This window comes from Pseudomonas mohnii (assembly GCF_900105115.1).
Taxonomy (GTDB): Bacteria; Pseudomonadota; Gammaproteobacteria; order Pseudomonadales; family Pseudomonadaceae; genus Aquipseudomonas; species Aquipseudomonas mohnii.
This window is the reverse complement of the sequence record NZ_FNRV01000001.1, coordinates 115344-172861: the sequence shown is the minus strand read 5'-3', so window position 1 is coordinate 172861 and position 57518 is coordinate 115344. Positions and strand designations below refer to the sequence as shown.

Genomic DNA, 57518 nt, shown 5'->3' with positions numbered 1-57518 from the left:
CAGGCACGTTTCATGAACATCTGCAGGTCGACTTCCCAGGTGTAGCCCATCGCGCCATGCACCTGAATACCCTTGCGCGCCGCGATCCAGCTGGCTTCGCAGCAGGCCAGGCGGGCCTGGGAAACCCATACGCCGGCATGGGCATCGCCCCTGGCCAGGCCATGCGCGGCGCGGTACAGCACCGGTTTGGCCTGTTCGATATGCCGGGCAACATCGGCCAGGTGATGCTTGACGGCCTGGAAGCTGCCGATCGGCTTGCCGAACTGTTTGCGCTGCGCGACGTAGTCCACGGACAAATCGAGCATGCGTTGCGCCAGCCCGAGCAGTTGCCCGGCCACCGACAAGGCGCCACGCTCGAGCAGTCGTGCCTGCAGGGTACGACCCAAAGCGCCGCTGGCCACGCAGGTGGCCGGGGTCGGGTTCCAGATAACCCGCCCCAGACGCCGGGACGCGTCGATGCTCGGCCGTTGCTGAACATCCACCTGGGCGCGCGGCACGATATGAATGTCGTCGCCATCGGTCAGGATCAAGACTTCAGCCAGCTGAGCATCACTGACCAGCGGGTTGACGGGATGACTGATGGCAATGCGCACGGTGCCTTCGGCAATACGCGGTAAAAGACTGCTGCGGGCCGGGTGCCCGCTTGGCAGGCTGGTGAGCAGCCCGGTGGCGACATACGCAGTGTCGGCCAGGGAGTCGGGAATCGCGTAATACCCCAGCTCCTGGGTCATCAACGCCCAGGCCAAATCGTCCATGCCCAGGCCGCCCTCGGCCTCCGGCACCGACAAGGCGGTCAGGCCCTGTTCGGCAATCTTGCCGCGCAGGTCCGGTGAACGACCGACATCGGTCTCCCAGATTTCCCGGAGCATTTCCGGGGCGGCTTCGGTCATCAGGAAACGACTGATGGCTTCGCGAAACGTCAGCTGGTCATCGGTAAAAGTGAAGTCCATGGCCCGTTCCTTATTTCGGCAAGCCGAGCATCCGCTCGGCAATGATGTTGCGCTGGATTTCGTTGGTTCCGGCGTAGATCGGCCCGGACTGGGCGAACAGGAACCCCTCCAGCCAGCCCGCCGCATCGCCCTCCACGGGCGGCAGCAGCTCGGCGCGGCCACCGAGAATGCGCATCGCGGTTTCGTGCATTTTCAGGTCGAGCTCCGACCAGATGATCTTGTTGATGCTCGACTCGGCACCAATCTGCTCGCCCCGACTCAGCCGGCCGACCGTGTAGTAGGCCGACAGGGCATACGCCTCGGCACCCATCCAGGTTTCCAGTACCGCGTCGCGCAGGCTCGGGTCGCGGTCGGCGCTCTCGCGGTTGGCCTTGTACAGTTCCACCAGCTTGCGCGCGGTGTATTGGAAACGCGCCGGCGAACGCAGCAAGAGCCCGCGTTCAAAACCGGCGGTGGCCATAGCCACATGCCAGCCCTGACCTTCGGCACCGATACGGTTGGCCACCGGCACCCGGACGTCGTCGAAAAACACTTCGGCAAAGGCATCCTTGCCATTGAGGGCCTTGATCGGGCGAATGCTCACCCCCGGTGCATTGAGCGGCACCATCACGAACGACAGGCCATGGTGGCGGCTCGATCCCGGTTCGCTGCGAAACAGGCCAAACAGCCAGTCGGCGAATATCGCCCGGGTCGACCAGGTTTTCTGGCCGTTGATCACGTAATGCTCGCCGTCGAGTGTCGCCTTGCTGGTGATCGCCGCCATGTCCGAACCGGCGTTCGGTTCCGACCAGCCCTGAGCCCACATGTCGAGGCTGGCGGCCATGCGCGGCAGAAACCGCTGCTTCTGTTCAGGCGTGCCGAATTCCATCAGCGTCGGCCCCAACAGCAACTGGCCATTCTGGTTGACCCGCATCGGCGCCCCGGCGCCGTAGTACTCTTCTTCGAAAATCAGCCACTCGATCAGGTCACAACCGCGACCGCCCAGTTCGGCGGGCCACATCACCATCGACCAGCGACTCTCGAACAGCTTCGCCTCCCAGGCACGGTGTTGTTCGAAGCCTTCGCGGGTGTCGTAGCTGGCCAGCGGCTCGCGCGGCAGGTTGGCCGCCAGCCAGGCGCGCACTTCGGCGCGGAAGGCGGTTTGTTGGGGTGTGTAAGTCAGTTCCATGGCGTTCCCTCAGAACTTGGCGTCGCGTTTTTCGACGAAGGCCCGGCGGGTCTCCGCGGAGTCCGGGCTGCTGTAGGCCTGCATCGTGAAGCCCTGCTCCCAGCGATATTTGTCTTCCAGGTTGCCGTCTTCGATACCGTTCAAGGCTTCCTTGGCGATACGGATCATGCTTGGGCTTTTTTCGGCGATTTTCGCCGCGATGCCCAGGGCGGTTTCGCGCAGTTGGTCCTTGCTGACAATCCGCTCGATAAACCCGTATTGCAGGGCTTCGGGCGCACCGATGCTGTCGCCGGTAAAAAACAGGTAGCGCACCTTTTGCACCGGGAACAGACGTTGCAAATGCGCACCGCCCCCCATCGCGCCACGGTCGACTTCCGGCAAGGCGAAAGTCGCGCAGTCAGACGCAATAACGATATCCGCCGCCCCGGTGATGCCGATGCCGCCGCCCAGGACGAAGCCGTGCACCGCGACAATGACCGGCACCGGATTGCGATGCACGGCCTTGAACGTGGCGTAGTTGCCGGCGTTAACGTCGACAATTCGCTCGGGGTACTTATCCAGTTCCTTGATGTCGACACCGGCACAAAAGCCCCGGCCTTCGGCGCGGATGACAATCACGCGGACTTCGGGGTCGGCCCCAAGCGCCTCGATCTGTCGCGCCAGGGCGTGCCATTGCTGACTGTCAAGGGCGTTGACCGGTGGTTTGGCGATCACCAGTTCCGCGATCCCCTGATTGAGTTGTGTGGTAAATGCCTGGTTCACAGGGGTTCTCCAATACTGGCGGGATGGTTCGATGAATGGGTCTGGCGGCGGGCCAGGAGCGCGTCTAGGCATTGCTCGGCTTCACTGGCGATGCCTTCGATGACCTCACGGCAACTGAGCAACTCGCCGATCGCCGCAGCGACCTGGCCGCTGGGCAGGATGCCTTCGTCCGGCGCGCCATCGACCATTGAGCGTTGCAGCAGCACCGGCTGGTTGGCAGCCATAACCACTTGCGACAGCGCGGACGGGTCTTCACGCAACGCACGGACAAATACCGTGGCCATGTGCCCCAGGCTCATGCCTGTGTGCTGCTTCCATTGCCAGGCGCTACCCAGGGCCATGCGCAAGCGCCCGAACGGGCCGGCCTTTTCCAGATGATTGATGAAGCGGTTTTCGATCATGCGATGGCGCATGCCGTCCACCGCGGTGGTGACCCGCACCTGTTGCGGGTCGCTGACCTTCAGGTAGCGCTGCAACGTCGCCGGCGGCGTCGGCGATTCGCGAGTCATGAGGAACCGCGTGCCCATCGCGATCCCGGCACCGCCGGCGGCCAGCACCGAGGCCAGACCACGGCCCGTGGAAAACCCTCCGGCGGCGATCACCGGCACCTTGACCGCTGCCAGTACCTGGGGCAACAGGATGGAACTGGGCACACCGCCGGTATGACCGCCGCCCTCGCCGCCCTGAATGGTGATCAGATCGGCGCCGAGTTCCACGGCCTTCAGCGCATGTTTGAGTGCCCCCACTGTCGGGATACAGAGCACCTTGGCCGCCTTGAACCGCGCGATGGTCTGTTTGTCCGGGCCGCGCCCGTAGCTCACGGCACGCAGGCGGTACTGGATCGCCAGATCGACGCACTGCGCGGCGTTGTCCTGGAACATATGGAAATTGAGCCCGAAGTTGCTGCCCCCGGTGGCGTCGATCACCTTGCGGATTTCGCTTTCCAGTTCGTGAGCGGGAATGGTTGCACCGGCCAGGAAACCAAAGCCGCCAGCCTGGGTCGTGGCGATCACCAGGTTGGCGTCGGCGACCCAACCCATCGCGGTTTGCACAATCGGGTAGCGACAACCGAGCGCCTCGGTCAAGGGCGTATCAAGCCATCGGTTCATGGGCGTTTGTCCTCGGCCTGCTTGTTGGCCCGGGCCATGCCTTTGGCATCGAAGCCGCCCAATTTGTCGCCGGACAACAGCTCGTTATGGGCGTGGGCGAAATGGTGCCAGGCGAACACTGCATCCATGGCCGTGCGCTTGCCCTGCAGGTCTTCGACGTGGTTGATCGCCTGCTTGGTCAGTGCCAGGCCCATGCGTGGCTGGCGGGCGATGCCGGCGGCCAGTGCATAGCACGCTTGTTCAAGCGCTTCACGGGGCACCACGCGGTTGACCATGCCCACTTGCCAGGCCCGGTCGGCGCTCATGCGGTCGCCGGTAAACAGGAATTCCTTGGCGATGCGTGGGTTCATTTCATAGGGATGGGCAAAATACTCCACCCCCGGAATGCCCATGCGCACCACCGGGTCCTGGAAGAATGCGTCATCGCTGGCAATGATCAAATCACACACCCAGGCCAGCATCAGCCCACCCGCGACACAGGCACCCTGGACCATGGCAATGGTCGGCTTGGGCAATTCGCGCCAGCGCCGGCACATGCCCAGATAGACCTCCTGTTCCCGGGCGTAAAGTTGCTCGCCACCGGGTTTGTTGGTGTGGTCCCACCACAGGTGCGCGCGCTCGAACGGTTTGTCGATATCGCGCCCCGGCGTGCCGATGTCGTGACCTGCCGAGAAATGCTTGCCGTTGCCCCGCAAGACGATGACCTTGACCTCGTCATCGTTGACCGCCTCGCGAAAGGCGGCATCCAGGGCATAGGTCATCTGCGAGTTTTGCGCATTGTTGAAGGTCGGCCGGTTCAGCGTCAGCGTGGCAATACCCTCGGCCACGCTGTACAGCACCGGTGTGTCTGTTTCGTAGACGGCTTTGTCCTCACGGACGACGAATTCACTCTCGCTGCTGTGCATGTTCACTGTCCTCGCCTCAGGCCTGACGGATGCCGGGCGGATTGCCCTTGATCGCCGTAGCGCGGTAATCGTGGGGATCGAGTCGGCGGATCAGGGCCAACTGCTCTTCGGTCGGGTGCACCGTTTCATGCAGTTGCGCCGATTTGAGCAACGGGAAACCGGTGTTTTGCTGGACCTGCTCGAAGGTCACGCCGGGGTGCAACGAGCGCACCTGCACCGCACGGTCGGGGCCGTCGAAATCGAGCACGCACAGATCGCTGACTACCCAGCGGATGTCCATCAGGTCGCGGCGCGCACCTTCGGGCCAGCGGTCGGCCTTGAAGCCGACGCCGGACACCATGTCCACCTCGCCGCTGACGAACACCCGGGTGTTGTGGCTGGGCACGAAAAACGAGTTCAGGTGGTTGATGCTGTTGCCCGGCAAACCGCGCACGCCGAGGATCGCGGTCTTGGGCTTTTGATAATCGCCCACGCAGGACAGGTTGGTCTGGCCCCAGCGGTCAATCTGGGTCGGGCCGATCATCGCGTGACGGCGACCACCCCAGACACATTCGAAGACCCGCTCGAACGACAGGTAGCCCGAGTAACGCGGCACGTAGTCGCCACGCGGGCCGAGGGGAATCGGCTCTTCGACCAGGAAGGCTTCGCTGTCGGTCATCAGCAGCTCGGGGCTGTGGGTCAGTTTGGCCAGGCTCGCGCCAAGGCGCGGAATCACGCCAAGACCCGAGGCAATCACTTCGCCATTGCCGCGCCAGGCCTCGGAGGCGGCGACGATCATCAGTTCAGCCAGGGTGAAGTCACAGGTTGCAGACATAGTCGCTAATCCTCAGAACACGGGAAGGGGCAAGGCGCCCATGGAGTCGGCACCGCCGTTCTGTGCCTGATAGGCCTGCTCGCCGCCGGCGACGTAGGTCTGCACGTAGTCCTGCCAGCCGTTTTCCGCCTGGCTGCTGGCGACATAGCCCTTAAGATGTTTCATGTCCCAGCCGTAATCAGGGGCGCAAGCGGTCGGGTGTGCACCGAGCGGTGCATGCACCACCCCACTCACCAGATAGCGCTCGAAGGTATTGAATCGAGCCTGCTCGGCGCTCAATGCCAGACGTTCTTCCAGGCGTTCGCAGGAGACGAAACACTGTTGCGCGGCACGGGCGAACAGGTGATCGAAATAAGGGTCCGGACCGGTCACCAGGGTATTGCCCAGGCGATCGGCGACATTGACATGGACAAAGGACACATCGAGATTCAACGCCGGCATCGCCAGCAGTACCTCGCCATCGGCATAAGGCGACGCGACGGTCTTGAGTTGCGGATTCAGGCGCATGACGTCAGTCGCCAGACCGCAACGGGTCGGCAGAAATGGCAGGCGCATGCCGGCGGCGCGCAACCCCCACTGGAACATGCCTTCGTCGAGCTCCAGCAACTCCAGTTCACCGGCCTCGCGGGCCTTGCGGTAATAGGGTTCCAGGGGAATGGCGTCGAGGGTGGCGAAACCGAACACCAGTTTCCTGACCTTGCCGGCGGCGCACAGCATGCCCACTTCCGGGCCGCCGTAGGCCACCACGGTCAGGTCCTTGACGTTTGATCGCAGGATCTCGCGCACGATCGCCATCGGCTTGCGCCGTGGCCCCCAACCGCCGAAACCGATGGTCATGCCATCGCGTAATTGAGCGACCGCATCGGCCGCTGTCATCTGTTTATTTATCATGACAATTCCTTACTGTCGGCCGACCGAAAAGTCGTGCCCCCAAATGCTCACGCGGGTGAACTCGAATGCCGAATGCTCGGCCCAATCGACTTGCAATCCACCAAAGCCGTATTCCAGATCGAATCCCGACGGTGTCTTCATGTAGAAACTGGTCATGCGATCGTTCAGGTGCTGGCCAAGCGTTGCCGACAGGTTCACGTCATGGGCCAGCAACCGGTCATGGGCACGACCGACTTCAGTCATCGAATCCACCTCGACCATCACGTGCACGCAACCTGACGGCACCGGGTATTCGGCCAGCGCCAGGCTGTGATGGCGGGCGTTATGGCAATGCAGAAAGTGAATGCGCACGGGTGGCTTGGACGGATCCGGGCGGAAGTTGAAAATGTCCGACAGCTCGAAACCCAGCACGTCCTTGGCGAACGCCAGCGTGGCGTCGAAGTTCGGCGCCGGCAGCACGGTATGGCCCAGGCCCATGTCGCCGGTGATGAAACGCGGCACACCCTGGGGCGACACAAACGGCAGGCAGTCGGAGCGATGACCCCAACTCAGTTCATGGGTGTTGCCCGACGGATCGGTGACTTTGACCAGTGCCTGGACACCACGCTGATCGATTTCGGCGGGGGTGCCCGGCTGCCATTCAATACCCGCGGCAGTCAGGTGCTCGAGGGCCGCCTGGAACGCCGGCTCGCCAGGCAGTTCCCAGCCGGATGCCAGATAACGTGCCTCGCTGCCTTCGACGATCAGCATGCGAAACGGGCGCTCGTCCATTTTTACGTACAGGCCCCCGCCCGGCGCCGCATGCACCTGCATGCCCAGCACGTCTTCGGCATAACGCTGCCACTGACTGAGGTTCTCGATCTGGGAGACGAAATAGCTCAAACCACGAATATCGATCATGCCTAAGTTCTCATTGGCTGAAGGGGGTGCGTGGCGAGCATTGTGCAAAGCGCCGCCCGCCGCTTCATCGTCCGTTGAGACTAAGCACCACCACGGCCTGCGCGCTCCTGCGGGCGAAGAACGATGACGCGGCGCAACCAACTGCCTGCGCACTAGTCCGTTTTAGTGATTCGACAGTCGCCCCGAACAACCCAGACTGCTGCATCCATCCGCCTTGCAGAGACAACCCCATGGAGTTCGCTTTTACCGAAGAACACCTGATGATTCGCGACAGCGCCGAGCGTTTTCTCGCCGCCGCCAGCGATTCCCATGCCGTGCGTGCCGCCATGAGTCGCGCGGACGGTTACGACCCCGATGTCTGGCGGCGCATCGGCCTTGAGCTGTGTTGGCCGGCGCTGATGATCCCTGAGCATTTCGGTGGCATGGGCCTGGGGTTTGTCGAGCTGGCGATTCTGCTGGAACAGAGCGGTCGCTTCCTGTTGGGCTCGCCGCTGTTCGCCACGACCTGCCTGGCCACCCCTGCGCTCCTGGCGGGACACAACACGGCCCTCCAGGAACACTGGCTCAGTGCGATTGCCGCCGGTGAAACCACGGCGACGCTGGCGTTCGCCAGTGGCAAAGGCTGGGATGCACGCAGTGTGCAAGCGATCGCCCGGCCCGCTGCCGGCGGCTGCTACCTGAACGGCGTCTACACCCAGGTCATCGACGGGGCACAAGCGGACTTGCTGATCGTCGCTGCGCGCAACCCCGGCAGCGTGGGGGAATCGGGTATCAGCCTGTTCGCCCTCGCTGCCGATACGCCGGGGATCCTGTGCACGCCCCTGCCCACCCTGGATCAGACTCGGCGCCTGGCACGTATCGAACTGCACGATGTGTTCGTTAACGAGGCGCAAATGCTCTGCGCCCCCGACCAGGGCTGGCCGGTGCTGCGCGAGACCCTTTCGATTGCCGCCGCCGGCCTGGCCGCCGAACAGGTCGGTGGCGCGCAGCAAGTGCTCGACCTGACGCTGGCGTACATTGCCGAACGCCGGCAATTCAACCGCACCATTGCCAGTTTCCAGGCCATAAAGCACCGCTGCGCCGACATGATGCTGCAGGTCGAGTGCGCCCGTTCCGCGATCTACTACGCCGCCTGCGTCGTGCAGGAACACCTCGACCCCGAAGGTGATATCGCGGTGGCCAGCGAACTGGCCATGGCTGCCGCGACGGCGAAGATCCATGCCAGCGAAGCATTTTTCCACTGCGCCGCCGAATCGATCCAGTTGCATGGCGGCGTAGGTTTCACTTGGGAATACGACCCGCACTTGTACTTCAAGCGCGCCCGCGCCAGCGAGCAATTGCTGGGCAGCCCGGCGCTGCATCGTGAACGCATGGCGACACACCTGTTTGGAGAAGACGCATGAAAATCGGTTTCAGCAAGGCCGACGAGGCTTTCCGTCAAGAGGTCGCCCAATGGATGGCCGAGCACCTGAGTGGTGAGTTTGCGTCGCTGCGCTATCGCGGCGGCCCCGGCGACGAGCATAGTTTTCCCGAGGAACGTAAAGCCTGGGAGCGAGAACTCGCCGCAGGTGGCTGGATTGGTCTCGGATGGGCCACAGAGCAGGGTGGGCGAGGACTGAGCATCTGCCAGCAGGTGATTTTCCATGAGGAATACGCCCGGGCCGGCGGCCCCGGACGCATGGGCCATATCGGCGAAGGACTGGTCGGCCCGACCCTGGCCGCCTTCGGCACCCCTGCCCAGCAACAACGCTTGTTGCCAGGCATCCTCACTGGCAGCGAGTTCTGGTGCCAGGGCTATTCCGAGCCCGGCGCCGGTTCCGATCTGGCGAACGTGCAAACCCGGGCCAGGCTCGATGACACGGGCGAACACTGGCTTATCAGCGGCCAGAAAGTCTGGACCTCGCTGGCGCACGAAGCCGATTGGTGTTTCGTGCTGGCGCGGACAGAGCCCGGGAGCCAAGGGCATCATGGCCTGTCATTCCTGCTGGTGCCGATGGCCCAGGCGCAGATCCGCGTGCAGCCGATCCAGCAATTGACAGGCACCAGCGAGTTCAACGAAGTGTTTTTCGATCAGGCAGTCACCCGCGCCGATAACCTGATCGGCCAACCGGGCGACGGCTGGAAAATCGCCATGGGCCTGCTCGGCTTCGAACGCGGTGTCTCGACGCTGGGCCAACAGATGCAATTTCAAAACGAGCTCGATGAAATCATCCGCATCGCCCGCGCCAATGGCGCCTCGCGCGACCCGTTGCTGCGCCAGCGCATCGCACAGGCGTGGTCGGGACTGAAGGTGTTGCGCTACAACTCGCTGCGCATGCTCTCCGGTCCGCAGGATGGCAGTCTCAAGCGAGAAGCCATGATCTACAAACTGGCCTGGTCCACCTGGCACTCGGATCTTGGGAAACTGGCGATGGATGTGTTGGGCGACGAGGCAGAAATCCTCGAGGGCGCGCCTTACCAGCTGAGCCGTTTGCAGTCGCTGTTCCTGTTCACCCGCTCCGACACGATTTATGGCGGCAGTAACGAGATACAGCGCAATATCATTGCCGAACGGGCGCTGGGAATGCCGCGGGAGGCGCGGGCTGTCTGAATGCCTGCGTTGTCCTGGCGTTTTTCGCGAGCAGGCTCGCTCCTACAGGGTCCACACAGATCCTTGTGGGAGCGAGCCTGCTCGCGATGGACGTCAACGATAACGCGGGCTGTCTGAATGCCCGCGTTGTCCGCACGTTTTTCGCGAGCGGGCTCGCTCCTACAGGTTCCACGCAGATCCTTGTGGGAGCGAGCCTGCTCGCGATGGACGTCAACGATGACGCGGGCTGTCTGAATGCCCCCATTGCCCGCGCGTTTTTCGCGAGCGGGCTCGCTCCTACAGGGTCCACGCAGATCCTTGTGGGAGCGAGCCTGCTCGCGATGGACGTCAACGATAACGCGGGCTGTCTGAATACCCGCATTGCCCGCGCGTTTTTCGCGAGCGGGCTCGCTCCTACAGGGTCCACGCAAATCCTTGTGGGAGCGGGCTTGCCCGCGATGGACGTCAACGATAACGCGGGCTGTCTGAATACCCCCATTGCTCGCGATGGACGTCAACGATAACGCGGGCTGTCTGAATGCCCCCATTGCCCGCGCGTTTTTCGCGAGCGGGCTCGCTCCTACAGGTTCCACGCAGATCCTTGTGGGAGCGAGCCTGCTCGCGATGGACGTCAACGATAACGCGGGCTGTCTGAATGCCCCCATTGCCCGCACGTTTTTCGCGAGCGGGCTCGCTCCTACAGGGTCCACGCAGATCCTTGTGGGAGCGAGCTTGCTCGCGATAGTCGGCAACGATGACGCGGGCTGTTTGAATGCCCGCGTTGTCCTGGCGTTTTTCGCGAGCGGGCTCGCTCCTACAGGGTCCACGCAGATCCTTGTGGGAGCGAGCCTGCTCGCGATGGACGTCAACGATAACGCGGGCTGTCTGAATGCCCCCATTGCCCGCGCGTTTTTCGCGAGCGGGCTCGCTCCTACAGGGTCCACACAGATCCTTGTGGGAGCGAGCCTGCCCGCGATCGACGTCAACGATAACGCGGGCTGTCTGAATGCCCGCGTTGTCCTGGCGTTTTTCGCGAGCGGGCTCGCTCCTACAGGTTCCACGCAAATCCTTGTGGGAGCGAGCCTGCTCGCGATGGACGTCAACGATAACGCGGGCTGTCTGAATACCCCCATTGTCCGCGCGTTTTTCGCGAGCGGGCTCGCTCCTACAGGTGCCACACAGATCCTTGTGGGAGCGAGCCTGCTCGCGATCGACGTCAACGATAACGCGGGCTGTCTGAATGCCCGCGTTGTCCGCACGTTTTTCGCGAGCGGGCTCGCTCCTACAGGGTCCACGCAGATCCTTGTGGGAGCGAGCCTGCTCGCGATGGACGTCAACGATAACGCGGACTGTCTGAATGCCCCCATTGCCCGCGCGTTTTTCGCGAGCAGGGGCGAAGTCAGCGAACCCGAATCTTCGGGTCACCCGCCCCGCGTCGCAGCGTCGCAAGAAACCCCTCCAACGGCGCCGGCTCGGCAATTTCCGGCAACGCTTCCTTGTCCGGCCGTTTCGCCCAGAACGCATCCCAGGACGGGAACAGTTCGTGGAAGGTACCGGCATAGGGCTCGCGCCCCGGCCAACGCATTTTCAAGCCGCCGATCGGTGGCTTGTTCAGGTCGGTCGCATACCAGTAGCACGGCAGGCGACGACGGAAACACCAGCGCCCATCAATCCGCTCGTAGTCGTCCCAGTACAGCATCTGCATGATCACCCACTCGGGGCCCGTCTCATGCTCGTTCTTGGAATAGACCACGCCTGTGGCGTGATCCGGGTCACTGAACTCGATGATGTGCTGGCCCAGGTGATGGGACGTGCCGTGAAACTGCTTGCGCATGGTTTCGTCCAGCCAGGCCTTGAGGTGCGCCCGACCGCTCTTGTCGCGACCCACACGCACATCCGGGGCGAAACAGTTGGCCATGGCGTCCATGTCACGCATATCCAGGGCCAGCGCGTATTTGCCGGCCAGTTGACGGATCGCGTCCAGCGACTCCAGGCGGTCGATGCGCTCAAGCAGCGCGGCGGATTCCAGGCCCATCAGTCGAACACCGTGTACAGGTCGGAACCACGTCCGCCGTCGACCGCCAGACTGGCGCCGGTGACATAGGAGGCCTCGTCGCTGGCCAGGAACAAAATGGCGTTCGCCAGCTCCACCGGCAGGCCGACCCGTTTCATCGGGATGACTTTTTCGGTGTTGGCACGGGCCTTCTTGTCGCCGAGCATGCCGGCGGTCGCCGGGGTATCGACCACGCCCGGGATGATCACGTTGCAACGGATGTTGTGCGGCGCGCCTTCGCTGGCCGCTGCACGGCTGAAGTTGATCACTGCCGCCTTGGCCGCCGAGTAACCGGCCATCTGCGCGGTACCGAACAGCCCGCAGATCGAGGCGATGTTGACAATCGAACCGCCGCCCTGCTCTTTCATCAGGCGCATCGCCGTGCGCGTGCCGAAGAAGGTGCCATCGACGGTGGTGGCGAAGTTGGCGTGCCAGTCGGCGGTGGTCATGTTGTCGATGTCGCCCCAGGTGTAGGCCATCGCATTATTGACCAGGATGTCCAGACGTCCGTGACGTTGTGCCGTGGCTTGCAGTGCACTGACGTAGGCTTGCTCGTCGCTGACATCGGCGACGGCGATTTCAGCCTGGCCGCCGAAGCCGAGAATTTTTTCCTGCACACCCTGCAGTGGCTCAACGCGGCGCCCGCACAGCACCACAGTAGCGCCCTCCTCGGCAAACCGCAGCGCGGTGGCTTCGCCGATGCCGGAACCCGCGCCGGTAACGAAGGCGATTTTTCCCTGTAAACGCTTGTTCATCAGTCTCTCTCCGATCAGATAAAGGCCATGCCGCCGTTGACGGCAACGTTCTGGCCGGTCATGAAACTGGCGTCTTCGCTCGCGAGGAACACCGCAACACGGGCGATTTCGTCCGTCTCGCACATGCGGCCCAACGGCACGTTTTTCAGCAGCGCTTGCATGTAGTCGTCAGGGATGCCGGCCATCATTGGGGTATTGGTCGGTCCCGGCACCAGGGTGTTGACGCGAATACCGCTGGCGGCCAGTTCCCGGGCGATCGAGCGGGTCAGGCCCATCACCCCGGCTTTCGAGGCGCAGTAGTGGCTGGGACCGTCGCCGGTCAGCGCGGCGGTGCTGGAAAGGTTGATGATCGCTCCCTTGCGTCCACCCTTGATCATCAGCCTGGCGCCTTCGCGACAGCACAGGAAGGTGCCGCCCAGGTTCACGCCGATCACCCGCGCCCAGCTCTCGTCAGGGGTTTCAAGGAAGCTGTCCAGGGCGCCGACGCCCGCGTTGTTGACCAGGATGTCGAGGCCGCCGAAGTGTTGCTCGGCCTGGCCCATGGCATCGGCCACGGAAGCACTGTCACCAACATTGCAGGCCAGGGCCAGGACTTTATCGCCCAGGTCCGCAAGACTCTCGGCCAGCGCAATCTGGTTGAGGTCGACCGCCACCACCTTGGCGCCTTCGGCGACAAATCCACGCACGATGGCCTGGCCCATGCCCTGCGCGGCACCGGTCACGAACGCCACTTTATCGAGTAACTTCATAGCAATCTCCGAATGGACGAATACGCTGCGGCCCGCTGCCCTTGCAGTGGAGCCGTCCCCTGCATGATTAGCGGCAAGTGCCTGGCCACACATCGTCCGATGAGACTATCGCCGCGTGGTCTGAACGGACGATGTGATCCCTCCCGTCAACGCCCAGCATTGGCGGGGTGCGCACCTCGCCAGGCGCTGCATCCCCTTCAATCTGCTCCGGCGCCTGGCGCGGCTGTGCTTCATGAATCCGCAGACAATGGAGAACCCCATGAATCAACCCGTAGACCTGCCCCTGCCCGTCGGCCATTACGCAACGCTGCCCAACGGGTTGCGCCTGCACTACCTGGATGAGGGCACGGGCCCCGTGGTGCTGTGGCTGCATGGCAGCGGCCCGGGCGCCAGTGGCTACAGTAATTTCAAGGGTAACTATCCGCAGTTCGTCGCTGCCGGTTACCGCAACCTCGTGCTCGACCTTCCGGGTTTCGGCCGCTCGGACAAACCCGAAGACGTACAGTACAACCTGGATTTTTTCGTTGACTGCGTGGCGGCCGTCCTGGAATCCGTCGGCGTGAAGCGCTGCACGCTACTGGGTAACTCATTGGGTGGTGCGATTGCCCTGGGCCTGGCCCTGCGCCTGCCGCAATTGCCCCAGAGTCTGATCCTGCTGGCACCTGGCGGTGTCGAGGAGCGGGAAACCTACTTCAAGATGGAAGGCATCGTGCGCATGGTCAGCCTGTTCAGCGCCGGGCCCATTGGCATGGAAGAAATGCGCAACATGATGCGTCTGCAGTTGTTCGACGATTCGATCCTGCCGGAAAGCCTGCTGCAAGAACGCGTGGCGGTGGCCGTGACTCAACCGAAGAACCTGTTCAGCACGATGATGGTGCAGAACATGGAATCGCGCCTGGGCGAGATTCAGTGCCCGATCTTCGGTTTCTGGGGCAACAACGATCATTTCAACCCGGTCAGCGGCGCCCAGCGCATCATCGATGGCGCAGCGAATGCCCGGTTCATCGTGCTCAACCGCTGCGGGCATTGGGTCCAGGTGGAACACCGCGAATTGTTCAACCGCAGCTGCATCGACTTCCTGCAGAACGGTTGAAACCCGTGGCGACGCGGTTTGATAAAGACGCCGCGGTATCTGGTTCGTTGTAGGAGCGAGGCTTGCCCGCGAACTGGACGATGCGGTGTCCCTGTGTCACCGCGTTATCGTTCCAGCCGGGCAAGTCTCGCTCCTGCCACCAGGGCTCGATTTCAGGCCCCCGCCGCCGGCAGGCGGTTCAATTCGGCATCACCGGGCTTACCCAGTACGCAGGAGGTGCCACCGGGCGTGTACATCATCGCCACGCAGCGGTTGCAGGCGGTGCAGATCGAATCGCGGCTGGTGCCACTGGCGAGCTTGTTGACATAGTCATTCTCGGCCAGCAATACCCGGCCCATGGCGACCAGATCGAAACCCTCGGCCATGATCGTCTCGATACTCGCCAGGCTCTTGGCGCCGCCCAGATACGCCAGCGGCATCTTCACCGCCGCCCGCACCTTGCGCGCATGTTCCAGCAGATACAGCTCGCGGAACTCCACGGTCGGTTCCTTGCGGCGCTGGATGGCCATCGCCAGGGCAATGATCTTGTTCTTCTGCTGTACGCGGTTTTCCTTGGGGAACGAGGAGCCGAACATGGTGGTGATCGACTCGGCGTTCATCCCCGCGCTGAGCACCAGCAAGTGGGCGCCCTCCTGCTCCAGCATGCGGGCGATCTTCGCCCCGTCTTCGGCACTGTTACCAGCGCGAACCCCTTCGGTGACGCTGTACTTGCAGATCACCGCCATCTCATGACCGACCGCATCCAGCACCGCGCGCAACACCCGGCGCGGAAAACGCAGGCGGTTTTCCAGACTGCCGCCGTACTGGTCTCGACGCTTGTTGTACATCGGCGAAATGAACTGGCTGAGCAAATAGCCGTGGCCCATGTGGATTTCCACCGCATCGAAACCGGCCTGGCGTGCCAGGCGCGCGCCCTGCGCGAAGTCGCGCACCACCTGTTGCATGTCAGCCTCGTTCATCGCCTGCTTGAGGAACATGCCGCTCATCAAGCCGATCTTGTTGAAGCCGCCGCTGGCCGACAGCGGACGCTTGGTCGAACGTTCACGGATAAAGGTAAAGCAGCCGCCGTGGGTGATTTGTGCGCTGGCCAGGCCACCGGCTTCATGCACGCCGTCGGTCAGGGCCTTGAAATGCGGCAGGCTGGCCTGGGTCAGGGTCAATTGGTTGGGCAAAGTACGGCCATCGTTGCTCACCGCGCAGTAGGCCACGGTCGTCAGGGCGATACCGCCCGCGGCCAGGTCCGAGTGCAACTTGACCAACTGCCTGGAAGGCACGCCCTGGGCACTCATGCCCTCATTGGTGGCGGACTTGATAAAGCGGTTTTTCAGGGTCAGTGGGCCAATCGCAATCGGGCTGAACGGTGACGGGGTCGGACGAGGGTTCATGAGATGCCTCTCTTTATTGTTATCAGGCTACGAACGCAGGCTGCGTCGCCTCATCGCGACGCAGCCCTGTTCATCAGAAGGTGTACTTGGCGTTGAGCGACAGGTAATCGCGGTCAGCCAGCAGCCGGCCTTGGGCGACGTCAGGCGAACTCAGGTAGGCGACATAGGTCATGCCGATCTGGAAGTTGCCCAGATACTTGAAGTCACCGCCCACGGTCAGACGCTTCTCGTCGCGCCCCAGCCCCTGATAGGCGCTGCCGTCGACGTTCTGCGTCCATACCACTTTGGTGCTGAGGTCCAGGCCGTTGGCAATGGACGGGTAGTCCATGTAGGCGCCCACGCCGAGCAGGGTCGAACCGCGGGTCTGAGTCTTCGATTCGAATTCATCGAAGGTACCGTCCACGCCGGGGCCTCCGCCGGTGATTGTCAGGCTGTCCACCCCGGCGATGCGCTGATGCACCACTTCGCCCATGAAGGTCGTCTGCTGGGCCAGCAAGCTTGGCCCGAGGATGTACGACGCGTTGAGGTTGCCTTGCCAGATTTGCCCGGTGGTCGGCGAGCCGTTGTTCAGGTAGACAGAGGCGCCGTCGCGGTAGCTCAGGTCACCGGCATACTGCACCGAATCGCCGACCTTGGAGCTGAAGCTGATGCCGGTGAGCTTGACGTCTTCGAAGTAGCCCAGGCGATAGATCGGCGCGGTGCCGTCATGGCCAATGCTCTTGAGCGATGAATATTGGGTGGTGCCGGTGAAGTCGAAGAACAATGAGCCGATGCGCTCGTTGTAGCGGTAATGGAAAAGCCCCACCTCGGTGTTCTCGGTGACCCGGTAACGCACGCCAACGCCCCATTGGCCGCTGTCGCTGGGGTCTTTCTCACCGCCATAACCGACCGCCACACCGCTCGGCAAGCCGTCTACCTGCCCACGACCCAGACGAAAGAATTCGGCACCGGGACCAAAGGTATCGCTGCCGAAATAGTCCCCCACCGGGTTCAGTTCAGTCTTTTCCCACTCGTACTGGTAGTAGCCCACCAGTGCCAGGTCTTCATTCAGCGACCAGGAGCCCGACACCTGCCCCACCGGCAGGTAGGAGTCCTTGGCCTCGGTGCCGGGCACGTTGAACTTGGTGGCATCCACCGGGGCCTGCCCCTGGCTGATGTTGGGCCAGAACAGGCTCTCGCCCCAGGCCACCAGATGCCGCCCGGCTTTGAGCGACAAGTACTGTGTCTCGCCCATTTCAAAGTTGCCATACACATAGGCATCCAGCAGGCGCGCGGTGCTGCCGCTCTGCCTTCTGGTTTCATCACTGAAACCATCGTTGTGTCCCAACTTGTTCACTGTGTCCGGTGAGTCGTTGGCATTGCGCTGGTGATAGACGTCGTCATAGAAATCACTCCCGCGCAGCACCGCGCCGAGGTTGTCATGCTTGAGCAACAACTCGCCGAACAGGCTCAGACGATTGTTGATCAAGGAGCCGCGCTTGAAGTTGCGCGTGCCGTCGTCGTTGTTCGGGTCGTTGAGATATTGATTGGCCTGTTTGGCGGTGCGCATGGAAGCGGTGTAGTTGACCGTCAACGCCGATTCCAGTGTGGTGTTTTCCCCCAGTTCGATCGTCGGCGCAGCGTGGGCCGAGGCACCGGCAACGGTAATGGTCGCCGCCAACAGGCTGCGTCCTCCCCACAGATTTGCCGAATGGCGCACAACCGTATTTCGCGTAAGCATGCTCCTCTCCTTTTTGTTGTTTTGTGCTTGTGTCAACGCAGCATGAAAAGAACCGCCGCCGCGCACATCGTCCATTTGGCGAGATGGGACCGATTTACGCCGGGGTGCTGCCCACCAGCGCGCGCAGTTCGTTTTTCGCCACCTTGCTCGAGGGGTTCAATGGCAAGGCGTCGAAGAAGCGCACTTGGCGCGGCACCTTGTAATTGGCCATTTGCTCGCGGCTCCAGGCGATCAGTTGAGCCTCATCGAGCACTTGACCTTCGCGCAGCACCACGCAAGCACAGCCGACCTCGCCCATGCGTTCGTCGGCGATACCGATCACCGCCACCTGGGCAATCGCCGGGTGTTTGATCAGCGCCGCTTCGATTTCCGCCGGGTAGCAGTTGAAACCGCCAACAATGAACATGTCCTTCAAGCGATCGGTGATGATCAGGTTGCCCGCCTCGTCCAGGCGCCCGACATCGCCGGTGTGCAGCCAGCCTTCGGCGTCGATGGCTTCGCGGGTCGCTTCGGGGTTCTGGAAGTAGCCCTGCATGACGTGGAAGCCGCGCAGGCAAATCTCTCCGGTCTGCCCTGGTTCCAGCGCCAGGTTATGCGGATCGCGGATGCTCACTTCGGTGCCGGCAATTGGCCGTCCGCTGGTGCCGGCGATCACCTGCGCCGAGTCCCGGGGATCGCAGATGGTCGCCAGCCCTCCGCACTCGGTGAGTCCGTAGGCGGTGGTGACCACGGCAAATCCCAACTCGTTGCGCATGCGCTCGATCAGGCTTGGCGGAATGCTGGCCGAGCCGGTCACGGCGATGCGCAGGCTCGACAGATCGGTTTGCTTGAGTCGGGGATGGGCCAGCAGCGACAGGTACAGGGTCGGCGCACCGGGCAGTACGCTGATGCGCTCGCGGGCGATGCGCTCGAACACCGCTTCTGCGTCAAACACCGCGTGGGGCAGGATGGTCGCGCCGCCGATCAGGCAGGTCAGCCATCCGGCCTTGTAGCCAAAGGCATGGAAGAACGGATTGACGATCAGGTAACGATCGCCCGGCACCAGGCCAATGATCTTGACGTATTCGGTGAAGGCCCGCAGGTTCTGGCCGTGGCCGCTCATCACACCTTTGGGCTTGCCGGTGGTGCCGGAGGTGAACAACAGATCGCACATGGCCTCGGGGCCGACTGCCAGCGCACGGCGCCTGGCACTGTCGGCATCGATAGTCGCCGCGCCAAGCAAGAACTGCGCAAGGGTGAGGTCCGAAGACTGGGCAGGCGTTTCACCCTCGACAATGATCAGGTGTTCCAGGCTGGCCGGCCGATGCGGTGCCAGCAGCGCCGGGTAATCGACATCGAGAAAACGTTGCTGGACGAACAACACCCGGCAACCGCTGCGCTCCAGCACATCGGCGGCCTCCGGGCCCTTCATGCGCGTGTTGATCGGCACCAGCACTGCACCGGCGCACTGGATGCCAAGCGCTGCGAGGATCCAGTCAGCGCTGTTGGGCGCCCAGACACCAACCCGGTCACCCGCCTGGATGCCCAGTGCCATCAAGCCCCTGGTGAATTCCAAGACACGTTCGGGCAAGCGGGCATAGTCGATACATTGGCCGTTTTCCTCGATGGCTGTGCGACCGGCGAAGCGTTCCGCACTGCTGAAGAGCAACTGGGCCAGGGTGACAGGGGCTGCGCTCAAAGGCGCGAGGTTCAGGCTCTGATTCATCGTAGGCTCTGGCTTGGCATCATTCAGGGACGTCATTCGGGAAAACGGATATGCAGTTGCGCGGTGGTCGGCACAGCCTGGCAGGCCAGGATCCAGCCTTCGGCCAGATCGCCCGCGTCCAGCGCATCGTTGTGCAGCAGCTCGACATCACCGCTTTCCAGCTTGCACATGCATGAGGCGCAGCCACCGACACGGCAGGCGGCGGGTGGATTGAGGCCGGCACGCTCCATGGCGGCCAGGACCGTTTCGCCACTGTCGCATCCCAGTTGATAATCCTGGCCGTCCAGACGCACCGCCAACCGTGCGGCCACGGCGGCTTCGCTGCTGCTGATTGGCGGCTGTTCGCCTTCGCCGGGCAGCGACACGAAGCGCTCGACATGCACTCGGCCATCCGGCATGCCCAAGTCACCGAGGGCGCTGACGACTGCGTCCATGAACGGCGCTGGTCCGCAAATAAACGCTTGGGCATCGACAAACGGCCGCGCCAGTTCGCACAGTTGTCCGACACTCGGCACGCCCTGGACCGAGTCGAGCCAATGGACGATTTGCAAGCGTTGCGGATGGGCGCTGGCCAGGGCCTTGAGCTCATCCTTGAAAATCACCGAGTCTTCATCACGGTTGGCGTAGATCAACAGGATGCGACCGGTTCCCGCGAGCAACGCCGAACGCAGGATCGACAGCACCGGCGTCACACCGCTGCCGCCGCCGAACAGCAATAAGTCGCTGTCCAGGTTGCGTGGCACGAACACACCGGCCGGTGGCAGCACCTCCAGCGCCTCGCCAGCCTGCAGCTCGTCGCACAGCCAGTTGGAAGCGCGTCCCTGATACACACGCTTGACCGTCACCCGCAGCGGCTCATCGAGCAACGGCGTGCTGGACAAGGAGTAACACCGAGGCAGCCAACCGTCCTCGAAAGGAACACGCAGTGTCAGGAACTGGCCGGGTTGATAACGAAAGCGTTCAGCCAGATGCTCAGGCACGTCGAAGACCAGGGAGCGCGCATCGGCGGTTTCCTCGATCACGCGTGCCACGCGCAGGGCAAAGTAATTGTTCATAGGTCAGGTACTCATGACCACCTGCCCGCATGCCGCGGACAGGTGCAAAACCCAGGGATGTCGAAACGGGCTGCGAGGCCTCAGACGTAAGGGTCCGGATTGGGCAAGCCCAACATCACGGCGCCATAGCTGCGCCCGTAAGCCATGTAGTTGTTCGCAATGTGCCCGCGCGCCTGGTGCAGGTCGCGGAACAGCCGCGCTACCGGGTTGGTGTTGTACAACCCCGAGGCAGCCATGCTGCGCAGCAGGTCGTTGACTCGATCGGCGCAGATGTTGGTCACGTAGGCCGACTGGTAGCGGTACAGCAGGCGGGTCTCGGTGTCCGGGTACTCGCCGGCCCGGGCCAGCGTCATCAGGTGCTCGTAGTTGCGCTCCAGCACCAGGCGCAGACTGTCGACGGTGATCATGGCTTCGGCCACCGCCGTTTGTGCCACCGGATCGTCAGCGGTGCGGGCGCCGTGCTTGCCGATGTGTTTGGCGGCGTTTTCGCGGAACTCGTTGATCGCACCTTGCAGGGCGCCGATGGCCGATGTCGACACCGCACGGGAGAACACTTGGGCGAAGGGAATCGCATAAATCGGATTGGTATTGACCAGGCGTCCCGGGGTCGCGTCGAGGGTCCAGTTGTTAGTGCGTTGCACACGATGGGCCGGGACGAACGCATCCTCGACCACGATGTCGTGGCTACCGGTGCCGCGCAGGCCCAGCACGTCCCAGTTGCGCTCGATCTGGTAATCGCGACGGGGCAGCAGGAAGGTGCCGTGCTCGGCGGCAAAGTCGCCATCGGGCGGCAGGATACCGCCGAGGAGTATCCATTGGCAGTGTTCGCTGCCGCTGGAGAAACTCCAGCGCCCGCTGATGCGGTAACCGCCCTCCACCACCGTGACTTTGGCCGCCGGCATATAAGTCGAGCAGATCAACGTGCTGTGGTCGTCGGCCCAGACTTCGCGTTGTGCCTCGATCGGATAACGCGCCAGCTGCCAGGGGTGCACCCCCATCACGCCGTAGATCCAGGCCGTGGACATGCAACCCTCGGCCAGGATGGTCTGGATTTCGAAGAAGGTGCGCGGGTCCACTTCATAACCACCGAATGCCCGTGGCTGCAAGGCTCGCAGCAGACCAGCGGCCTGCAATTGCGCAACGCTTTCTTCAGGCACCTTCAAGTCCTTTTCGGCCTGCGCCGTACGTGCCTTGAGTGCCGGCACAAGGCTGCGTGCACGTTCAAGCAGATCACGTTCGTCCTGGGTCTTTTCTCGCATGCTGTGCATCACTCAATTCTCCCGATCTCACTGCGCCACTGCGCGAACTGTGATGGATCATCGGGTTGAGCGAGCAATCATTCATCGTCAAAGCGGACTAGGGCGTGCGAGCCGGTGGCACCCCGCTGATACAGGCGAAGAGCGACGACGCGGTCGCTGCGGCGCTAGTCCGTTGAGACGATGCCTTGCCCGGCCACCACAGCGATAGTGAACCCATCTATAGCCGACCCCACGGAGCAAGGGCCCATGAGTATTTTGCAGCGTTTCCACCTGGACGGCAGCGTCGCCATCGTCACCGGCAGCGGCCGTGGCATTGGTCGAGCGATTGCCCTGGCGTATGCCGAAGCGGGCGCCGATGTGGTGTGCTCGGCACGCTCGCTGGACGAGGTGCAGGCGGTGGCCGAGGAGGTGCGCAGCTTGGGTCGACGCGCCCTGGCCGTCGCCTGCGACGTCAACGATGCCGAGCAGCGCCGGATACTGGTTCGCCAGAGCGTCGAGCACATGGGCCGAATCACCCATCTGGTCAACAACGTTGGCGGCGGCGGGCCGAACGATCCGCTGGAAATGACGCCCGAAGACTTTGCCCAGGTGCTGAATTTCAACGTCGCCACCACCTACGCCTTCTGCCAGTTGTGTGTGCCGCTGATGCGCGAGGCCGGTGGCGGCAACATCATCAATATCAGCTCGGTGGCGGCGCGTTACGCCCAGCGCCATTTCAGCGCCTACGGCACGGCCAAGGCGGCCCTCAGCCACCTGACCCGTCTGCTGGCCCAGGACTTTGCTCCGCAGATCCGGGTCAACGCTGTCGCCCCGGGCCCCACCCTGACCGAAGCACTCAACGGCGTAATGCCGACGGCCATGCGCCAGGTCATGGAAACCAACACCCCGCTCAAATGCCTCGGAACCCCGCAAGACATCGCCGCCGCCGCACTCTATCTGGCCAGCCCTGCTTCGGCCTGGGTGACCGGCAAGATCATCGATGTCGATGGCGGTGCCGACTCGTCGGTCTGGCCCGGCTGAACCGACACCTTTACGCCTGTACCGGTTGCTGTCGGGGCAGGCTTTTTTCTTCCTGCCCTCTGGAGCCCTCACCATGGATGCCCATTTGATCACCGCGCTCGGTGATGAGCTGTTCAACGCCTTGCGCAATCGCCAGACACTCGTGCCCCTGACCCGTCGCTATCCCGCGATCACCCTGGAGCAGGCCTATCGGATTTCCCTGCAGTTCCTGAAACGCCGCGAAGCCCTCGGCGAACGGGTGATCGGCAAGAAAATCGGGGTCACCAGCCGTGCCGTGCAGGAGATGCTCGATGTCCACCAACCGGACTTCGGCTTCCTGACCAATGCCATGCAAGTCGAGGTCGCCAGCGACGTCAGTCTGGCTCGCTACCACCTGATCCAGCCCCGTGCCGAAGGCGAAATCGCCTTTATCCTCGGTGAAGACTTGCAGGGCCCGGGGATCAGCGCGGAGGACGTGCTGGCCGCCACCCAATCGGTGGCGCCCTGCTTCGAGATCGTCGATTCGCGAATTGACGACTGGCAGATCCGCATCCAGGACACCGTGGCCGATAACGCCTCGTGCGGCGTATTCGCCCTCGGGACACAGCGCATCGACCCGCGAGAGCTGGACCTGGCCGCCGTACACATGCAGCTGCTCAAGAACGGTCAGCCGGCGGGCTCGGGCCTGGGTTCGGCGGTGCAAGGCCACCCTTGCGCGGCGGTGGCCTGGCTGGCCAATACCCTGGGCGAGCTGGGCATCCCCTTTCGTCGCGGCGAAATCATTCTCTCGGGCGCCCTCGCGCCGCTGGTGCCTGTGGTCGCCGGAGACCATATCAGCCTGACCATGAGCGGGTTGGGCGAAGCCAGCCTGCGCTTTGTCCCTTGAACCACCCTTCCCTCCACTGGAGCCAGAAACCATGAGCAAAAAGATCAAATGCGCGCTGATCGGGCCGGGCAATATCGGCACCGACCTGCTGTACAAGCTGATGCGCAGCGAAGTGCTGGAACCGGTATGGATGGTCGGCATCGACGCCACTTCCGAAGGTTTGGCGCGGGCTCGCGAGCTGGGACTGAAAACCACCGCCGATGGCGTTGACGGCCTGTTGCCACACGTCATTGAAGACCAGATCCAGATCGCCTTCGACGCCACCTCGGCCTATGTGCACGCGCAAAACTCGCGCAAGCTCAATGCCCTGGGCGTGTTGATGATCGACCTGACCCCGGCGGCCATCGGCCCCTATTGCGTGCCACCCGTCAACCTCAAGGCCCAATTGGGGCGGGGTGTGATGAACGTCAACATGGTCACCTGTGGTGGCCAGGCCACCATTCCGCTGGTGGCGGCAGTGTCCAGCGTGCAGCCGGTCGACTACGCGGAAATCATCGCCACTGCCGCTTCCAAATCGGTCGGCCCCGGCACCCGGAAAAACATCGATGAGTTCACCCGCACCACCGCCAGCGCGGTGGAAAAGGTCGGCGGCGCAAAGAAAGGCAAGGCGATCATCATCATCAACCCTGCCGAGCCGCCACTGATCATGCGCGACACCGTGCATTGCCTGACCGCCAGCGAACCCGACCAGCCGGCCATCACCGCCGCCATCGAGGCGATGATCAAACAGGTGCAGCGCTACGTGCCCGGCTACAAGCTGGTCAACGGCCCGGTGTTCGACGGCAATCGCGTGTCGATCTTCATGGAAGTCGAAGGCCTGGGCGACTACCTGCCCAAGTACGCCGGCAACCTGGACATCATGACCGCTGCGGCGGCGCGCACCGCCGAGATGTTCGCCGAGGAAATCCTCAAGGGCGAGCTGGTACTGCAAGCCACCGCCCAACCCGCCCACGCATAAGGAGTCGACCATGGATCTTCGCGGCAAAAGCATTACCGTTCACGACATGTGCCTGCGCGACGGCATGCACCCCAAGCGTCATCAGATCAGTCTGCAACAGATGAAGGACATTGCCTGCGGCCTCGATGCGGCCGGCGTGCCGCTGATCGAAGTGACCCACGGCGACGGTCTGGGCGGCAGCTCGGTGAACTACGGGTTCCCGGCCCACACCGATGAAGAGTATTTGTCGGCAGTGATTCCGCTGATGAAAAACGCCAAGGTCTCGGCGCTGCTGTTGCCAGGTATCGGCACCGTCGATCACCTGACCATGGCACATGAGCTGGGGGTCAACACCATTCGCGTGGCCACCCATTGCACCGAAGCCGATGTCAGCGAGCAGCATATTTCCCACGCCCGGGGGCTGGGCATGGATACCGTCGGCTTCTTGATGATGGCCCACATGAACAGCCCCGAAGGCCTGGTCAAGCAAGGCTTGCTGATGGAAAACTACGGCGCCAACTGCATCTACCTGACCGACTCGGCCGGTTACCTGCTGCCCCACGACGTCAGCGCCCGCGTGGCGGCAATGCGCGCTGCCTTGAAGCCTGAAACCGAGATCGGTTTTCATGGCCACCACAACTTGTCGATGGGCGTGTCCAACTCCATCGCCGCGATTGCGGCTGGCGCCAACCGTATCGACGCCGCCTGCGCAGGCCTCGGTGCCGGGGCCGGCAACACGCCGATGGAAGTGCTGGTAGCGGTGTGCGACCGCATGGGCATCGACACCGGGGTCAGTGTGTTTGGTATTCAGGACGTCGCCGAAGATCTGGTCGTGCCGATCATGGACTTCCCGATCCGCAGCGACCGCGACGCGCTGACCATGGGTTACGCCGGGGTCTACGGTTCGTTCCTGCTGTTCGCCAAGCGCGCCGAGAAGAAGTACGGCGTTTCCGCGCGGGAAATCCTCGTCGAGATGGGGCGCCGCGGGATGGTCGGCGGCCAGGAAGACATGATCGAAGACACTGCCATGACCCTGGCGCGTCAACGTAAGCAGGCCTGACACCGACGTTGATCGTTCGCACAACCGTGGGAACGATCAACGACCGCAGGCGCGAGGATTGCCCGCGACCGGGGGTATCTGTCCGGCCGCGTTATCGCGCTTCGCTGGCAAGCCTGGCGCCTGCGGGATAACCACATCAACGGATCAACGCCAATCGGCGACGATGCCATGCTCCAACGCAAACGGCTGCGCGGCAATCGTACGGCGTTGAAACTGCGGTGCCTGTTCGGACGTCGCCAGCCATAGCATGACCGCCGCCGGGACATGGGGTGGCGCACTGCCGGAGCGCAGCGCGATCAATCCCTTGTCGCCGATGGTGGCCTTGAGCGCTTCAGTGGTCACTACTCCTGGATTGAGGGTGTAGGCGCGGACGCCAAGATCACCCAACTCCGTGGCCAGCACACCGGACAACCGCGACACCGCTGCCTTGCCAGCACCGTAGGCATAACCCCAGCCGCCCTTGCCCGCCGCCACCGGTGGGTCGCTTTCGCCGGCGCCCGAGGTGACGTTGATCACCACTCCGCCGCCGCGCGCCACCATGTGTTCGGCCACCGCCCGGGTCAGCAGGAACGGCGTCAGGATGTAGCCCTTGAACATCCGCTCCAGGGTTTGCGCCTGCAGGTCCATGAACCCGGCATTGAGGTCACTGCCCTGGTAGATCGCGTTGTTGATCAGCACGTCGATGCGCCCGTACTCGGCCAGTACCGCCTCGCAGGCGTCGAGCGCCGAAGCGCTGTCGAGCAGGTCCATCGGCACCACGAGAACCCGGCATCCGAGTTCGCGCAACGCCTGGGCAGTGCCGTTGAGGCTGCCGGCCAGCGGCGCCCCGTCGGCATCGCGCAGGGCGTGTTCATGGTGTTCGCCTTCGTTAAGGGTACGGGCGCTGATCGCCAGGTCGAAACCGGCACGGGCGAACGCCAGTGCCGCCTCGCGGCCAATACCCCGGCTGGCGCCGGTAATGAATGCCACTTTGTTCATGGGTATTCCTTTTAGAAGCGCGAGGCGCGGACCATGGCGTCCATGCCGCCGTCGACGAACACCACGCTGCCATGGACGAACGAGGCTTGCGGCGATTGCAGGAAGGCCACCACTGAGGCGATCTCGTCAGGCCGGCCGGCGCGACCCAGGGGGGCGACGAACTCGCGGACCGACTTGCCGAATCGTTTATCATCCAGCGAGGCCTGGTGCAAGGGCGTCTCCACCGCACCGGGCGCTACCACGTTCAACCGCATGCCCTGCTTGCCCCAGCTGACCGCCAGGCGGCGGGTGTAGTGACTGATGGCGTATTTGGACGCGGCATAAGCGAGGTGAGGCTGGTCAAGGGTATCGGCCAACTGCAGCGAATGAGCCTCGTCACCGGCCAGCATCATTTCGATCATCGGTTGGCACTCAGGACTCGTATGAGTCGACGCGACCGAGCCAATCACCAGCGCCGCCGGCTGCCGACTCTTGGCCAGCGCACCTTGCAAGCCATCCAGCAATTGACTGACCCCAAAGTAGTTGACCGCCAGGATCACCGAGCAGGACGGCGCCGTGACACCGACCCCGGCGCAACAGATCAGCCCGTCGAGCACCCCGCCACTCTGTTCAAGCACTTGCGCGACGGCGGCGTTGCGTCCCTGGGCGGTGGACAGGTTGGCGATCACTTCAGCGTCGCTGCGATCGATCCCGATGACCTGGTGGCCGGCCGCGCGCATGGCTGCGCTGACGGCGGCCCCGATTCCCGAGGCACTACCGGTGATGGCTGTAATAGGCATGGTGGTTCTCCGTGATAGGTCCACCCAGTATCGACAGCGCCATCGCCGGACGGCATCGTCTATGCGGACTAAAACGGGGCGGAGGTGAACCTGTTGCAGCGCGTTGGCGGTCCCCACCTGCCGGAGCGAACCGCTCGCGAAGGTGAGAACCCTTGACGCGGGCTGTCTGAAAGCCCGTTGTGTCCTCGTCTGCTGTGGTGGGCCCTTTAAGCCTGGCGATAGACAGGCTCGGCCAGTTTCAGCGGCGGCACCTTGATTTTCTCGACAGCCTTCAACGCCAGCTTGGGTTTGCCCAGGGCCACCACGCTGTTAAGCAGGATGCGCACCAGCTCGGTCTGGCGGCGTACGCCAGTCTTGGAGAAGATGGAGCGCAAATGCGCCCGGGCGGTGTTGCGTCGGATGTTCAGGGCTTCGGCGGCTTCTTCCAGGGACAGGCCGTTGGTCAGCTCCATGGCCAACGCCGTCTCTGCCTTGGTCAGGTTGAACAGCTGCTTGGTCACCGCCTCGCTGGCAAGGGATTTGCTCGCCGCGTCGCGGATGTACACCAGCGCCGCCGGCTGGCCCTTTTCCTCGGCCCAGTCCAGGGACGGAATCGACTCCACCACTACCCCCAGATTGACCAGCCCCGAAGGCCGGGTCACCGACATGGCTTCGGCACCCTTCGGTGCATCCGGAGCGAAAGCACCCCGAATCAAGCGTTGCAGCTCGCGGTTGTCGCTGGGATAAGTCGCCTCCAGGCGCCCGCCCACCATTTTCAGGCCGTCCGAACGCGCGAGGATTTCCTGGGCCACTGCGTTGACCTGCAACACACTGCCGCTCTCGTCGAGCACCAGGGTGGCCACCGACAAACGGCTGATGGCCTGGGAGTACAGCTCGCTCAGTGACTCGCTGCGGTCCAGAAGATTGTGCAACTGCAAGGCCCGGCGCAGGTGCGGCAGAAACATCGCGCACAGTGTCCGCTCCTGTGCGGAAAAGTTGGGAGAGCGCTTGGGCCGGGTGATGCGAAAACGCACCTTGCCGCCGTCCGGGGTGGAAATGTCGGCACCCATCACATGATAAACGTCGTTGGGACCGCAGAATGTCTTGAAGTAGGCCGTGTGCTCCCACTCCGTGGGACTCATGATGTCATCGACGGCGAACACGCGATCCAGCGGCTGGTTGACGAACGGCGTGTTGGTCTGCGGGTAAGTCATGTAGTTGACGTCACCGGCACCTTCGATATCGCCGGCGATGATCATCAGGCCCATGTCAGGTTGCTCTGGCACCCGCAAGATGAGGGTGACGTAATTGGCATCGTAGACATTGAGCAGGCTCTTGAGGGCGTTGGCCATCAGTTTCGGATCGAGGGCGCCGTCGTAGACTTCGCCCACCAACTGGTTGAAACGTGTGAGGTCCAGGCCAAGACTCGCCAGGGCTTCATGGGTCAAGACAACATCTTGCATAGTCTTCTCCTCGCACGGGTAAGGACGGTGCCCTTCCCTTGTTATTTTTATAATTTCGGCTGGGGGGGAACTCAGGGCTCCCCCTCTGGACTGCAACTCGCTCGCGGGCCCCGCAACAAGACCCGCACGCCAGTCTCCCTATCGTCAACGCCGTCCACAAGAGGCCCGGCAGGTTTATTTTTTCTATTGGGGATCACGCGCAGCCGGGCTGTCTTTCAGCCGGAACTGACCCTGTGCGGCCGGCGGCGGGCGCATGCGTTCGGAGACCAGCGGTCGCCCGCGGTTGAACCAGGCCGCCAGTGCCGGCAGGAGGAAAATCGCCCCCAACACGTTGACCAGGAACATGAAGGACAGCAGTACGCCCATGTCGGCCTGGAACTTCAGCGGCGCGAATGCCCAGGTGCACACGCCAATGGACATGGTCACGGCCGTGAATACCGCCGCCGTGCCTCGTTGGCACATGGCTTCATAGAACGCTTCGCGCAGGCTGGCGCCGCCCAGCATTTCGTGCTGAATACGCTCATACAGGTAGATACCGTAGTCGACCCCTACCCCGACGCCCAGGGCCATCACCGGCAAGGTGGCGACTTTCAGACCGATCCCGAGCAGGGTCATCAGCGCGTTGCACAGGATCGCCACGATCGCCAGCGGTACCAGAATGCACAGCACCGCGCGGATCGACAGGAAGGTCAGCCAGCAAAACAGCGCCACCGAACCGAACAGCGCCCCCAGCATGATGACTTCAGCGCGCTTGACGGCTTCGTTGGAGGCCGCCATCACGCCGACATTGCCACCGGCCAGGAGGAATTCGACCTGCGGCGAGTTGACCTCGGCAATGATCCGCTTCGCCTCATTGATCGCATGGCTCACCGTGCTGCCTTCGTGGTCGGTGAGGAACACCAGGATCTGCATCTGCTGGCAGCCGTCGGTCACCAGGCCGTCGTCCGGCATATAGGCCCTCGCGCCCTGACTGAGGCCCCGGGATGAACCGGGGATCGCTGCCCAGCGCGGATTGCCTTCGTTATTGCCGGCAATCACCCGCTTGCCCATGTCCGCCACGCTCTGGATCGACTGCACACCGGGGACTGTGCGCATGCGGAAATCGAAGGCCTCCACCGCGCGCATCACCGCCGGGGAAAGGCAGCCTTCCTCGACGCCCTTGACCTGGACGAACACCGACATCACATCGAGGCCGATCGCGTAGCTGTTGATGATCTTGCCGTTGTCCAGGTTGTAGCGCGAATCGGCACGCAGCTCTGGCGCACCCGCGCCGACGTCTCCCACCGCCAGGTCGCGAGCCTTCCAGGCCCCGGCCGCCAACAGCAACAGACTGATGGCAAACACCCCCAGCGCAGGCCCCGGTTCAGCGAGTGCCGACAGGCGCCACCACAGGCGATGCTTGCCTTCCGGCCTCGATTGCGCCCGGCGCAACAGCGCGGGTTCCAGGTGCAACCAGGAAATGATGATCGGCAGCATGAGTTTGTTGGTGACGATCATCAGTATCACGCCGATGCAGGCGGTTACGCCCAGTTCGTGGACGATCGGAATGTCGATCAGCATGATCACCGCGAACCCCAGGGCATTCATCAGCAAGGCCAGGGAACCGGGGATGAAAATCTTGCAGAATGCCGTGCGCGCCGCGACCAGCGAGCTGCTCCCGGCCAGCACGTCCTGCTTCCAGGCGTTGGTCATCTGCACCGCATGGGACACGCCGATGGAAAAAATCAGGAACGGCACCAGGATCGACATCGGATCGATGCCTAACCCCAGCAGCGGCAACAGGCCCAGCAGCCAGACCACCGGCAGCAACGCCACCACGAGCGCCACCACCGTCAGGCGCAGGGAGCGCGAATACAGCCACAACAGCAAACCCGTGATCACGAACGCCACGACAAAAAAGCCGATCACCGTATTCAAGCCTTCGACCACATCGCCCACCAGTTTGGCGAAGCCGACGATATTGATCTCGATATCCGGGCTGTTGTATTTGGCGCGGATCTCTTCCAGGCGCTTGGCGATCTCGACATAGGACACCGGCTTGCCGGTCATGGGATCGGTGTCCTGCAGGTCGGCGCGGACCATCGCCGACTTCAGGTCATTGGCCACCAGGCGGCCCACCTGGCCGGAGGCCGCGGTGTTGCTGCGCACTTGCGCCAGGTCTTCGGCAGTGCCGCTGAAGCGCGGCGGCACCACCACATCGCCGAAGAAACCTTCCTCGGTAATTTCGATGTAGCGCACGTTGGCGGTAAACAGCGACGTCACGCTGGGACGGCTGACCCCGGAGATGAAAAACACATCGTCAGTGACTTTGCGCAGGGTCTCCAGGTACTCGGTGTTGTAGATATCGCCCTCGCCCTTCCAGTGCACGCTGACCAGCAGGCGGTTGGCGCCGGTGAAGTAGCGGCTGAACTTTAGAAAATTGACCATGTATGCATGGGTGACCGGGATCTGTTTATTGAACCCCGGATCCAGCTGTGTGTGGGTGGCGCTGTAGCCCAAGCCCAGGGTGACCAGCACAAACAACACCAGCAGTCCCTTGCGCCAGGCCATCAAGTGGTCGGCGGCCGTTTCGACGCAGCGCGTCACCCAGTGTTTACCTTGATTCATTGCCCGCCTCTCATTTACTGGGTGGCCTGTGTGGCCTCTAAAGCAGCGACGCTGCCACCTGAACCTTGCAGTACACCGCGCTCGCCGCCGACCAGCAGGCGTGAGCCGACCATCGTCGCCGAGGTCAGCGTGCCCAACCCTGCCAGACGGCTGACACCGAGCAACGCGCCCTGTGCATTCAGGTGTACTACCGAGCTGCCGGCGCCGACGATGACTAACCCTGAGTGATCGGGCAGCACCACATGGCCGTACAGCGGCAGTTGGTTGCCGAGGTTGATCCGGGTCCAGTTGTCGCCAAAGTCATGGCTGACGAAGACATGCCCGCGCATGCCATAGGTCACCCAGGTGTCCGCGCTCAAGCGCACGATGCCGAACAGCGATCCGCTGTAGAACGCCGGCACGGTTTGCCAGTGCTGGCCGGCATCGGTCGTGCGCAGTACCAGGCCCTGCTCGCCCACCAGCATGCGGCGACCATCGCTGCCGCCGGCCATGCTGTTGAGGTGCGCGTTGTCGATATCCAGGGCGTGGGGCGCCCACGTCTGCCCGGCATCGGTCGATTGATAGAACTTGCCGAAACTGCCGAAGGCCATGACCTTGTCGCCGCCAGCGGTCCAGAGGCCCAGCAGCGGTTCGCCCAGATCGGCGTCGTAGCGTGCTTCCTGCCAGTGGCTTCCGGCGTCCATGGAACGCAGGATCCAGCCGTCATGCCCGACGGCCAGCAAACGTTTGTCGTCCAGTGCCACCACGGCAGTCAACGTGGCGTTGCGCTGGGTCGCGACGCTGGCAGGCTGCCAACTGACGCCCTGGTCATCACTGAGCAGGATGCTGCCTCGCTCACCTACGGCGACCACGCGCGAGCCAAGATTGAGCAGACCGTTGATCTGCACACGGTCCGCGCGCGTGGCCAACAACTCTGCCTGAGGCGCAGATTTGGGGGAAAAGGTGTAGCCAATGGTCAGGGCGACCACCAGGCAGACCAGGTAACCGATCACTGAGCGCATGGGCAACGCTCCTGTTCGGGGCACGTTTGCATAGGGCAAGTCATAGGGCCAATCCTCTTGTTCTTGTCAGGCGCCAGGGCATGCGAGGCAAGCCACGTGGGTCTCGCCTCTGAGGGGATAGTCGGGGGTAGGTTCGTTTGAAACATCGTCCAAATGGCTTATGCAATGGCGCAAATGCCGTAGCGGACCAGGGAGGGAGCGGGCTTGCGCCGAACGGTGTGCCGACGAAGGGACCTGACAGCCGGTCTGCGTTCGCGGATGTACGCGCGCGCCCTTGCAGGCGCGGGCCTGCTCGCGAATAACGCCAGGACAACACGGGCATTCAGACAGCCCGCGTTATCGTTGACGACCATCGCAAGCAGGCTCGCGCCTGCTGTACCAACGATCAGGCGAGGTAGAGAATCACCAGGTCGTTGATCACCGACGGCCGATCCTGGCCAACCACGTGGGTGTTCAGTTCCAGGGTCAACTGGGTGCCGCGCGCGGAGATCTCGACTTTTTTCACCCGTGCCCGCGCATGGATGCGCGAGCCGGCCGGCACTGGCGCGGGGAAGCGCAGGCGGTCGGAACCGTAGTTGATCTGGGTGCTGAAACCGGTGATTTCGAAATCCAGCTTCATTTTCATCCTCGACTGCAACACTTGCACCAGCGCGCCGTGGGCGATGGTGCCGCCAAACGGGCTGTGCAGGCGCGCCCGCTCGGGATCGGTGTGAATCCAGTAGTCGTCTCCCGACAACTGGGCAAACGCATCGATCAACGCCTGGTCGACCACCACGACGTTGCTCCAGTCGCTGAACTGCTCGCTGACAAGGCTCTGCAAGGCCGGCCCGTCGTTGAGGTCGATTTGTCGGGCAGCCGGTTGTTCTGACGCCACGGGTGCCGGTTCACTTTCCTGCGCAGGCAGCGGTTCAAGGCTCGCCGCATCCTTGTCTACGCCGGTAAAGCGCAGCAGGCGGTTGCCCTTGGCGTCGACTTCGGCGAACACCGGCTGCAACGGCATGCCGATGCGGATTTCGTCCTCCGCCAGGCCGACCAGGTTGGTGTTGATGCGCACACCCTGGGCCAGTTCAACCACCGCCAGTTTCTGCGGCATCTCGTCCATGAAGTCGGGCAACGTGGCGATGCGCGTCACGGTGTAGCTGTACAGCGTCGCGGTGCCATCGACTTCGCGCCAGGCCAGGTCATGTTCCAGGCAGGCCGTGCAATGCCGGCGCGGGTAGAAGTTCCAGTGCTCGCAGGCGTTGCATTGCTGGATCAACAGGCGACGAGCCTTCAGGCCCTCCCAGAACGGCGCGGAGATCTGCGTCGCGACCGGCATCGGTTTGTTGTTGGACATGTGCTTATGCTCCCTGAAGTATCAATGCGCCCTGCTCGCTCATCACGCCACCGGTACCGGAGACGTAGACGTTGTCACAGCGCCCCAGTTGGCGTTCGCCGGCTGTGCCCGCGATCTGCGTGACCGCTTCGATCACCTGACTCATGCCGCCAGCCGAAGCCGACTGGCCGAAACTGAGTTGCCCGCCGTGGGTGTTCATCGGGAAATCGCCGCGCCAGGTCAGGTCGTGTTCACGCACGAATGCCATGCCCTCGCCCTTGGCGCAGAAACCGGCATCTTCCAGGGTCAGCAAGGTGGTGATGGTGTAGCAGTCGTAGATCTGCGCGGCGTTGACATCCGCGGGTTTGATCCCGGCCATGGCAAAGGCCCTTTGGGATGCAGGGCCAATCGGCGTATTGATCATGTCCTGGGCATAGGACGGCGACTTGAACGCCAGGTGTTCGCCAAACCCGGTAATGAACGCCGGACGTTTGCGGCACCGTGCGGCCACTTCCTTGCTGGTGATAATCAATGCGGCGCCACCGGCCACCGGCATGACGATTTCGAGCACGTGCAGCGGGTCGGCGACCATTTTGCTCGCCAGCACCTGTTCGATGGTCAATGGCTGGCCATAGAACATGGCCTGCGGGTTGGCCAGGGCATTGGTGCGCTGGTCGACCGCGATTTTGGCCATCGCTCGCTGGTCGTAATCGTATTGTGCGGCGTAACGCTGAGCGATCATCGCGTAACCGGTGTTCTGGCCCATGTGCCCGTATGGCAGGTCGAACTCGGCTTCAGGTGCGCCAAACGCTGTGCTGTGCCCGCCGTAGCGCATCGAACGGGCCATCCAGCCCGGGTCCTCGTCGGGGCCGAACGGCGCCATGCGTGCAGGGATGACGCACAGCACGGCCTGGCACAGGCCCAGCTCGATCGCGGCGGCGGCGCGCCAGACCATGCCCACCGAGGTGCAGCCCCCCAGATCCACCACTTCCGCGAAGTTCAGGCGCAAGCCCAGGTATTCAGCAGCCATGGCTGGCACGAACACTGAGGCTTCATGAAAATGCGGGCCGTTGATCACCAGCCCGTCGAGGTCCGATGCCTTGAGTCCGGCATCCCGCAGGGCCTGGGCCGCCAGGTCGGCGACTTGCTCAAGGTGAAACATCTTGGGCGCGGTCGCGTACTTTTCCGGTTTGTATTGCGCGGTGCCAACAATGGCCGCGTGCCCTTTAAGCCCCATAGTGCCTCCCTGCCGAAGCGTACTCGCCACGGCGATTTCCAGTTGGTATAGAGGACCGGGCACGCGTGAGCGCCCCGGCCGTTGAGCGGTCGATCAGAAGGTGTACTTCATCGAGAACGTGGCGTAGTCGCGGTCAGCATAGGGACGCTTGATCGGGTCGGCTTCACCCAGGTAGGCGATGTACTTCAAACCGAGTTCCAGGTTGCCCAAGTACTTGAAGGTCGTCCCGGCGCTCAGGCGTCGGTCTCCCTCGATACCGGAGATACTGCCGGCCATGGGCGTCGATCCGCTGAAGACGTTGGAGAAGCTGAAGGGGACTTCCAGATCCCAGCCTTGGAAAACTCCCGGATAACTGAACGATGCGCCCACGGTGTAGGCACTGGAGGACTTGGTGCGCATGCCTGCGCTGGTGTTGTAGGTATAGTCATCGGAAGGCGCCACTAGATTGGCCACGGAAGGCAGCAGGTTCAGGCCTTGCAGGTTGGGGGCCGCCGAAACGGATTCAACGCTGTCGACCTGCACGCGGATGATTTCGCCAGTCAGGGTGGTCTGGCTGGCCCAAGGGCGGTCGCCCAGGATGCGCATCGCCGACAATTGCATTTGCTGACCCTTGCCCCGAGCCGGAACCGCGCCAAGTCCGGTATTGACCATCACCGGCGCGCCGTCACGATACGACCATTCGGCACCGACCTGGGTATCGCCAAGCTTGGTCGAGGCGCTGATGCCGGTCAGCTTGATGTCCTCGAAGTACTTGATCCGGTAGCCATTGGACGTCAGGGCGTACCTGCCGCCGCCGACCGGTAACGGGTCGTAGCCGACCTGGGCCGTGGCCGGGTTCTTGTCGTGATAGTTGACGTGGAACAGCGACAGCTCCAGGGCCGGCACCGGACGGTAACGGACTTGCACACCCCACTGGCCGCCATCGCGCGGTTCGTCGGTGCCGCGATAAGCGATCTTCTGGCCGTTTGCATAAATGAACTCGCGGCCAGGCCCGACCACGTCGCTGCTCGACAGGTAGCTGCCCACCGGCGGCAACTCGGTGCCCTTCCATTCATATTGCACATAAGCACCGAAGGTGATGCTGGGACTGAGGCGAAACGAGCCGGAGAACTGGCCAACCGGCAACAAGATTTCCTTGACTTCCACCCCCGGCTGCGAAGCCTTGACGGCGTCGGACGGGTTCTGCACGCCATTCACGCCCGGGTAATACAGGCTTTCGCCCCAGGACTCGATATGCCGCCCGGCCTTGACGTCGAGCATGGTGTTGTTATCGAAGCGCCAGCCACTGAACACATAGGCATCCAGCAAACGGGTCCGGCCACCACTGTAATAGCGGGTGTCGCTGGTGAACTCGTCGTTGCGCCCGGTCTTGTTGACCGTGCCGGGGGAATCGTTATCGTTTTCCCGGTGGTAGACGTCATCGTAGAAGGTACTGCCCCGCACCACTGCGCCATAGTTATCCTTGCGCAGAATCATTTCGCCGAGGGCGCCCACACGATTGGTCGTCAGGCTGCCACGATCGAAGTTGCGATTGGCGTCGTCAGCGTTGACGTTGCTCAGCAAGCGATTGCTTTGCTCGCCAGTGCGCACACCGATGCCGTAGCTGGTAGTCACCGACCAGTCCATGGTCAATCCGTTGTCGAACTCGATTGTCTCTCCGGCCCATACCGGCGTGGTCGCCAGCGTAATCGCCGCCGCCAGGCTGCCGAGCTGGAATGCGCCCGAAACCATGACCGTAGAGTTATTGTTGTTTTTGTTGATCACACTTTCTCTCCTCTAGGGCAGCCGAAAGCTGCCTGGAATGTTCAACACTGCCGCCGTGCCGCCCGCTCAGAACACCTTGAGTGGTGTCGTTGCGCACGCTCCCCTTACAGCGTGCCGGTAGCGATATCGCCCCCGGTCCTCTTCCCGCACCAGCGACCCTTCGGCCAGCAGGTAGTTGGCATGCGCCAACGTTTCACCAAGTGCCATCAGTTCGTCGAAACGACTGGACAACCTGGGGAATAAAACGGCCATCAGTTCGACTGCCGTGCGCGGCTCGTCACAGTTGGCCAGCAGCAGCGCCAGATGCGCCCGGTGATGCGCCTCCAGTTGATCCAGGCGCCGATGCAAATTGAAGAACGGCCGCTCGTGGGCCGGCAGTACCAGCACGCTGTCGGGCAAGGCGCGCAACTGCTCGATGGACTCGAGCCAGTCGCGCAGCGGGTTGGCCAAGGGTTCGGTGGCATGCACGCCAACGGTGGAGGTGATGCGCGGCAGTACCTGATCGCCGGAGATCAGCAAGCCGTCATCGGCGGCGTACAGACAGGCGTGCTCCGGCGAGTGGCCACGACCGACGACCACTTGCCAGGTACGACCGCCGATTTCCAGGACGCTGCCTTCGCGCAGACGGCGGAAATGGTTCAGGGGTGCGGGCAAGAAATGCGCATTGCTCATCACCCCGAACATTTCCCTGCTCTGCTCGTCAGTGACGCCGGCCTTGCGATAAAAATCGAGAAAGTCCCAGCCCATTGGTTGTCCGGCGGGAAACCGCACATGCAACGACTGGAACTCGCTGGCGGTCATGTACACCGGGCACTGAAAGCGCTCCGACAGCCAGGCCGCCACACCGGCGTGGTCAGAGTGAAAGTGGGTGCAAACCACCGCCAGCAAAGGCTGGCCTGCACAGACCTCAGTCAACACCCGGTCCCAGACCTCACGGCTCTGTTCGGTGTTCATGCCGGTGTCCACCGCGATCCAGCCGTCGGTGTGGCGCAGCAGGTAGAGATTGATGTGGTCCAGGCGAAACGGCAGCGGCATGCGCAGCCAGAAAACCCCCGGCGCCACTTCGAGCACTTGTCCGGCTTCGGGCGCCTGTGGCCACGGATAGCGAAGGCCGCTGCGCAGTTCGTGACCGTTCTCGTCGAGATCAGTCATGGCTGGCCACCGCGAACGGTGCAAGGCCGGCTCGCGTCAGGGCCTGCGGCGAATACGGCACATAGGATCGGGTTTGCTCGTCGCGGATGAACAGTGGGTCGCTGCAACGTGTCGGACAGTAGCCCTGGCGCTGCAGATCGACCTTGCGCAACTTGAAGCTGGCGGTCAGGTCGGCCGCCCGGGCGACCCGCACGAATACCGGGGCCGCATAACGCGGCAGACGCGCCTCGGTCAGGGCAAACAGCGCGTCGGGATCGAAGGAATGGCCCGGTTGCATCAGCACCGCCGCCATACCGGCGCGTCCTTCATGCCCCGGGACCTGGACGCCATAGATGTTGATCAGTTCAAGCCCTGGCAGATCGCTCAGTGCATCGGCGACTTCCTGGGTCGAAACGTTTTCGCTTTTCCAGCGGTAGGTGTCACCGATGCGGTCGACGAAATAGCAGTAACCGTCGGCGTCTTCGCGCAGCAAGTCACCGGAGCTCCAATAGGCGTCGCCCTCGCGCAGCACGTTGCGGCGGATCTTGCTCTCGGTGGCTTCGGCCGAGGTATAGCCCTCGAAACGCCCGCCGCCAATCTGCGGGTGATCGACGATAAAACCCATCGCCTCGCCGATCTCACCCACTTTGCAGACTTGATAGAAACCGTTTTCGTCCCGTGGGTGGCAGTCGTTCTCGACGTCGTAACGGACCAGCCGCAGGTTGGTCTTGTTCCAGTCCGGCACGCGACCGCAGGAGCCAAAGTAATTGTCGACGTTGATGATCGCGGCGTTGGCCTCCGTGGCCCCCCAGCCCTCGAACACCTGGATCGGCCCGAAGCGTTCCAGCCAGCGCTGCCAGGTGTCCGGCGACAGGCCCGCGCCGAGCATGCAGCGCAGGGTGTGCTGACGGTCGTGGGCTTGTTGCGGTTGATTGAGCAGATAGCGGCAGATTTCGCCGATGTACTGGAAGATGCTGATCCGGTGAAGTGCCACATCGTTCCAGAATTCGCGCACGCTGAACTTGCGGCGCACCACGATGGCGGCCCCGGCCCGCAACGCGGTGGAGGTCACTGAGGTGGCGGCGGCTCCGTGGTACAGCGGCAAGCAGCAATAAAAGACGTCGTCGCAAGTGGCTTGCAGGGTGACTTCCATCACATCGCCGGAGGACATCCAGCGCATATGGCTGTAGCGCGCTGCCTTGGGCAAACCGGTGGTACCCGAGGTAAAGATCAGCAGGGTTGGCGTCTGCGCATCGATGTGGGCGCGGATATCACGGGGGAACGGTGTACGCGGCGCTTTTTCCAGGCGCGCATCGAAATGTCCGTCGATGCCTTTGGGCAGCGCTTCTGTCCAGGGATTTTCCGGGTCGCGGATCAGCCAGCACGGTAGCTCGGGGAAACCTTCGGTGGCCTGCACGTTGGCCAGGCACTCTTCGCCGACCACCAACGCCTTGGCGTCAGTGGTCTGCAACGCATGGAGCAGCGGACGGCCGCTGACCTGGGTATTGATGAAGGCCACTACCACGCCCAGCTTGACCAGGCCGAACCAGGTACAGAAGAACGCCGGGCGGTTTTCCATGGCCAGGGCGCAGACATCGCCGGCCCGCAGGCCGTTGGCATAAAAGGTGTGAGCCATCTGATTGGCCCGCGCATCGACTTCGAGGTAGCTCAGAACCTGTTCGCCGTAGATCAGGAACGGGCGTTCGCCCAGTTCGCGCGCCTGATGTTCCAGGCGATCTGCCAAGGTGTAGAGGTCACCGGGCTTGATCTGGCCGGCGGCCGCCGAGCGTTGATCCAGCAGCGCCTGGGTCTGCTCCCGTGGCACCACTTTGGTCCGCAGGGCGCCGGTCAAGTCGTTCAGGTTCATTGCGCCATCTCCTGGGCGATCGCTTGATAGGCGGGGTAATCCGAGTAGCCAGCCGAGCCTGGCGTATAGAGGGTCTTGCGGTCGAAACCGCTCAGCGGCAGGCCACGCTTGAGGCGCTCCACCAGGTCGGGGTTGGCAATAAAATGACGACCGAACGACACAGCAGCCCCCTCGCCCGACGCGAGAGCGGCACTGGCCGAAGAGCCGTCGAAACCATCGTTGAGAATCAGTGCGTGAGGACTGTGCCGACGCGCCAGGGCAAAGGCGTCGAGGTCGGCCAGGGGGGAGCGCATGATGTGCAGGTAAGCCAGGTCCAATGCCGCCAGGGCTTCGCACAAGGCCGCGGTCGTGGCCGCCGGATCACGGTCGTCGATGTCGTTGTAGGGGTTGCCGGGGCACAGGCGAAAACCGACGCGTCCGGCGCCGATCGCGCTGGCCATGGCCTCGATCACTTCCCTGGCAAAACGCACCCGCCCTGCCACATCACCGCCATAGGCATCGTCGCGCTGGTTGCTGCCCGATGCAATGAACTGCATGGGCAGGTAACCGCTGGTGCAGTGCAGCTCGACACCGTCGAAGCCGGCCAGGCGCGCATTCAACGCCGCCTGGCGATAGTCATCGATGACCTCTTGGATGCCCTGCAAGGTCAGTGCCTTTGGCGTGTCGGTGTCCACCAGGCCCGCAACATCACTGAACACCTGGGTGCGCGCGCGCAGCGCCGAAGGTGCAACCGTTGCCGCCCCGGCTGGCTTGTTGTAGTGGCTGGCGGCGCGACCAACGTGCATCAGTTGCAGGACGATGCGCCCGCCCTCGGCATGCACCGCCTCGGTGACCTGCCGCCATCCGGCGATCTGCTCGCTGCTGTAAATGGCCGGGGTGCGGCAGTAGCCCAGGCCGCTGGCGGAAGGCGCAGTGCCTTCGGCCACGATCAACCCGGCACCGGCACGCTGACGGTAATAATCGACCATGGCGCTGCCGGGCACCGCATCGGCAAGAGCGCGACTACGCGTCATGGGGGCCATGACAATGCGGTTGGCCAGTTGCAGCTCGCCCAGGACTACCGGCTCGAACAAGACGCTCATTTCAATACCTCAGCTTCTTATTGTTTTCTGGCTGTCGAGGGGCTTGCCACGGCGGTGGCAAGCGCTGACAAACCAGCGAATATGGGCTGAATGATTGACGTTGAACGCGGGCGAAACATCGTCCGACAAGACTAGGTTCGCTATCGACAAGGCGATGCCGGTGCCGCATCGTTCATGCGCAACCCGATAACCGTTTCCGGCGACCTGGCCGGGGACGAAAAGATGGTCTGAACGGACGATGAAAAAAAGCCGCGACCGACCGAGCATCGCGACAACCAGAACAAGACCGGGAGCACCCGCAGTGAATCAATCCCCCCCCGTGACATGGCGAACGCATTACGCGCTCTTCGTGCTCGCCAGCATCTATGTGTTCAATTACATCGACCGACAGTTGATGGCGATCCTGATCGAGCCGGTGAAGCTCGAATTCGGTATCTCCGACACGGGCATCGGCCTGCTTTCCGGCGTGACCTTCGCGGTGTTCTACACCGTGTTCGGATTCCCGCTGGGACGCCTTTCGGATCGCATCGGGCGCAAGCCAGTGATTGCCTTCAGCTGCATCGCCTGGAGCCTGATGACCATGCTCTGCGGCATGGCCGGCAATTTCCTGAGCCTGGTGCTGACGCGGATCGGCGTGGCCGTCGGTGAAGCCGGCGGCACGGCACCGTCGGTGGCCATGGTTTCGGATTTGTACCCGCCGAATCGCCGCTCCACCGCGCTGTCGGTGCTGATGCTCGGTTCCAGCCTGGGGGCAATCGTGGGACTCGGGCTGGGGGGCTGGATCGCCCAGCACCACGGGTGGCGCTACGCGTTCTTGCTGATCGGTGCACCCGGGATTTTCCTCGGTTTGCTGCTATTGCTGACCGTGCGTTCACCTCAGCGCGTGACGCCATTGGGCGTTGTCCCGGCGCAACAGGACAACTGGGTCAAGACCCTGGCTGAACTGTTTCGCATGCCATCCTTCCTGTGTCTGGTGCTTGCCGGCGGCGCGGCAGCCATTGCCGGTTACGCCATCGGCACCTGGAGCCCGAGCTTCCTGATCCGCTCCCATGGCCTCAATCTGCAACAGGCCGGATTTCTGGTGGGGGTTGTCGGCGGTACGGGGGCGACCGTCGGCACCCTGACGTGCGGCATACTCACCGACCGCATGGCCCGACGCGATGCCGGCTGGCAAATCGGCGTGCCCTTGCTGGGCACGCTGATCAGCATTCCCTTCGCCCTGGCCTATTTCCTCTGGCCGCAAGGCACGGCGTTCATCATCGGCGGTATCGCGATACCGCAAGCCTTCCTGTTCTACAGCGTCTTCGGCTTCTTTGGCGTCTGGTGGGCAACTCCCTGCCTGAGCGCTATCACTCACCTGTTCCCCGCCACGCGCCTGGCCCAGGCCACGTCGATTTTCCTGATGTCCATGACCTTGCTGGGTGTCGGTATCGGGCCATTGCTGGTGGGCATGCTGAGCGATTTTTACGTGAAAGGAATGGGCGCTGAATCCCTGCGCTATGCCCTCGCCTCGTCGGTGTCGATGCTGGCATTGGCCAGCGTGTTTCTGGCGCTGGCACTGCCGCGTTATCGCCAGCAGATCAAGAACCCCGCCGTACTGCCAGCACCGGTCCGAACCGTCACGGCCTGAGCCCCCTCCCCGCGACATCTCGCCGCTGAATCCCTGTCGGGTTCCAGCGGCTTTTTTTTGAGGATTGCCATGAGCACCAGCGCGATACAGATCTGCAACCTGCTCTACCGCTACGCCGAGTGTATGGACAGCGGACAACTGGTCGAGGCCGCCGAGCTGTTTCGTCATGCCCGCATCAAGGTTCAAAGCCAGCATTTCATTGATCACACGGCCCTGCTGCGCCTCTGGCAGCAGCGAATCAAGCTCTACCCGTGCGGCACGCCGCGCACCCGACACGTCATCAGCAACCCGATCATCGACATTGACGAGGCGTCGGGAACGGCGACGATACGCGCCTGTTACACGGTGCTGCAGGCAACTGAAGACCTGCCTTTGCAGCCCATCGCCGCCGGGCGTTATCTGGATGAATTCGAACGTGTCGATGGGGTTTGGCGGTTCAGCTTTCGTGATTATTCGAAACTGGACATGCTGGGGGACTTGAGGGCGCATCTGGTGGTGTAGGTAACGGGCCAGCGCCTGCAGGTTTTCCTCACGGCGCAAGGCGCGGTCAAGAAAGTCATCTGCCAGGCTGCGATGCGGTGCGCTCACCACCGATGAGACAGTCGTAAAAAAGCCCCGCCGGAAACCGGCAGGGCTTGGTCAACGGACACTACCGAAATGATTACCGCCCGATAGCCCGCGCCGCGTCTGCGGTGTACTGGTCAGGGGTGAATTTGCCTTCGTTGAGGATTGGCCCCTTCTTCGACTCGTTGGTCATGCCATAACCGGTGTACTGGCCGGAGTTAAGATCCATGAAGAACTGCGAACCAGCCTGCCAGCCGCTCATGTCCGGGTGGTAGAAGTAGTTGATCATGGCGTGTTTCCACAGCTGCCCGCGGGCGTCGTAGTTGTCGGCCATCACCGCGTTCCAGGTGTCTTCGTCGATGAACAGCACGCGCTTGCCATAGACATGGCGAAAGCCTTCCTTCAAGTCCGCTTCCAGCACCCACACACGGCGCAATTCATAGCGCATGAAATCAGGATTGGGGTGGTTGGGTGTCAGGATGTCGGCGTACTTGACGGTTCCAGTGTTCGCCTTGAACGCGTTGGCCGGGCTGTAGATCTCGCGCTTGCCGATCAGTTTCCAGGTATAGCGCTCCGGTGAACCGTTGAACAAACGGTCTTCGTCGACGGTCATGGTGCCGTTGGTGCCGATCATTGGCTGATCGTAACCGTAGCCCGGTAATTGCCGTACGCGCCGGGTTGATGGGCTGTAGGACCAGGCCTGACGCGCATCGGTGCCGTAGTTGTAGGGTTCATGGGCAATGCTGAGGGTGCCGTTGTCTCGGGCCGGCTTGAGGGTCATGTTGTTACTCATGGCCGATAGCTTTTCTTCGGTCCGCGAGTCGGCGGTCGGCGAGTTCGCCAACGACAGGTTACGCGCGTACGCACGTCCCCAGCCGATGCTGCCGTTGGGCAGGACCGAGGCCAGATCCGTGGTTTTTTCCTCGGTGTAGGCACGTGCCGGTAGTTGGTGGTTCCACAACACTTCGGTGCCGTTCTTCGGGATCGGGAACGGTACCTGGCCAATCCCGGTGAAACCGGCGCCATCATTGACCAGTTTGGCGTGTAGCGCGTTGTCCATCACGCGGCGACAGACGTAATCGGGGTAGCGGAAATCCCGGTGGCCCGGGTAAATGTTCATTTTGTAGGTGGTCGGATACTTCTTGAGCAGCGCCTTCTGCCCTTCGGTCAGGTGCGACTCGTACTGACTCATGTTCTGCGCAGTGATCACCAGGATCGGCTTCTCGGCTGCGTAAGGATCAACGGGTTGGTCACCGGAGTACTTCACGTGATTCCAGCCCGGCACTTCACCCAGATACTTGCCGGTATAAGGCGGAATGGTGCCTTCGGCGTTACCCGCTTGCACGGCGCCGACGCACGTCAGATCCTTGCCCAGCCTGGCGGCTTCCTCAGGTGATACCTCGGCGTACGCATAACCCGTCAACCCGCTATTGGCTGTGAATGCGACCGCGAGCATGAGACCTGTTCTTGTTATTTTCATGTGTTGCCTCCTACGCTGATAAGGCTCTGTGGATGACCCATTGTTCGTGTTCTGCCGGCCCCAACATCGTCCGGAAAGACTAAGAAGGCGTCAGGCACCCAAACTTTCTTGCAGTTGCGCCTTGAGCACCTTGCCAGTGGCATTGCGGGGCAAGGGTTGGAGTACCCGGTACACCTGCGCCGGCACTTTGTAGGCGGCCAGACGCTTGGCGATGAAGTCGCAGACTTGCGCCTCCCCAGGCAACGTCGATGCCTGGCCATGCACAGCCAGCCCGACCGTTTCGCCCAGCAGCGGGTCGGCAATGGCGAACGCCGCCGCTTCCAGCACGCCAGGCATATCAAGGACGCAGGTTTCGATCTCGGCGGCGGAAATCTTCTCGCCGCCGCGGTTGATCAGCTCCTTGACCCTGCCGGTGATGTGGAGGAATCCCTCATCGTCGAGATAGCCGATATCGCCGGTGTCGAGCCAACCGTTGCGCAGACTTTGCGCGGTGGCCTCGGGCAGGTTCCAGTAGGCGCTCATCAGTGTGGGCGAACGCAGCCAGATCACGCCGCGGGTGTCCACCGACTGCGCCTGGTCGGGGCTGTCACCGATGCGGATATCAACGATCGGCAGCGCCCACCCCGCCGATGCCGGCTTGTAGACAAACGGATCGCCACCAATCGCCGCGCCGATCCCGTTGCTTTCGGTCAGGCCATAGCCGGCACCGCCAATGACATCGGGCTTGATCCTGAGCATGTCGTCGAGCACGCTGGCCGATGACGCACCGCCGCCCAGGCCCAGGCCAAACAGGCTGGCGGTTTGCTCGCTGCCGAAACGCGGCGAGGCGAGCAATTGCTGCATCATCATCGGTGCGCCATTGAACTGGGTGCAGCGCTCGTCGCGAATCAGGTCGATGGCGCGTTCGACATCCCACTTGTACATCAGCATCAAGCGTCGACCCGCGCGCAGTGCCGACAAGAACTGCGCATGCAAGCCACTGACATGGAAAAGCGGGACCGCCGCCAGGGTCGTGGGGGCAAAACCGCTGTTGATCACCACGCCGACTCGCTCGGGCGAACTCATGGCACAGAACGCACCCTGGAATTCCAGCGCGGCCAGCGCCTGGCAGATCGCCCGGTGACTGGACACCGCGCCCTTGGCACGACTGGTAGTGCCCGAGGTGTAGAGGATCAGCGCTGGTGCATCAGGGTCGATTTCCCGGGCTGGCAACGCGACAGCCGGTTCGCTGATCAGGTCTTCGTAACGCAGGCAGTATTCGGGCAAAACGCCCTGCGCACCGACGACAATGGTCGCCCGCTGCTCATGCGCCAGGTCTTCGCGCAAGGTGTCCAGGCGCGCTTCGTCGCCTATCAGCACGCGCGCGCCGCTGTCCTGCAACGCGTATTGCAGCTCATCGCGCAGCCCCCAACTGTTGAGCGGCACACATACACCGCCACAGCGCAGGATCGCGGCGAAGGCCACCAGCCAGGCCGGCTGGTTACGCATGGCAATCGCCACCCGCTCGCCCGGTTGCAGGCCGAATCGAGCGACGATTTGCCCGGCCAGGCGATCAACCTGATCGTAATACTGATTGAAGGTCAGGCGTTGCGACTGCCAGACAAGAAACTCACGGTCGCCGTGGACCCGACCCGCGTCGATCACTTGCAACAGGTCGCACGCAGCGTGACGAAAATAGCGTGGCGCGCCATCTTCCGGCGTCACCACTTCAAAGGGCGAACCGGGGGCGATCAATTGGCGCCACGCGGTTTGCCAGCGTTCAATGCTCATTTTTATTTTCTCCAGAACGGGCGGAAGACCCGTGGGTCTGCGGTGAATCTCCAAATGGGGTACGACGCCTTTGCAGGGGGGAGGCTTGCCCGCGAAAGCGGTGTATCGGGTACACCGCGTCATCCCGTTCGCCGGCAAGCCTGGCGCCTACGCAAGGGCGGCGTAGCGTTCGCAATGAAAATCCCGATCGCCCAGGCAGCTCTGTGCAACGCGGACGCGCTTGAGGTACAGGCCGACATCCAGTTCGTCGGTGACGCCAATGCCACCGTGCATTTGCACCGCTTCGTTGGCGACCTTGACTGCCGTATCGCCCGCTTTCCATTTCGCCAGGCTGACCAGTCGTGCGCGCGCGCCGACATCGAGGCTGGCGTCATCCAGGGTCGCGAGCGCAGCCATCAGGGCGCTGCGGCTAAGTGCCAGGTCGACGTACATTTTCGCGGCGCGATGCTGCAGGACCTGGAAAGTGCCGATCGCCGTGTCGAACTGCACGCGGGTCTTGAGGTACTCCAGGGTGGTTTCGAACAATTGCTCGGCCATCCCCAGGAGTTCTGCGGCCAGGCAGGCGCGGCCCCGGTCCAGCGCGGTTTCCAGCGCAGTCCAGCCTTCGTCCAGCGTACCCAGCAGCGCATCGCTCCCCAGTTGCACACCCTCCAGTTGCAGGCGTGCGCAATTGCGTGAATCGATCAGCGACAAGGCACTCACCGTCAGGCCCGGCGTATTGGCGGGCACCAGGAACAGGCTGATGCCACGGGTGTCGCCCGGTTGTCCGGACGTACGCGCCGCCACCACATAGGCATCGACGCCCAGGCCGTCGACCACCCAGTACTTGTCGCCGTGCAAGCGATAGCCCTGCCCTTCGGCCTTCGCCTCAAGAGCAATGTGACTCGGCTCATGGCGCGAGCGTTCGTCCACGGCAAGGGCCAGGCGCCGATCGCCACCGATCACCGCTTGCAACCATTGCGCCTGCTGCGTTGAATTGCCCGCCAGGTGCAGCAATGAGCCGCCAAGCACCACGCTGGAAAGCAAAGGCGTGGCGGCCAGGTTGCGGCCCATGGATTCGAAAATCGGCCCCAGGCCCTTACAGCCGAAATCCAGACCGCCGAAGTCTTCCGGAAATGGAATCGCACTCCAGCCCAGCTCGACGGCATCGCGCCATAGCTGCGCGTCGAAACCCGCTTGCACGGCCTCATCGCGCAGTCGACGCTGGGCACTGACCGGGCTGCGGGCGGCGAGAAAGTCCCGCGCGCTGTCGGCCAGCAAACGCTGTTCATCGCTATAACGCAGGCTCATGACTGAGCTCCTTTCACGGCAGGCTTCTTGGCTTCAGGCAAGCCAAGCACGCGCTTGGCGATGACGTTGAGCTGGATTTCCGAGGCGCCCCCCGAAATGGTCAACGCGTAGCTGTTGAGCCAGGCTCGGGTGATAGCCAGTTGCTGCTCGCTAAACGCCAGGCATTGCCAACCGAAGGCATGCCCTGCCATGGCATCGAGCAAGACCTCGAACTTGTCGCGCTCCTGCTCGGTGTGCACCAGCTTCATGATCGACATCAGGCCGCCGATGTCATCGCCGGCCCGCGCCTCTTCGCCCATGCGCTGCACGGTCAGGTTATAGGCCTGCTCGTTCATCGCGCAGGCCGTGGCCCGCGCCTGCAGCGCATATTCGCTTTGGCTTTGCGGTGCCGGTACGTATTCGCGCATCAGGGCCAGCAGGTCGAAATGCGATGGCAAGCTGAACTCGCCGAACTTCGACATCGCCTTGCGTTCGTGCTGCAACAGGTACTTGGCCAGGTTCCAGCCGCCGTTCAATGGCCCGATCAACTGGCTCTTGGGCACCTTCACGCCATCGAAGAACACTTGGCAGAACGCCGATTTGCCGCTGATCAAATCAATCGGCTGTGGCTTGACACCGGGGCTGCGCATGTCGAGCACGATCAGGCTGATGCCCTCGTGTTTCGGAACGCTGAAGTCCGTGCGCACCAGCGCATACATCCAGTCGGACTTGTCGCCGTAGGACGTCCAGATCTTGCTGCCGTCCACCACGAAATGGTCGCCGGCATCGCGGGCGGCCATTTTCAGGCTGGCCAGGTCGGAACCGGCGTTCGGTTCGGAGAAGCCCTGGCACCAGCGCACTTCGCCCCGGGCGATCGGCGGCAGCAGGTCGCGTTTTTGCTCTTCGCTGCCAAACGCCAGCAACACCGGCCCGAGCATCCAGATGCCCAGGTTGATCTGCGGTGGCCGGCATTTGATCCGGCGCATTTCACTTTCCAGCACCGCCAGCTCTTCGTCGCTCAGGCCCGCGCCACCGTATTCCACCGGCCACTCGGGACAGAACCAGCGCTTGTCGCGCATGCGTTCGAACCACAGGCGCGCGTCTTCGCAGGGAAACTGCGGGTTCTGGCTACCCCACACCACATCGCCTTCAGCCATGCCCGTGCGCATCGACAGCGGACAGTTAGCCTCCAGCCAGGCACGGGTGTCGTGCCGGAATTGCTCGATAGTGCTCATGAGAGTCCCCTTCGCCCCGCCCCGTGGCGGGGCGAGTACGGTTTTTTTTGTTGTTGATGGACGAGCGTCAGCGTTGGGTGCGTGGCATTGCGAGACCAAACTGGGCGATCAGTTCGCGCTGGATTTCATTGGTGCCACCGCCGAACGTCAGGGTCACCGAACTGCGCAATTCGTACTCCAGCTCGCCCTGCAACAGGGTCGCTGCCGAGCCGCTGCGCATCGAGCCATTGGCACCGAGGATCGACGCCAGCTTGCGCAGGATCTCGATCGCCGACTCCGAGCCGAACACCTTGGTGGTCGAGCTCAGGGCCACGTCCATACGGTCGTGCTCCAGGTCGGCGGCAATGCGCATGTTGATCAGGCGCATCGCCTCAAGGCGCGCATAGCACTCGGCCAGAGAGCTGCGCACCCAGGCCTTGTCCATGGCACGACGGCCCTGCTCGTCGCGCGCTCGCGCCCACAGGTAGACCCGGCGAAACAGCGCCACGACCTTGTCTGACCAGGTGCCCAGGCCAAGGCGCTCATGGTTTAGCTGCGAGGTAATCAGCTTCCAGCCACCGTTCAACTCGCCGACCAGCATCTCGTTGGGCACCCGCACGTTGTCGTAGTAGGTGGCCGTGGTCGGAATACTGGTGGTCGGAATCAGGGTGTGGGAGAAACCCGGTGTCAAGGTGTCGACGATCAACAGCGAAATGCCTTTGTGCCGCAACTGAGTCGGATCGGTACGGGCCGCCAGCCAGACGAAATCGGCTGATTCGGCACCCGAGGTCCATAGCTTGTTGCCGTTGACCAGGAAGCCTTCATCGTCCTGGCGCGCGGTGGTTTTCAGCACGGCCAGATCGCTGCCGGCGTCGGGCTCGGAATAACCGATGGCGAACATGATTTCGCCCCCGGCAATGCCCGGCAGGAAGCGTTCTTTCTGCAGCTCGCTGCCATGGGTCATCAAGGCCGGGCCGACGGTGCTGATGGTCACGAACGGCAGCGGTGCCCCGGCGATGTTGGCTTCTTCGAAGAAAATCAACTGTTCGGTGGCCGCGTAGCCCTGGCCGCCATGGGCCTTGGGCCAGCCGACCGCGAGCCAGCCGTCGCGCCCCATCTGGCGGATGGTCTGGCGAAACAGCTCGCCGCCTTCCTTGCCGCGCAACTGATCGCGCATGTCCGGGGTCATCAGGGCCTGGAAATAGTCCCGCACCTTGTGGCGCAGGGCATGTTGTTCGGGAGTGAGGTCGACGAACATAGCTGCTCCTTAGGCTGAGCCGAGAATCAGGCCACTGGTAGGTACGCCGGTACCGGCGGTGACCAGCACGTTTTGCACATCCGCCACCTGGTTGACCGCCGTGCCACGCACCTGGCGCACCGCTTCGGCAATGCCGTTCATGCCGTGAATGTAGGCTTCGCCGAGTTGCCCACCGTGGGTATTGATCGGCAGCTTGCCGCCACGGGCATGGTGCCCGGCGCGAATGAACTCCTTGGCTTCGCCGCGTTTTACGAAACCGAACTCTTCGAGCTGCGGCATCACGAACGGGGTGAAGTGGTCGTAGATCACGGCGGTCTGGAACGCCTCCGGACCGAGTCCCGACTGGCGATACAGTTCCCGAGCGACCACGCCCATCTCCGGCAGACCGGTGATGTCGTCGCGGTAAAACGAGGTCATGCTTTGCTGACCGTGACTGATGCCCTGGGAACCCGCCTTGATGGTCACCGGCTTCTGCCTCAAGTCACGGGCGCGCTCGGCCGAGGTGATGACCATCGCCACCGCGCCATCGGATTCCTGGCAGCAATCGAGCAAGTGCAAGGGTTCGCAGATCCAGCGTGAAGCCTGGTGTTCTTCCAGGGTGATCGGCTTGCCATGGAAAAACGCCTGGGGGTTGGTCGCGGCAAAATCCCGCGCCGCCACCGCGATCCGCCCGAAGTCCTCGGAGGTCGCGCCATAGGTGTGCATGTAGCGCTGGGCGAACATGCCAACCCAGGCCGCCGGCGTGTGGAAACCGTGGGGCATGTACCAGCCGTAGTTGACGTTATCGAAGGTCGGCGTAGAGGCGAAACCGTAGCTGCCGGTGCCGAAGCGATACCAGGAACGCTCGTTCATGGCGCGATAGACCACTACAACTTTCGCCATCCCGGTCGCCACTGCCATGGCCGCATGCATCACCGGTCCGCAAGCCGCACCGCCGCCATGGGGCACCTGTGAGAAAAACTTCACGTCCTTGCAACCGAGCAAACGGGCAACTTCATACTCCGGGACCTTGTCGACGGAATAGGAACTGAACCCCTCGACCTCGCTCGGGTCGATGCCGGCATCCTTGAGCGCGCTCAAGGTGGCTTCCATGGCCAGGCGCAATTCGGTGCGTCCGGAGTTCTTGGAAAATTCGGTTGCGCCAAGACCAACGATCGCGGCGCGCCCGGAAATCGATGAATCAGTCATCTGTGTCTCTCCGGCTGTCAGGGCAGGACCACTGCGACCGTACCGGTCACGTGGTTGCCCATGGAATTTTTGCCGCCGAGGGTGATTTCCACCGTGCGGGTATCGGCGTCGAGGCGCGTGACGCTGCCGCTGAAGGTCATGCAATCACCGGGATAGTTCGGCGCGCCAAGCTTGATTTTCAGCGAGGTGAAGACTGCCTGCGGGCCCGCCCACTGCTCGATAAACCGCTGCACCAATCCGTTGGTTGTCAGGATGTTCATGAACACATGGGGCGACCCCAGGGTTCGGGCGGCGTCCGCGTCATGGTGGCCGGGAAAGTAATCGCGGGTGGCAATCGCGCCGCCATTGATCAGGGTCACCGTGATTGGCACCGCCAGTTCCGGCAGTGCTTCGCCGGGGCGCACGTCTTCAAAGCGCTTGGTGTTCTTCGAGGTCATATTTCCATCCCAGCTTGTCGTTATCGTTGAGCCAGTCGCCCAGGCGTTCCAGGCTTGCCGCCGAACCACCGAGGGCAAGGCACAGGCCACGGCTCCAATAGAGAAAACGGTGGATCGGGTACGTCAGGTCGACGCCAATCCCGCCATGTACATGCTGCGTGACGTGGCCGATCCGGTGCCCCGCTTCACAGGCCATCCAGGCGGTGGCCAAGGCTTCGGAAGGTGCTGGCAGGCCGGCATCGATGCGGTAGGCCAGTTGCCACAACACCGTGCGCAATGCTTCGACGGCAATGTGGGTGTCGGCCATGCTCATCTGTACCGCCTGGAAGCTGCCGATGACGCGCTCAAACTGTCGGCGCTCGCTGATATAGGCCACGGTGCGGCGGACCTGCTCTTGGCTCACGCCCAATTGCAAGGCGGCCAGCGCCGCCACGCTGCGCAACTCCAGCCAGTCGACGGCCTCGGCCGGCAGCAGCGCCCCGGCCTCCACGGTCAAGCCCTGGATATGCAGGTCTGCCACGGCTTCGCCGTGGGTCAACACGGCTGAAAGCTTCTGAATCTGTGGCGCGGACAGGTCCAGCAACAGCAAGCGCGGTTCGCCCTTGGCCTGAACCACGACCAACGCAGCGTGGGCCTGGTCGCCCAGGGACAGCGCCGCGACCCGGCCGTTGATCGACCAGCCGGCGGCACACGCAGTGGCTTGCAGCTCGATCCCCAAGGCGCTGTTCAAACCGTCAATCGACAGGCTCAACAATGCCTCGCCCGACGCGGCCTTCGCGATCCATTGCGCACTGCCCGAAGCGGCGAAACGGGCCAGGGTCGCGGCCGCCAGCTGATGGCGCCACAACGGTACCTGGGCAAGGGCCTTGCCCTGGGCCTGCAACACCAGCATCAGTTCGGTCATGCCCAGGCCGCTGCCGCCGTGCTCTTCGGGAATGGCCAGCGCTTGCAGCCCGGTTTCGATACACAGCTTCCACAGCGGCGCCATCATCGGCTCGCCGCTGACGTCCCACTGGCGCATGTAGTCGTCATGGCAATGGTCGACAAACAGGCTGTCGGCCATCTGCGCGATGGCGCGCTGGTCTTCACTCAATTCGAAATCCATGGTGACTGGCTCCTAGGCGTCTACCGGCCGGAACAAAGGCAGGGTCTGCTGGTCGTCGAAGGTCTGGAATTCGACCTGCAAGCGCTGGCCGATCTGTAGGTTTTCGCGTTCGATACCGACCAGGCCGGCGATCAGGCGCACGCCCTCCTCCAGCTCGATCAACCCGATGGGATTGGGGTAATCGAACGGCGGAACTTCGGGGTAGTGCATGACCACGAACGAATACAAAGTGGCGCGGCCGCTGGCTTGCAGCGTGTCCCAGTCGAAACTGTGGCACTCGATGCACACCGGTGCTGGTGGATGACGCAGCGTCTGGCACGCGGCGCAGCGCTGGATCAACAACTGGCCCTTCTCGCAGCCTTCCCAGAAAAACCGCGTGTCATCGCTAATGCCCGGCAGCGGGCGCTTGGGCCTGGCTGGCGCGGCATCCAGTCTGGCGGGCGCCTGGGCATTGGCATTGGCAGGACGGAACTTGAAGACGCGGAACAACAGTTCGCCCACCGGCTCATCGCCGCCCGCTTTTTCAGCGAAATGACTCATGACCAGGGTGACGAAAAAACCGGTGCCCAGGGCCGTGGTTTTTTCATCGCTGACCGAGTCCAGGCGAGTGGTGTAGTAGAGCTTCTCGCCCATGCGCACCGGTCGGCTGAAGGTCAGTTCGGAGTTGACCGCCACGGTCGACATGTAGCCGTGGGCCTCCATGATCTTGAGCACCTCGTAGGGGTTCTCGTCGGTCGAGCCAGGCGGATAATTGTTGGCGTGCAAACCTTCCATGGTCCACACCTGCAACATGGCCGGCGGGGCGATCAGCCCTTCATGCCGGGTGCCCAGGGCAAACGCCGGGTCGGTGTAGACGGGGTTGTCCACGCCCATGATCTCGCACCATTGGCGGACCATCGGCGCGTTGACTTCATCCCAGGCATACACGCGGCCGTATTGGCGCCCTACCAGGGCGCGCGCATCGGATAGCAATTGTGGATCAGCCAAAGTCGTCTCCTTCAAATTGAAGGCGGCAGCCGGACCCGGCCACCGCCACGGGTCGATCAGGTGGGCAGAACCTGCGCGGCGGCCCCAAGAAAGGCGGGACGCTCACCTCCGCCATGCAGCAACAGATTGCAACCGCTGGCGTAACTGGCCAGAGGTGATGCGATGTACAGGCAGGCGTTGGCAATGTCTTCGGCAACCGCCATGCGCGCCGCCGGTATGCCGGCGGCGACAGCAGCGATACCGGCCTCGGTGCCATAGTGCAGATGCGCCTGTTCAGTCAGCACCAGACCCGGGCTGACCGTGACCACCCGCACTTTGGGACCCCACTCCACCGCCAGGGAATTCACCAGCGCCAGGACCCCGGCCTTGGCCGCGCCATAGGCAGCAGTGCCTGGCGAGGGGCGCAACGCACTGATACTGCCGATAAAGACGATGCAACCGCCCTGGACTTGCGCCTGCATCAGCCGGTTGGCGTGCTGGGCGACGTTCAGTGGGGCGATCAGATTCAGGCCGATGATGCTTTCATGAAACCTGGGCGAGGCCGTGGCCGCGTCGGCAGCAGGGCTGCCGCCGGCGTTGTTGATCACCACATCGAGGCGTCCGAAATCGCGCTCGACGGTGGTAAACAGCCGTTGCAGGGAATCGTGGTCGCGCACATCGGCGGCAATGAAGGTTGCGCTCTTGCCGCCCAGCGTCGGCAGCTGTTCCGGCTCGCGTCGAGCACAGACGATCACCCGTGCGTTCGCAGCCAGAAACCCCAGCGCAATACCGGCGCCGATGCCTTTGGTGCCACCGGTGATCAGCACCACCTTGCCGCTGTAATCAAGACTCGAATGCAGCTCCATCATGTGCTCCTTGTTTACTGACAAGGGTCACTCTAGGGACGAATCCGGGGCCGAACTACGTCTGAACGGACGATGAAAATTTAACCGTGCGAACAGGACACTGGCGGTCATTCCTACGTTGCCTGGTCCTTGAGGATGCCCATGTCCGATTCATCCGTTGCACCGGTTCTGCTCGAACGCCCTCTGCCGGGCGTGGCGCTGTTGCGGCTCAACCGGCCGCAAGCGACAAACGCCTTGAGCCTGGAATTGCAGGCGCTGCTGTCGCGTTATTTCAGTGAACTGGCGGTCGATCCCCAGGTGCGATGCATTGTGCTGACGGGCGGTGACAAGGTGTTCGCCGCAGGAGGAGACATCAACAGCATGGCCGGGGTCGGTGCCATCGACATCTACAAGCGTCACACCGAGCGGGTCTGGGGACCGATCCAGCACTGTCCGAAGCCGGTGATCGCCGCCGTTTGCGGTTATGCCTATGGCGGGGGGTGCGAACTGGCGATGCACGCTGACCTGATTGTTGCCGGACGCAGCGCGCGCTTCTGCCAACCGGAGATCCGTATCGGCATCATGCCCGGCATTGGTGGCACCCAGCGGCTGGTGCGCGCGGTGGGCAAGGTCAAGGCGATGCGCATGGCGCTCACCGGCCAGCCGATCAGCGCCGAAGAGGCTTGGGTGGCGGGATTGGTCAGCGATCTGGTCGACGATGACCAGGTGCAGAGCCACGCCCTGGAGCTGGCGCGGGTCATCGCAGCAATGCCGGCCCTGGCGGCCGAACAGATCAAGGAGGTGATTCTGGCGGGCATGGACGCGCCGCTGGAGGCGGGCCTGGCGCTGGAACGCAAGGCCAATGCATTGTTGTTCGCCTCGCTCGATCAGAAGGAAGGCATGCAAGCCTTCATCGAAAAACGCCCGGCTCGATTCACGGGGGATTGAACGCTCCCTCCCTGCATCCCCTCGCTCCCACAGAGCTCAGGTACAGGCACCAAAACCAACGCGTCCACCTGTGTGCACGAGCCTGCTCGCGATGGTCGTCAAGGGTCACGCGGGCTGTCTGCATGCCTGCAGACAAACCGCGTGACGGGTCGCTAGATACTCATGATCATCTGCCCGCTGTCGATGCGCAGCTCGACGCCATTGATCGCCCGCGATTCGTCGCTGGCGAGGAACAACACGCTGGCGGCTACGTCCTCGGGCAGGCACATGCGGTTCATAGGGTCGCTGTCGATGGTCATGCGCGTCGGATCGAGGCCTTGGGGGAAGCTGCCACGGGTCATGTCCGTGAGGACACCATCGGGGTGTAACGTATTGCAGCGAATCCGGTATTTTCGGCGCCGGCAGAGCGCCGCCACCGAACGCGACAACGCCGCCACCGCCCCCTTGGACGCGCTGTACGCTACGTAATCGTCGCGCCCGGCAAGGGCCGCGATCGATGACAGGTTGATGATCGAACCGCCGGTTTGCTTCATCAGCGCGATCCCTTCGCGACACCCGATGAATACGCTGTCGGCGTTCACCCGCATGACCTTGTGCCAGTCCTGCAGAGTCGCGTCCTCGATGTTGGCGTGCAGGAGGATGCCGGCGTTGTTCAGCAGAATATCCAGCCGGCCATGGTGCTCGCGCAGATGAACCATGACGTCGCGCCAATCGCTCTCACTGCTGGCGTCATGCCGGATAAAGGTCGCCGCCGGACCGATCTCGGCGGCCAAGGCCTCACCCGCCGCGACATCCAGGTCGCTGATCAGCACGTGGGCGCCTTGCGCCGCCAACAGGCGAGCGCTGGCCCGCCCGATGCCCTTCGCACCTCCGGTGACCAGTGCAACCTTGCCGTGTACACGGCCATTCGTGTTGTTGTGGTTGTTCGTCATGATGTCGTCTCTCGCGCAAAGGCCTGCTGCTGTTGGTCCACGAGCCGGGCGGCGGCCGCTCCGGCACGGCGTCCGGAAAACACGCAGTCAGCCAGGGATAAACCGCTGATATAAAGGTGCGAAGGAATGCCCAGCGCGGTGCGCCCGGCGGCGTACAGACCCGGTATCGCCAGCCCGTTGCCGTCGAGCACCGCGCCGTTGTCCTCGTCCACCCGCAACCCGCCGAGCGTGAGGGCACCCAATGGAAAGACCGGGTTAGTCACGGAAATGTCGACGGCATAAAACGGCCCATGATTGAGCACCTGACGCCCACCCGGCGACTTGCCGAACGGATCGGGCGCCTCGCCACGGGCTGCAGCGTTGGCGGCCAGCACCGATTCGCGCAGCACCGTCGCGTTCATGCCGGTAATGGCGGCCAACTCGCTCAGGTGCTTGCCCTTGCGCACCTTGAACAGCATCAGGGCCAGGGCCGGAAAGCTTTGAAACCACCAATAGCCTCCAAACAAGGCCTCACGGATGGCCTTCTTGCGCAATGGCGCATCCAGCACCAACCACGCCTTGCCGCCCTGCTCTTCCATCAAGGGTTGCCCCAGGGTCGCCCCGTAGACCTCTTCGTTGCAGAAACGCCGACCTTCGCGATTGACCACCAGCCCTTTGTGCCAACTGTACGGCGGGTTGATGAAACGCCAGGCCGAGACCCGCTCCAGCCCCGAGCCCTGACCGCCGACGCTGGTCCCCAGCCGCAGGCCGCTGCCATCACAACCTGTGGCACCCACTTTGAAATTTCGCTGGAATTTCGGCGCATGGCGCTTGATCAGCTCGCGATTGAAAATGAACCCGCCGGTACTGAGGATGACGCCGCTCCTGGCGCGAACCAGTCGTGGCCGGGCGAAATTCCGTTCGAGCTGGCCGACCCGCTCCCGCAGTTTCCTGCAGTAACCCGGGGCGAAATTCTGCAAGCGCTCGGCACGAGCGGCCAGGCGCG

At 63.0% G+C, this 57518-nt stretch carries 50 protein-coding genes (2 of these 50 cut by a window edge); 11 read left to right on the top strand and 39 right to left on the bottom strand.

All coding sequences use genetic code 11. The annotated features are described in order from the left end of the window. The 8 genes in view from BLV61_RS00710 to BLV61_RS00675 are tightly spaced (at most 16 nt apart) and all read right to left on the bottom strand, a layout consistent with a single transcriptional unit that may run on beyond the window. A protein-coding gene (locus BLV61_RS00710; protein ID WP_047529113.1) for an acyl-CoA dehydrogenase family protein crosses the window boundary here: on the bottom strand, positions 1 to 950 show its 5' portion. The gene continues 109 nt to the left of window position 1, outside the view; 950 of the gene's 1059 nt are visible here — the first part of the coding sequence; the start codon lies at positions 948 to 950; its stop codon lies off the left edge, out of view. 10 nt (positions 951 to 960) lie between these two features. Continuing rightward, positions 961 to 2118 carry an acyl-CoA dehydrogenase family protein gene (locus tag BLV61_RS00705; RefSeq protein WP_047529111.1) on the bottom strand — a complete coding sequence of 386 codons (1158 nt, stop codon included), beginning with the start codon at positions 2116 to 2118 and terminating at the stop codon, positions 961 to 963. A gap of 9 nt (positions 2119 to 2127) precedes the next feature. Then, positions 2128 to 2880, bottom strand: a complete 753-nt coding sequence (locus tag BLV61_RS00700; RefSeq protein ID WP_047529109.1) for an enoyl-CoA hydratase family protein — start codon at positions 2878 to 2880, stop codon at positions 2128 to 2130. Further along, positions 2877 to 3989 (bottom strand): NAD(P)H-dependent flavin oxidoreductase, encoded by a 1113-nt coding sequence (locus BLV61_RS00695; protein ID WP_090461808.1) that lies wholly within the window; start codon positions 3987 to 3989, stop codon positions 2877 to 2879. Before BLV61_RS00695 ends, BLV61_RS00700 begins: the two co-directional genes overlap by 4 nt. Continuing rightward, the gene (locus tag BLV61_RS00690) at positions 3986 to 4894 is read right to left on the bottom strand and encodes an enoyl-CoA hydratase (protein ID WP_047529105.1); all 909 of its coding nucleotides are present in this window, start codon (positions 4892 to 4894) and stop codon (positions 3986 to 3988) included. Before BLV61_RS00690 ends, BLV61_RS00695 begins: the two co-directional genes overlap by 4 nt. Positions 4895 to 4910: 16 nt before the next feature. Then, positions 4911 to 5708: a CoA-transferase subunit beta gene (locus BLV61_RS00685; RefSeq protein ID WP_047529103.1), complete on the bottom strand. Its 798-nt coding sequence runs from the start codon at positions 5706 to 5708 to the stop codon at positions 4911 to 4913. Positions 5709 to 5720: 12 nt separating this feature from the next. Further along, positions 5721 to 6596, bottom strand: a complete 876-nt coding sequence (locus BLV61_RS00680) for a CoA transferase subunit A (RefSeq protein ID WP_090469653.1) — start codon at positions 6594 to 6596, stop codon at positions 5721 to 5723. Positions 6597 to 6608: 12 nt separating this feature from the next. After that, positions 6609 to 7499 carry a VOC family protein gene (locus BLV61_RS00675; RefSeq protein WP_047529101.1) on the bottom strand — a complete coding sequence of 297 codons (891 nt, stop codon included), beginning with the start codon at positions 7497 to 7499 and terminating at the stop codon, positions 6609 to 6611. Between the two features lie 230 nt (positions 7500 to 7729). Between BLV61_RS00675 and BLV61_RS00670 the strand changes: the two genes are divergently transcribed. The 3 genes from BLV61_RS00670 to BLV61_RS00660 all read left to right on the top strand — a co-directional run bounded on the left by BLV61_RS00670 (position 7730) and on the right by BLV61_RS00660 (position 10592). After that, positions 7730 to 8902 carry an acyl-CoA dehydrogenase family protein gene (locus tag BLV61_RS00670; protein ID WP_090461805.1) on the top strand — a complete coding sequence of 391 codons (1173 nt, stop codon included), beginning with the start codon at positions 7730 to 7732 and terminating at the stop codon, positions 8900 to 8902. After that, on the top strand, positions 8899 to 10089 hold the full coding sequence (locus tag BLV61_RS00665; RefSeq protein WP_090461803.1) for an acyl-CoA dehydrogenase family protein: 1191 nt from the start codon (positions 8899 to 8901) through the stop codon (positions 10087 to 10089). Before BLV61_RS00670 ends, BLV61_RS00665 begins: the two co-directional genes overlap by 4 nt. A gap of 86 nt (positions 10090 to 10175) precedes the next feature. Further along, entirely contained in the window at positions 10176 to 10592 is a 417-nt protein-coding gene (locus BLV61_RS00660) for a hypothetical protein (protein ID WP_090461801.1), read from the top strand. Positions 10593 to 11467: 875 nt separating this feature from the next. Here the strand turns inward: BLV61_RS00660 and BLV61_RS00655 are convergent. Genes BLV61_RS00655 through BLV61_RS00645 form a run of 3 tightly spaced genes read right to left on the bottom strand, consistent with a single transcriptional unit; the run spans position 11468 to position 13625 of the window. Next, positions 11468 to 12097 (bottom strand): nuclear transport factor 2 family protein, encoded by a 630-nt coding sequence (locus BLV61_RS00655; RefSeq protein ID WP_208604219.1) that lies wholly within the window; start codon positions 12095 to 12097, stop codon positions 11468 to 11470. 5 nt (positions 12098 to 12102) lie between these two features. Further along, the gene (locus BLV61_RS00650; protein ID WP_047529094.1) at positions 12103 to 12876 is read right to left on the bottom strand and encodes an SDR family NAD(P)-dependent oxidoreductase; all 774 of its coding nucleotides are present in this window, start codon (positions 12874 to 12876) and stop codon (positions 12103 to 12105) included. Between the two features lie 14 nt (positions 12877 to 12890). Beyond that, positions 12891 to 13625 (bottom strand): SDR family NAD(P)-dependent oxidoreductase, encoded by a 735-nt coding sequence (locus BLV61_RS00645; RefSeq protein WP_047529092.1) that lies wholly within the window; start codon positions 13623 to 13625, stop codon positions 12891 to 12893. Between the two features lie 259 nt (positions 13626 to 13884). Here BLV61_RS00645 and BLV61_RS00640 point away from each other — a divergent pair, with 259 nt between their 5' ends. Beyond that, positions 13885 to 14718 (top strand): alpha/beta fold hydrolase, encoded by an 834-nt coding sequence (locus BLV61_RS00640; RefSeq protein WP_090461796.1) that lies wholly within the window; start codon positions 13885 to 13887, stop codon positions 14716 to 14718. Between the two features lie 152 nt (positions 14719 to 14870). Here the strand turns inward: BLV61_RS00640 and BLV61_RS00635 are convergent, their stop codons facing one another. The 5 genes from BLV61_RS00635 to BLV61_RS00615 all read right to left on the bottom strand — a co-directional run bounded on the left by BLV61_RS00635 (position 14871) and on the right by BLV61_RS00615 (position 21851). Continuing rightward, complete coding sequence (locus tag BLV61_RS00635) at positions 14871 to 16103, bottom strand: NADH:flavin oxidoreductase (RefSeq protein ID WP_047529088.1); 1233 nt, start codon at positions 16101 to 16103, stop codon at positions 14871 to 14873. A gap of 73 nt (positions 16104 to 16176) precedes the next feature. Continuing rightward, on the bottom strand, positions 16177 to 17823 hold the full coding sequence (locus BLV61_RS00630) for a DUF1302 domain-containing protein (protein ID WP_047529086.1): 1647 nt from the start codon (positions 17821 to 17823) through the stop codon (positions 16177 to 16179). A 94-nt stretch (positions 17824 to 17917) separates the two neighbouring features. Beyond that, entirely contained in the window at positions 17918 to 19528 is a 1611-nt protein-coding gene (locus BLV61_RS00625) for a FadD3 family acyl-CoA ligase (RefSeq protein ID WP_090461793.1), read from the bottom strand. 32 nt (positions 19529 to 19560) lie between these two features. Further along, positions 19561 to 20583, bottom strand: a complete 1023-nt coding sequence (locus tag BLV61_RS00620) for a ferredoxin--NADP reductase (RefSeq protein ID WP_090461790.1) — start codon at positions 20581 to 20583, stop codon at positions 19561 to 19563. A gap of 80 nt (positions 20584 to 20663) precedes the next feature. Further along, entirely contained in the window at positions 20664 to 21851 is a 1188-nt protein-coding gene (locus tag BLV61_RS00615) for an acyl-CoA dehydrogenase family protein (RefSeq protein WP_090461787.1), read from the bottom strand. 237 nt (positions 21852 to 22088) lie between these two features. Between BLV61_RS00615 and BLV61_RS00610 the strand changes: the two genes are divergently transcribed. The 4 genes from BLV61_RS00610 (at position 22089) to dmpG (ending at position 25724) form a co-directional block, all read left to right on the top strand. Further along, on the top strand, positions 22089 to 22862 hold the full coding sequence (locus BLV61_RS00610) for a glucose 1-dehydrogenase (RefSeq protein WP_047529077.1): 774 nt from the start codon (positions 22089 to 22091) through the stop codon (positions 22860 to 22862). Between the two features lie 73 nt (positions 22863 to 22935). Beyond that, positions 22936 to 23727, top strand: coding sequence for a fumarylacetoacetate hydrolase family protein (locus BLV61_RS00605; protein ID WP_090461785.1), 792 nt, complete (start codon positions 22936 to 22938; stop codon positions 23725 to 23727). 31 nt (positions 23728 to 23758) lie between these two features. Further along, positions 23759 to 24685 (top strand): acetaldehyde dehydrogenase (acetylating), encoded by a 927-nt coding sequence (locus BLV61_RS00600; RefSeq protein ID WP_047529073.1) that lies wholly within the window; start codon positions 23759 to 23761, stop codon positions 24683 to 24685. 10 nt (positions 24686 to 24695) lie between these two features. Continuing rightward, complete coding sequence (gene dmpG / locus BLV61_RS00595; protein WP_090461783.1) at positions 24696 to 25724, top strand: 4-hydroxy-2-oxovalerate aldolase; 1029 nt, start codon at positions 24696 to 24698, stop codon at positions 25722 to 25724. Between the two features lie 144 nt (positions 25725 to 25868). Here dmpG and BLV61_RS00590 read toward each other — a convergent pair whose 3' ends face one another. From BLV61_RS00590 to BLV61_RS00540, 11 genes are all read right to left on the bottom strand, one after another. Next, the gene (locus BLV61_RS00590) at positions 25869 to 26702 is read right to left on the bottom strand and encodes an SDR family NAD(P)-dependent oxidoreductase (RefSeq protein WP_090461781.1); all 834 of its coding nucleotides are present in this window, start codon (positions 26700 to 26702) and stop codon (positions 25869 to 25871) included. An 11-nt stretch (positions 26703 to 26713) separates the two neighbouring features. Further along, positions 26714 to 27481 (bottom strand): SDR family oxidoreductase, encoded by a 768-nt coding sequence (locus tag BLV61_RS00585; protein ID WP_090461779.1) that lies wholly within the window; start codon positions 27479 to 27481, stop codon positions 26714 to 26716. Positions 27482 to 27687: 206 nt separating this feature from the next. Continuing rightward, positions 27688 to 28923, bottom strand: a complete 1236-nt coding sequence (locus BLV61_RS00580) for a helix-turn-helix transcriptional regulator (protein ID WP_047529065.1) — start codon at positions 28921 to 28923, stop codon at positions 27688 to 27690. Positions 28924 to 29106: 183 nt separating this feature from the next. Then, complete coding sequence (locus BLV61_RS00575) at positions 29107 to 31530, bottom strand: efflux RND transporter permease subunit (protein ID WP_090461777.1); 2424 nt, start codon at positions 31528 to 31530, stop codon at positions 29107 to 29109. A 14-nt stretch (positions 31531 to 31544) separates the two neighbouring features. Continuing rightward, the gene (locus tag BLV61_RS00570) at positions 31545 to 32531 is read right to left on the bottom strand and encodes a WD40/YVTN/BNR-like repeat-containing protein (protein ID WP_047529061.1); all 987 of its coding nucleotides are present in this window, start codon (positions 32529 to 32531) and stop codon (positions 31545 to 31547) included. 385 nt (positions 32532 to 32916) lie between these two features. Then, a complete protein-coding gene (locus tag BLV61_RS00565; RefSeq protein WP_090461776.1) occupies positions 32917 to 33867 on the bottom strand; it encodes a bifunctional OB-fold nucleic acid binding domain-containing protein/MaoC family dehydratase in 951 nt (316 codons plus the stop codon). Positions 33868 to 33871: 4 nt separating this feature from the next. After that, on the bottom strand, positions 33872 to 35083 hold the full coding sequence (locus tag BLV61_RS00560) for a thiolase family protein (RefSeq protein ID WP_090461774.1): 1212 nt from the start codon (positions 35081 to 35083) through the stop codon (positions 33872 to 33874). 93 nt (positions 35084 to 35176) lie between these two features. After that, positions 35177 to 36847: a DUF1302 domain-containing protein gene (locus tag BLV61_RS00555; RefSeq protein ID WP_090461772.1), complete on the bottom strand. Its 1671-nt coding sequence runs from the start codon at positions 36845 to 36847 to the stop codon at positions 35177 to 35179. Between the two features lie 66 nt (positions 36848 to 36913). Continuing rightward, positions 36914 to 37999, bottom strand: a complete 1086-nt coding sequence (locus BLV61_RS00550; protein WP_090461770.1) for an MBL fold metallo-hydrolase — start codon at positions 37997 to 37999, stop codon at positions 36914 to 36916. Next, positions 37992 to 39845, bottom strand: a complete 1854-nt coding sequence (locus BLV61_RS00545) for a long-chain-acyl-CoA synthetase (protein ID WP_047529052.1) — start codon at positions 39843 to 39845, stop codon at positions 37992 to 37994. The genes BLV61_RS00550 and BLV61_RS00545 overlap by 8 nt, the downstream gene beginning before the upstream one ends. After that, the gene (locus tag BLV61_RS00540) at positions 39842 to 40927 is read right to left on the bottom strand and encodes an alkene reductase (protein WP_090461768.1); all 1086 of its coding nucleotides are present in this window, start codon (positions 40925 to 40927) and stop codon (positions 39842 to 39844) included. Before BLV61_RS00540 ends, BLV61_RS00545 begins: the two co-directional genes overlap by 4 nt. A gap of 301 nt (positions 40928 to 41228) precedes the next feature. On the opposite strand from BLV61_RS00540, the gene BLV61_RS00535 reads away from it, so the two are divergent. Together BLV61_RS00535 and BLV61_RS00530 are read left to right on the top strand one after the other, a co-directional pair. Further along, on the top strand, positions 41229 to 42557 hold the full coding sequence (locus BLV61_RS00535) for a spinster family MFS transporter (RefSeq protein ID WP_047529048.1): 1329 nt from the start codon (positions 41229 to 41231) through the stop codon (positions 42555 to 42557). Between the two features lie 69 nt (positions 42558 to 42626). Further along, positions 42627 to 43058 carry a nuclear transport factor 2 family protein gene (locus BLV61_RS00530; protein ID WP_090461767.1) on the top strand — a complete coding sequence of 144 codons (432 nt, stop codon included), beginning with the start codon at positions 42627 to 42629 and terminating at the stop codon, positions 43056 to 43058. Between the two features lie 160 nt (positions 43059 to 43218). Here the strand turns inward: BLV61_RS00530 and BLV61_RS00525 are convergent, their stop codons facing one another. From BLV61_RS00525 to BLV61_RS00480, 10 genes are all read right to left on the bottom strand, one after another. Continuing rightward, entirely contained in the window at positions 43219 to 44601 is a 1383-nt protein-coding gene (locus BLV61_RS00525) for a DUF1329 domain-containing protein (RefSeq protein ID WP_047529044.1), read from the bottom strand. Between the two features lie 90 nt (positions 44602 to 44691). Further along, complete coding sequence (locus BLV61_RS00520) at positions 44692 to 46371, bottom strand: class I adenylate-forming enzyme family protein (RefSeq protein WP_090461764.1); 1680 nt, start codon at positions 46369 to 46371, stop codon at positions 44692 to 44694. 147 nt (positions 46372 to 46518) lie between these two features. Continuing rightward, positions 46519 to 47661 carry an acyl-CoA dehydrogenase family protein gene (locus BLV61_RS00515; RefSeq protein ID WP_090461762.1) on the bottom strand — a complete coding sequence of 381 codons (1143 nt, stop codon included), beginning with the start codon at positions 47659 to 47661 and terminating at the stop codon, positions 46519 to 46521. Continuing rightward, a complete protein-coding gene (locus tag BLV61_RS00510) occupies positions 47658 to 48875 on the bottom strand; it encodes an acyl-CoA dehydrogenase family protein (RefSeq protein ID WP_090461759.1) in 1218 nt (405 codons plus the stop codon). The genes BLV61_RS00515 and BLV61_RS00510 overlap by 4 nt, the downstream gene beginning before the upstream one ends. Before the next feature lie 67 nt (positions 48876 to 48942). After that, the gene (locus BLV61_RS00505; RefSeq protein ID WP_047529037.1) at positions 48943 to 50112 is read right to left on the bottom strand and encodes an acyl-CoA dehydrogenase family protein; all 1170 of its coding nucleotides are present in this window, start codon (positions 50110 to 50112) and stop codon (positions 48943 to 48945) included. Between the two features lie 9 nt (positions 50113 to 50121). Further along, a complete protein-coding gene (locus tag BLV61_RS00500; RefSeq protein WP_047529034.1) occupies positions 50122 to 51300 on the bottom strand; it encodes a lipid-transfer protein in 1179 nt (392 codons plus the stop codon). A gap of 17 nt (positions 51301 to 51317) precedes the next feature. Beyond that, a complete protein-coding gene (locus BLV61_RS00495) occupies positions 51318 to 51737 on the bottom strand; it encodes a MaoC family dehydratase (protein WP_090461757.1) in 420 nt (139 codons plus the stop codon). Next, positions 51709 to 52842 carry an acyl-CoA dehydrogenase family protein gene (locus tag BLV61_RS00490; protein ID WP_090461755.1) on the bottom strand — a complete coding sequence of 378 codons (1134 nt, stop codon included), beginning with the start codon at positions 52840 to 52842 and terminating at the stop codon, positions 51709 to 51711. The genes BLV61_RS00495 and BLV61_RS00490 overlap by 29 nt, the downstream gene beginning before the upstream one ends. A gap of 12 nt (positions 52843 to 52854) precedes the next feature. Beyond that, positions 52855 to 53829, bottom strand: coding sequence for a bifunctional MaoC family dehydratase N-terminal/OB-fold nucleic acid binding domain-containing protein (locus BLV61_RS00485; protein WP_090461753.1), 975 nt, complete (start codon positions 53827 to 53829; stop codon positions 52855 to 52857). A gap of 56 nt (positions 53830 to 53885) precedes the next feature. Beyond that, positions 53886 to 54674 carry an SDR family oxidoreductase gene (locus BLV61_RS00480; protein ID WP_047529028.1) on the bottom strand — a complete coding sequence of 263 codons (789 nt, stop codon included), beginning with the start codon at positions 54672 to 54674 and terminating at the stop codon, positions 53886 to 53888. Positions 54675 to 54815: 141 nt separating this feature from the next. On the opposite strand from BLV61_RS00480, the gene BLV61_RS00475 reads away from it, so the two are divergent. Beyond that, positions 54816 to 55601, top strand: coding sequence for an enoyl-CoA hydratase (locus tag BLV61_RS00475; RefSeq protein ID WP_090461751.1), 786 nt, complete (start codon positions 54816 to 54818; stop codon positions 55599 to 55601). A gap of 152 nt (positions 55602 to 55753) precedes the next feature. On the opposite strand, the gene BLV61_RS00470 is transcribed toward BLV61_RS00475, so the two are convergent. Together BLV61_RS00470 and BLV61_RS00465 are read right to left on the bottom strand one after the other, a co-directional pair. Then, positions 55754 to 56533: an SDR family oxidoreductase gene (locus BLV61_RS00470; protein ID WP_090461750.1), complete on the bottom strand. Its 780-nt coding sequence runs from the start codon at positions 56531 to 56533 to the stop codon at positions 55754 to 55756. Next, a protein-coding gene (locus BLV61_RS00465) for an FAD-binding protein (RefSeq protein WP_090461748.1) crosses the window boundary here: on the bottom strand, positions 56530 to 57518 show its 3' portion. 709 nt of this gene lie beyond the right edge of the window; only the last 989 of its 1698 coding nucleotides appear in the window; the start codon falls outside the window, past its right edge; it ends in the stop codon at positions 56530 to 56532. Before BLV61_RS00465 ends, BLV61_RS00470 begins: the two co-directional genes overlap by 4 nt.

Bases quoted from the DNA above. Each gene is read 5' to 3' on its own strand.
- BLV61_RS00705 (WP_047529111.1), bottom strand. From the start codon at position 2,118: ATGGAACTGACTTACACACCCCAACAAACCGCCTTCCGCGCCGAAGTG.
- BLV61_RS00695 (WP_090461808.1), bottom strand. From the start codon at position 3,989: ATGAACCGATGGCTTGATACGCCCTTGACCGAGGCGCTCGGTTGTCGC.
- BLV61_RS00690 (WP_047529105.1), bottom strand. From the start codon at position 4,894: ATGCACAGCAGCGAGAGTGAATTCGTCGTCCGTGAGGACAAAGCCGTC.
- BLV61_RS00685 (WP_047529103.1), bottom strand. From the start codon at position 5,708: ATGTCTGCAACCTGTGACTTCACCCTGGCTGAACTGATGATCGTCGCC.
- BLV61_RS00675 (WP_047529101.1), bottom strand. From the start codon at position 7,499: ATGATCGATATTCGTGGTTTGAGCTATTTCGTCTCCCAGATCGAGAAC.
- BLV61_RS00670 (WP_090461805.1), top strand. From the start codon at position 7,730: ATGGAGTTCGCTTTTACCGAAGAACACCTGATGATTCGCGACAGCGCC.
- BLV61_RS00665 (WP_090461803.1), top strand. From the start codon at position 8,899: ATGAAAATCGGTTTCAGCAAGGCCGACGAGGCTTTCCGTCAAGAGGTC.
- BLV61_RS00660 (WP_090461801.1), top strand. From the start codon at position 10,176: ATGGACGTCAACGATAACGCGGGCTGTCTGAATGCCCGCGTTGTCCGC.
- BLV61_RS00650 (WP_047529094.1), bottom strand. From the start codon at position 12,876: ATGAACAAGCGTTTACAGGGAAAAATCGCCTTCGTTACCGGCGCGGGT.
- BLV61_RS00645 (WP_047529092.1), bottom strand. From the start codon at position 13,625: ATGAAGTTACTCGATAAAGTGGCGTTCGTGACCGGTGCCGCGCAGGGC.
- BLV61_RS00640 (WP_090461796.1), top strand. From the start codon at position 13,885: ATGAATCAACCCGTAGACCTGCCCCTGCCCGTCGGCCATTACGCAACG.
- BLV61_RS00635 (WP_047529088.1), bottom strand. From the start codon at position 16,103: ATGAACCCTCGTCCGACCCCGTCACCGTTCAGCCCGATTGCGATTGGC.
- BLV61_RS00630 (WP_047529086.1), bottom strand. From the start codon at position 17,823: ATGCTTACGCGAAATACGGTTGTGCGCCATTCGGCAAATCTGTGGGGA.
- BLV61_RS00625 (WP_090461793.1), bottom strand. From the start codon at position 19,528: ATGAATCAGAGCCTGAACCTCGCGCCTTTGAGCGCAGCCCCTGTCACC.
- BLV61_RS00620 (WP_090461790.1), bottom strand. From the start codon at position 20,583: ATGAACAATTACTTTGCCCTGCGCGTGGCACGCGTGATCGAGGAAACC.
- BLV61_RS00615 (WP_090461787.1), bottom strand. From the start codon at position 21,851: ATGCACAGCATGCGAGAAAAGACCCAGGACGAACGTGATCTGCTTGAA.
- BLV61_RS00610 (WP_047529077.1), top strand. From the start codon at position 22,089: ATGAGTATTTTGCAGCGTTTCCACCTGGACGGCAGCGTCGCCATCGTC.
- BLV61_RS00605 (WP_090461785.1), top strand. From the start codon at position 22,936: ATGGATGCCCATTTGATCACCGCGCTCGGTGATGAGCTGTTCAACGCC.
- BLV61_RS00600 (WP_047529073.1), top strand. From the start codon at position 23,759: ATGAGCAAAAAGATCAAATGCGCGCTGATCGGGCCGGGCAATATCGGC.
- dmpG (WP_090461783.1), top strand. From the start codon at position 24,696: ATGGATCTTCGCGGCAAAAGCATTACCGTTCACGACATGTGCCTGCGC.
- BLV61_RS00590 (WP_090461781.1), bottom strand. From the start codon at position 26,702: ATGAACAAAGTGGCATTCATTACCGGCGCCAGCCGGGGTATTGGCCGC.
- BLV61_RS00585 (WP_090461779.1), bottom strand. From the start codon at position 27,481: ATGCCTATTACAGCCATCACCGGTAGTGCCTCGGGAATCGGGGCCGCC.
- BLV61_RS00580 (WP_047529065.1), bottom strand. From the start codon at position 28,923: ATGCAAGATGTTGTCTTGACCCATGAAGCCCTGGCGAGTCTTGGCCTG.
- BLV61_RS00575 (WP_090461777.1), bottom strand. From the start codon at position 31,530: ATGAATCAAGGTAAACACTGGGTGACGCGCTGCGTCGAAACGGCCGCC.
- BLV61_RS00570 (WP_047529061.1), bottom strand. From the start codon at position 32,531: ATGCGCTCAGTGATCGGTTACCTGGTCTGCCTGGTGGTCGCCCTGACC.
- BLV61_RS00565 (WP_090461776.1), bottom strand. From the start codon at position 33,867: ATGTCCAACAACAAACCGATGCCGGTCGCGACGCAGATCTCCGCGCCG.
- BLV61_RS00560 (WP_090461774.1), bottom strand. From the start codon at position 35,083: ATGGGGCTTAAAGGGCACGCGGCCATTGTTGGCACCGCGCAATACAAA.
- BLV61_RS00550 (WP_090461770.1), bottom strand. From the start codon at position 37,999: ATGACTGATCTCGACGAGAACGGTCACGAACTGCGCAGCGGCCTTCGC.
- BLV61_RS00545 (WP_047529052.1), bottom strand. From the start codon at position 39,845: ATGAACCTGAACGACTTGACCGGCGCCCTGCGGACCAAAGTGGTGCCA.
- BLV61_RS00540 (WP_090461768.1), bottom strand. From the start codon at position 40,927: ATGAGCGTCTTGTTCGAGCCGGTAGTCCTGGGCGAGCTGCAACTGGCC.
- BLV61_RS00530 (WP_090461767.1), top strand. From the start codon at position 42,627: ATGAGCACCAGCGCGATACAGATCTGCAACCTGCTCTACCGCTACGCC.
- BLV61_RS00525 (WP_047529044.1), bottom strand. From the start codon at position 44,601: ATGAAAATAACAAGAACAGGTCTCATGCTCGCGGTCGCATTCACAGCC.
- BLV61_RS00520 (WP_090461764.1), bottom strand. From the start codon at position 46,371: ATGAGCATTGAACGCTGGCAAACCGCGTGGCGCCAATTGATCGCCCCC.
- BLV61_RS00515 (WP_090461762.1), bottom strand. From the start codon at position 47,661: ATGAGCCTGCGTTATAGCGATGAACAGCGTTTGCTGGCCGACAGCGCG.
- BLV61_RS00510 (WP_090461759.1), bottom strand. From the start codon at position 48,875: ATGAGCACTATCGAGCAATTCCGGCACGACACCCGTGCCTGGCTGGAG.
- BLV61_RS00505 (WP_047529037.1), bottom strand. From the start codon at position 50,112: ATGTTCGTCGACCTCACTCCCGAACAACATGCCCTGCGCCACAAGGTG.
- BLV61_RS00500 (WP_047529034.1), bottom strand. From the start codon at position 51,300: ATGACTGATTCATCGATTTCCGGGCGCGCCGCGATCGTTGGTCTTGGC.
- BLV61_RS00495 (WP_090461757.1), bottom strand. From the start codon at position 51,737: ATGACCTCGAAGAACACCAAGCGCTTTGAAGACGTGCGCCCCGGCGAA.
- BLV61_RS00490 (WP_090461755.1), bottom strand. From the start codon at position 52,842: ATGGATTTCGAATTGAGTGAAGACCAGCGCGCCATCGCGCAGATGGCC.
- BLV61_RS00480 (WP_047529028.1), bottom strand. From the start codon at position 54,674: ATGGAGCTGCATTCGAGTCTTGATTACAGCGGCAAGGTGGTGCTGATC.
- BLV61_RS00475 (WP_090461751.1), top strand. From the start codon at position 54,816: ATGTCCGATTCATCCGTTGCACCGGTTCTGCTCGAACGCCCTCTGCCG.
- BLV61_RS00470 (WP_090461750.1), bottom strand. From the start codon at position 56,533: ATGACGAACAACCACAACAACACGAATGGCCGTGTACACGGCAAGGTT.